Source organism: uncultured Bradyrhizobium sp., from assembly GCF_936943645.1.
In the GTDB taxonomy this organism is placed as follows: domain Bacteria; phylum Pseudomonadota; class Alphaproteobacteria; order Rhizobiales; family Xanthobacteraceae; genus Bradyrhizobium.
The window spans coordinates 1-55373 of record NZ_CAKZJO010000068.1 but is presented as its reverse complement, the minus strand read 5'-3'; the positions used below and the strand labels follow the sequence as shown (position 1 = coordinate 55373).

At 65.5% G+C, this 55373-nt stretch carries 52 protein-coding genes and 1 tRNA gene (1 of these 53 running past the window's edge); 24 read left to right on the top strand and 29 right to left on the bottom strand.

Annotated elements, in window-relative coordinates:
- A protein-coding gene (gene mtgA, locus Q0743_RS19785; RefSeq protein ID WP_298243175.1) for a monofunctional biosynthetic peptidoglycan transglycosylase crosses the window boundary here: on the bottom strand, nt 1-461 show its 5' portion. 214 nt of this gene lie to the left of the window's left edge; only the first 461 of its 675 coding nucleotides appear in the window; the start codon lies at nt 459-461; its stop codon lies off the left edge, out of view.
- A 161-nt stretch (nt 462-622) separates the two neighbouring features.
- Between mtgA and Q0743_RS19780 the strand changes: the two genes are divergently transcribed.
- Both Q0743_RS19780 and Q0743_RS19775 read left to right on the top strand, forming a co-directional pair.
- The gene (locus Q0743_RS19780) at nt 623-1546 is read left to right on the top strand and encodes a polyprenyl synthetase family protein (RefSeq protein ID WP_298243174.1); all 924 of its coding nucleotides are present in this window, start codon (nt 623-625) and stop codon (nt 1544-1546) included.
- Between the two features lie 8 nt (nt 1547-1554).
- Nucleotides 1555-2247: a DUF1345 domain-containing protein gene (locus tag Q0743_RS19775; RefSeq protein ID WP_298243173.1), complete on the top strand. Its 693-nt coding sequence runs from the start codon at nt 1555-1557 to the stop codon at nt 2245-2247.
- 158 nt (nt 2248-2405) lie between these two features.
- Here the strand turns inward: Q0743_RS19775 and Q0743_RS19770 are convergent, their stop codons facing one another.
- The gene (locus tag Q0743_RS19770; RefSeq protein ID WP_298243172.1) at nt 2406-4232 is read right to left on the bottom strand and encodes a caspase family protein; all 1827 of its coding nucleotides are present in this window, start codon (nt 4230-4232) and stop codon (nt 2406-2408) included.
- Nucleotides 4233-4414: 182 nt separating this feature from the next.
- Nucleotides 4415-4843: a GFA family protein gene (locus Q0743_RS19765; protein WP_298243171.1), complete on the bottom strand. Its 429-nt coding sequence runs from the start codon at nt 4841-4843 to the stop codon at nt 4415-4417.
- 93 nt (nt 4844-4936) lie between these two features.
- Here Q0743_RS19765 and Q0743_RS19760 point away from each other — a divergent pair, with 93 nt between their 5' ends.
- From Q0743_RS19760 to Q0743_RS19750, 3 genes are all read left to right on the top strand, one after another.
- A complete protein-coding gene (locus Q0743_RS19760) occupies nt 4937-5311 on the top strand; it encodes a nuclear transport factor 2 family protein (protein ID WP_212287060.1) in 375 nt (124 codons plus the stop codon).
- A 208-nt stretch (nt 5312-5519) separates the two neighbouring features.
- On the top strand, nt 5520-6377 hold the full coding sequence (gene bla / locus Q0743_RS19755) for a class A beta-lactamase (RefSeq protein ID WP_298243170.1): 858 nt from the start codon (nt 5520-5522) through the stop codon (nt 6375-6377).
- A gap of 48 nt (nt 6378-6425) precedes the next feature.
- Nucleotides 6426-8033: a Na+/H+ antiporter gene (locus Q0743_RS19750; RefSeq protein ID WP_298243169.1), complete on the top strand. Its 1608-nt coding sequence runs from the start codon at nt 6426-6428 to the stop codon at nt 8031-8033.
- Between the two features lie 107 nt (nt 8034-8140).
- Here the strand turns inward: Q0743_RS19750 and Q0743_RS19745 are convergent, their stop codons facing one another.
- The 6 genes from Q0743_RS19745 to Q0743_RS19720 form a co-directional block, all read right to left on the bottom strand.
- Nucleotides 8141-8956 carry an N-acetylmuramoyl-L-alanine amidase gene (locus Q0743_RS19745; protein ID WP_298243168.1) on the bottom strand — a complete coding sequence of 272 codons (816 nt, stop codon included), beginning with the start codon at nt 8954-8956 and terminating at the stop codon, nt 8141-8143.
- A gap of 3 nt (nt 8957-8959) precedes the next feature.
- On the bottom strand, nt 8960-10297 hold the full coding sequence (locus Q0743_RS19740; RefSeq protein ID WP_298243167.1) for a Rieske 2Fe-2S domain-containing protein: 1338 nt from the start codon (nt 10295-10297) through the stop codon (nt 8960-8962).
- 228 nt (nt 10298-10525) lie between these two features.
- Nucleotides 10526-11422, bottom strand: coding sequence for a TauD/TfdA family dioxygenase (locus Q0743_RS19735; protein ID WP_298243166.1), 897 nt, complete (start codon nt 11420-11422; stop codon nt 10526-10528).
- Between the two features lie 243 nt (nt 11423-11665).
- Nucleotides 11666-12949, bottom strand: coding sequence for a flavodoxin-dependent (E)-4-hydroxy-3-methylbut-2-enyl-diphosphate synthase (ispG, locus tag Q0743_RS19730; protein WP_298243165.1), 1284 nt, complete (start codon nt 12947-12949; stop codon nt 11666-11668).
- Nucleotides 12950-13048: 99 nt separating this feature from the next.
- The gene (locus Q0743_RS19725) at nt 13049-14032 is read right to left on the bottom strand and encodes a DMT family transporter (protein WP_298243164.1); all 984 of its coding nucleotides are present in this window, start codon (nt 14030-14032) and stop codon (nt 13049-13051) included.
- A gap of 36 nt (nt 14033-14068) precedes the next feature.
- Nucleotides 14069-14563, bottom strand: a complete 495-nt coding sequence (locus Q0743_RS19720; RefSeq protein ID WP_298243163.1) for a Fur family transcriptional regulator — start codon at nt 14561-14563, stop codon at nt 14069-14071.
- Between the two features lie 156 nt (nt 14564-14719).
- Between Q0743_RS19720 and Q0743_RS19715 the strand changes: the two genes are divergently transcribed.
- From Q0743_RS19715 to Q0743_RS19705, 3 genes are read left to right on the top strand one after another with little or no spacing between them, the layout of a single operon-like run.
- Nucleotides 14720-15202, top strand: a complete 483-nt coding sequence (locus Q0743_RS19715; protein WP_097661636.1) for a MarR family winged helix-turn-helix transcriptional regulator — start codon at nt 14720-14722, stop codon at nt 15200-15202.
- Entirely contained in the window at nt 15195-16361 is a 1167-nt protein-coding gene (locus tag Q0743_RS19710) for an HlyD family secretion protein (RefSeq protein ID WP_298243162.1), read from the top strand. Before Q0743_RS19715 ends, Q0743_RS19710 begins: the two co-directional genes overlap by 8 nt.
- A gap of 10 nt (nt 16362-16371) precedes the next feature.
- The gene (locus tag Q0743_RS19705; RefSeq protein ID WP_298243161.1) at nt 16372-17928 is read left to right on the top strand and encodes an MDR family MFS transporter; all 1557 of its coding nucleotides are present in this window, start codon (nt 16372-16374) and stop codon (nt 17926-17928) included.
- A 202-nt stretch (nt 17929-18130) separates the two neighbouring features.
- On the opposite strand, the gene Q0743_RS19700 is transcribed toward Q0743_RS19705, so the two are convergent.
- The 6 genes from Q0743_RS19700 to pcaF all read right to left on the bottom strand — a co-directional run bounded on the left by Q0743_RS19700 (nt 18131) and on the right by pcaF (nt 24796).
- The gene (locus Q0743_RS19700; protein WP_298243160.1) at nt 18131-19222 is read right to left on the bottom strand and encodes a phosphotransferase; all 1092 of its coding nucleotides are present in this window, start codon (nt 19220-19222) and stop codon (nt 18131-18133) included.
- 49 nt (nt 19223-19271) lie between these two features.
- Nucleotides 19272-20960: a methyl-accepting chemotaxis protein gene (locus Q0743_RS19695; RefSeq protein ID WP_298243159.1), complete on the bottom strand. Its 1689-nt coding sequence runs from the start codon at nt 20958-20960 to the stop codon at nt 19272-19274.
- A 262-nt stretch (nt 20961-21222) separates the two neighbouring features.
- Entirely contained in the window at nt 21223-21813 is a 591-nt protein-coding gene (gene pcaG / locus Q0743_RS19690; protein WP_298243158.1) for a protocatechuate 3,4-dioxygenase subunit alpha, read from the bottom strand.
- Nucleotides 21813-22514: a protocatechuate 3,4-dioxygenase subunit beta gene (gene pcaH, locus Q0743_RS19685; protein WP_298243157.1), complete on the bottom strand. Its 702-nt coding sequence runs from the start codon at nt 22512-22514 to the stop codon at nt 21813-21815. The genes pcaG and pcaH overlap by 1 nt, the downstream gene beginning before the upstream one ends.
- Before the next feature lie 118 nt (nt 22515-22632).
- Nucleotides 22633-23526 (bottom strand): dioxygenase, encoded by an 894-nt coding sequence (locus Q0743_RS19680; protein WP_298243156.1) that lies wholly within the window; start codon nt 23524-23526, stop codon nt 22633-22635.
- 61 nt (nt 23527-23587) lie between these two features.
- Nucleotides 23588-24796 carry a 3-oxoadipyl-CoA thiolase gene (gene pcaF, locus Q0743_RS19675; protein ID WP_211403560.1) on the bottom strand — a complete coding sequence of 403 codons (1209 nt, stop codon included), beginning with the start codon at nt 24794-24796 and terminating at the stop codon, nt 23588-23590.
- 281 nt (nt 24797-25077) lie between these two features.
- On the opposite strand from pcaF, the gene mutS reads away from it, so the two are divergent.
- A complete protein-coding gene (mutS, locus tag Q0743_RS19670; protein WP_298243155.1) occupies nt 25078-27816 on the top strand; it encodes a DNA mismatch repair protein MutS in 2739 nt (912 codons plus the stop codon).
- 120 nt (nt 27817-27936) lie between these two features.
- Here mutS and Q0743_RS19665 read toward each other — a convergent pair whose 3' ends face one another.
- From Q0743_RS19665 to rpmH, 7 genes are all read right to left on the bottom strand, one after another.
- Nucleotides 27937-29613, bottom strand: a complete 1677-nt coding sequence (locus Q0743_RS19665) for a PAS domain-containing methyl-accepting chemotaxis protein (RefSeq protein WP_298243154.1) — start codon at nt 29611-29613, stop codon at nt 27937-27939.
- Between the two features lie 381 nt (nt 29614-29994).
- Nucleotides 29995-30804, bottom strand: a complete 810-nt coding sequence (locus tag Q0743_RS19660) for a hypothetical protein (RefSeq protein ID WP_298243153.1) — start codon at nt 30802-30804, stop codon at nt 29995-29997.
- A 203-nt stretch (nt 30805-31007) separates the two neighbouring features.
- A complete protein-coding gene (locus tag Q0743_RS19655; protein ID WP_298243152.1) occupies nt 31008-31373 on the bottom strand; it encodes a DUF423 domain-containing protein in 366 nt (121 codons plus the stop codon).
- A complete protein-coding gene (gene yihA / locus Q0743_RS19650) occupies nt 31373-32026 on the bottom strand; it encodes a ribosome biogenesis GTP-binding protein YihA/YsxC (protein WP_298243151.1) in 654 nt (217 codons plus the stop codon). Before yihA ends, Q0743_RS19655 begins: the two co-directional genes overlap by 1 nt.
- A gap of 193 nt (nt 32027-32219) precedes the next feature.
- On the bottom strand, nt 32220-34064 hold the full coding sequence (gene yidC, locus Q0743_RS19645; RefSeq protein ID WP_298243150.1) for a membrane protein insertase YidC: 1845 nt from the start codon (nt 34062-34064) through the stop codon (nt 32220-32222).
- 16 nt (nt 34065-34080) lie between these two features.
- Nucleotides 34081-34470: a ribonuclease P protein component gene (rnpA, locus tag Q0743_RS19640; RefSeq protein ID WP_298243149.1), complete on the bottom strand. Its 390-nt coding sequence runs from the start codon at nt 34468-34470 to the stop codon at nt 34081-34083.
- A gap of 28 nt (nt 34471-34498) precedes the next feature.
- A complete protein-coding gene (gene rpmH, locus Q0743_RS19635) occupies nt 34499-34633 on the bottom strand; it encodes a 50S ribosomal protein L34 (RefSeq protein ID WP_008542748.1) in 135 nt (44 codons plus the stop codon).
- Between the two features lie 364 nt (nt 34634-34997).
- Here rpmH and Q0743_RS19630 point away from each other — a divergent pair, with 364 nt between their 5' ends.
- From Q0743_RS19630 to Q0743_RS19615, 4 genes are all read left to right on the top strand, one after another.
- Entirely contained in the window at nt 34998-36497 is a 1500-nt protein-coding gene (locus Q0743_RS19630; protein WP_298243148.1) for a HAMP domain-containing sensor histidine kinase, read from the top strand.
- A gap of 285 nt (nt 36498-36782) precedes the next feature.
- A tRNA-Arg gene (locus tag Q0743_RS19625) sits at nt 36783-36859 on the top strand.
- A gap of 84 nt (nt 36860-36943) precedes the next feature.
- Entirely contained in the window at nt 36944-37300 is a 357-nt protein-coding gene (gene queD / locus Q0743_RS19620; protein WP_298243147.1) for a 6-carboxytetrahydropterin synthase QueD, read from the top strand.
- 103 nt (nt 37301-37403) lie between these two features.
- Complete coding sequence (locus Q0743_RS19615) at nt 37404-38306, top strand: hypothetical protein (RefSeq protein ID WP_298243146.1); 903 nt, start codon at nt 37404-37406, stop codon at nt 38304-38306.
- Between the two features lie 31 nt (nt 38307-38337).
- Here Q0743_RS19615 and Q0743_RS19610 read toward each other — a convergent pair whose 3' ends face one another.
- From Q0743_RS19610 to Q0743_RS19600, 3 genes are all read right to left on the bottom strand, one after another.
- Nucleotides 38338-38694 (bottom strand): type II toxin-antitoxin system RelE/ParE family toxin, encoded by a 357-nt coding sequence (locus Q0743_RS19610; protein WP_298243145.1) that lies wholly within the window; start codon nt 38692-38694, stop codon nt 38338-38340.
- A 7-nt stretch (nt 38695-38701) separates the two neighbouring features.
- Complete coding sequence (locus Q0743_RS19605) at nt 38702-38989, bottom strand: type II toxin-antitoxin system ParD family antitoxin (protein WP_298243144.1); 288 nt, start codon at nt 38987-38989, stop codon at nt 38702-38704.
- Between the two features lie 66 nt (nt 38990-39055).
- Nucleotides 39056-39829: a helix-turn-helix domain-containing protein gene (locus tag Q0743_RS19600; protein ID WP_298243143.1), complete on the bottom strand. Its 774-nt coding sequence runs from the start codon at nt 39827-39829 to the stop codon at nt 39056-39058.
- A 191-nt stretch (nt 39830-40020) separates the two neighbouring features.
- Here Q0743_RS19600 and Q0743_RS19595 point away from each other — a divergent pair, with 191 nt between their 5' ends.
- From Q0743_RS19595 to Q0743_RS19585, 3 genes are read left to right on the top strand one after another with little or no spacing between them, the layout of a single operon-like run.
- Nucleotides 40021-40812, top strand: coding sequence for an enoyl-CoA hydratase/isomerase family protein (locus Q0743_RS19595; RefSeq protein ID WP_298243142.1), 792 nt, complete (start codon nt 40021-40023; stop codon nt 40810-40812).
- A 3-nt stretch (nt 40813-40815) separates the two neighbouring features.
- Nucleotides 40816-42903: an acetate--CoA ligase family protein gene (locus Q0743_RS19590; RefSeq protein WP_298243141.1), complete on the top strand. Its 2088-nt coding sequence runs from the start codon at nt 40816-40818 to the stop codon at nt 42901-42903.
- A gap of 22 nt (nt 42904-42925) precedes the next feature.
- Nucleotides 42926-43951 carry a tripartite tricarboxylate transporter substrate binding protein gene (locus tag Q0743_RS19585; RefSeq protein ID WP_298243140.1) on the top strand — a complete coding sequence of 342 codons (1026 nt, stop codon included), beginning with the start codon at nt 42926-42928 and terminating at the stop codon, nt 43949-43951.
- Nucleotides 43952-44054: 103 nt separating this feature from the next.
- On the opposite strand, the gene Q0743_RS19580 is transcribed toward Q0743_RS19585, so the two are convergent.
- Nucleotides 44055-44423, bottom strand: coding sequence for a BA14K family protein (locus Q0743_RS19580; RefSeq protein WP_298243139.1), 369 nt, complete (start codon nt 44421-44423; stop codon nt 44055-44057).
- A 269-nt stretch (nt 44424-44692) separates the two neighbouring features.
- Between Q0743_RS19580 and Q0743_RS19575 the strand changes: the two genes are divergently transcribed.
- Together Q0743_RS19575 and Q0743_RS19570 are read left to right on the top strand one after the other, a co-directional pair.
- Entirely contained in the window at nt 44693-45379 is a 687-nt protein-coding gene (locus Q0743_RS19575; protein WP_298243138.1) for a class I SAM-dependent methyltransferase, read from the top strand.
- Between the two features lie 13 nt (nt 45380-45392).
- Nucleotides 45393-46436 (top strand): zinc-binding dehydrogenase, encoded by a 1044-nt coding sequence (locus tag Q0743_RS19570; RefSeq protein WP_298243137.1) that lies wholly within the window; start codon nt 45393-45395, stop codon nt 46434-46436.
- Here the strand turns inward: Q0743_RS19570 and Q0743_RS19565 are convergent.
- Entirely contained in the window at nt 46429-47601 is a 1173-nt protein-coding gene (locus Q0743_RS19565) for an MFS transporter (RefSeq protein WP_298243180.1), read from the bottom strand. The two genes, Q0743_RS19570 and Q0743_RS19565, sit on opposite strands and share 8 nt — an antisense overlap.
- A gap of 195 nt (nt 47602-47796) precedes the next feature.
- On the opposite strand from Q0743_RS19565, the gene Q0743_RS19560 reads away from it, so the two are divergent.
- The 6 genes from Q0743_RS19560 (at nt 47797) to Q0743_RS19535 (ending at nt 54343) form a co-directional block, all read left to right on the top strand.
- The gene (locus Q0743_RS19560; protein ID WP_298243136.1) at nt 47797-48453 is read left to right on the top strand and encodes a LysR family transcriptional regulator; all 657 of its coding nucleotides are present in this window, start codon (nt 47797-47799) and stop codon (nt 48451-48453) included.
- A 120-nt stretch (nt 48454-48573) separates the two neighbouring features.
- Nucleotides 48574-50763 (top strand): exopolysaccharide transport family protein, encoded by a 2190-nt coding sequence (locus tag Q0743_RS19555; protein ID WP_298243135.1) that lies wholly within the window; start codon nt 48574-48576, stop codon nt 50761-50763.
- A gap of 2 nt (nt 50764-50765) precedes the next feature.
- A complete protein-coding gene (locus tag Q0743_RS19550) occupies nt 50766-51908 on the top strand; it encodes a cellulase family glycosylhydrolase (RefSeq protein ID WP_298243134.1) in 1143 nt (380 codons plus the stop codon).
- Nucleotides 51909-52005: 97 nt separating this feature from the next.
- A complete protein-coding gene (locus Q0743_RS19545) occupies nt 52006-53556 on the top strand; it encodes a hypothetical protein (RefSeq protein WP_298243133.1) in 1551 nt (516 codons plus the stop codon).
- Between the two features lie 77 nt (nt 53557-53633).
- Nucleotides 53634-53852 carry a hypothetical protein gene (locus Q0743_RS19540; protein WP_298243132.1) on the top strand — a complete coding sequence of 73 codons (219 nt, stop codon included), beginning with the start codon at nt 53634-53636 and terminating at the stop codon, nt 53850-53852.
- A gap of 32 nt (nt 53853-53884) precedes the next feature.
- Nucleotides 53885-54343: a hypothetical protein gene (locus Q0743_RS19535; protein ID WP_298243131.1), complete on the top strand. Its 459-nt coding sequence runs from the start codon at nt 53885-53887 to the stop codon at nt 54341-54343.
- 55 nt (nt 54344-54398) lie between these two features.
- Here Q0743_RS19535 and Q0743_RS19530 read toward each other — a convergent pair whose 3' ends face one another.
- Complete coding sequence (locus tag Q0743_RS19530) at nt 54399-54827, bottom strand: hypothetical protein (protein ID WP_298243130.1); 429 nt, start codon at nt 54825-54827, stop codon at nt 54399-54401.
- 21 nt (nt 54828-54848) lie between these two features.
- Nucleotides 54849-55202 (bottom strand): hypothetical protein, encoded by a 354-nt coding sequence (locus tag Q0743_RS19525; protein WP_298243129.1) that lies wholly within the window; start codon nt 55200-55202, stop codon nt 54849-54851.
- Nucleotides 55203-55373: the final 171 nt, after the last annotated feature.

The window sequence follows — 55373 nt, the reverse complement described above, 5'->3', positions numbered from 1 at the left end:
CCCTTGGGGCCGAACTCGGCGATGTTGAGGTAAATCTCCAGGATCCGCGGCTTGGGCAAGACCAGATCGATCCAGAGCGCCAAGGGGAATTCGAGTGCCTTGCGGACGAAATCCCGGCCCTGCCAGAGGAACAGGTTTTTCGCGACCTGCTGGGTAATCGTGGAGGCGCCCCGGAACGGCGTACCGTCCTCTTTCGCGTCGTCGATCGCCTCGCGCAGCGCGCCCCAATCGATGCCGTGATGCTTGCAGAAATGGGCGTCCTCGGCTGCGATCACCGATCGCGGCAGTGAGGGCGACATCGCCGCCAGATCGATCCATTCCCGCTGCATCGGCGCGCCGCGAAGCGAGCGCCAGGCCATCAGCGTCGAAACGGGATGGCCGGTGCGGTAGAACGGCGCGATCACATAGGGCGCGAGAATGACGACCGCGAGCACTACGAGCAGGATTTTGACGATGCGCAAATCGACCTTTCCGGCATGGAACGAGCAGCGGCCACGGATCACCCTATTAAGTCTGTGATAATCCGGGCCTTTTCCAGCACTTTTTAGGCCTTCCAAACGATTGACTGGGGCGGGCGCATAAAGGATTGTCCCGCCGAATTTTAGTTCTGGAGCCCTTCTTGATGACCGGCACGTCCCCGTCCGATTTCGCCAAACGTCTGGACAAGACCGCTGATGACACCGAGGCCCTGCTCGGGCGCCTGCTGTCGGACGACATCCTGCACGATGAGATCGCCCGGCCCAAGCGACTGATGGACGCAATGCGCTATTCGAGCCTGAACGGCGGCAAGCGCCTGCGGCCGTTCCTGGTGGTCGAAAGCGCAGCCGTGTTCGGCGTGCCGCGCGAAGCGGCCCTGCTCGTGGGCGCCGCGCTCGAATGCATCCACTGCTATTCGCTGATCCACGACGATCTGCCGGCGATGGACAATTCCGACCTGCGCCGCGGTCGCCCCACCCTGCACAAGCAGACCGACGACGCCACCGCGATCCTCGCCGGCGACGGCCTCCTGACGCTCGCCTTCGACATCGTCACCCGCGACGAGATCCATCGCGACGCCAATGTGCGACTGCTGCTGACGCGCGCGCTGGCACGCTGCGCCGGCATCGGCGGCATGGTCGGCGGCCAGATCCTCGACCTCGCCGGCGAAGGCCGCTTCGGCGGCAACGAGCCGATCGATGTCGCCCGCATTCAGCAGATGAAGACCGGCGCGCTGCTGCGCTACGGCTGCATCGCCGGCGCACTCCTCGGCCAGGCCTCGCAGAAAGAATATCAGGCGCTCGACGATTACGGCCGCGCGCTCGGCGAAGCCTTCCAGATCGCCGACGATCTGCTCGACGTCGAGGGCGATGCGGCCGCGCTCGGCAAGCCGGCCGGCGCCGACGCCGTGCTCGGCAAGACCACCTTCGTCACCCAGCTCGGCATCGAAGGCGCCAAGCAGCGCGTCCGCGACCTGCTCGCGCGCGCCGACAGCGCCGTCTCGATCTTCGGCGATCGCGCCGCCGTGCTGCAGGCCGCCGCGCGTTTCGTCGCCGAGCGGAAGAGCTGACGACACCGATGGCGGTCGAGGGCAAAGAAGATCCCGTCCTCGCCCGCTTCCGCAAAATGTCGCGGCCGGTGCGGCTGATCTATGCCCGGCCGCGGACCTTTATCGCGCTTGCGGTCGGCATCCTGGTCAGCCTGCTACTGCCTGGCTCGTACCGGCTGGTGACGCGGCTGTTGTTCGGCTGGGATGCGCTGATCGCAGCCTATCTGATGCTGGTCTATGCGATGATGCTGTGCAACGACCACCAGCACATCCGCCGCGCCGCCGCGATGCAGGACGACGGCCGCTTCGTGATCCTGCTGGTGACGGCGACCGGCGCCTTCGCCAGCATCGCGGCGATCGTCTCCGAGCTCGGCACGCCACATCGCGGCGTGCTGGAGCTCTCGATCGCGATCACCACGATCGCGCTGTCATGGGCCGCCGTGCACACGACCTTCGCGCTGCATTACGCTCATGATTACTACCGCAACGCCAAGCCGGGCGGCCTGCAATTCCCGAGCGGCGACAAGGAAGACCACGCCGACTACTGGGACTTCGTCTATTTCTCGTTCGTGATCGGCATGACCGCGCAGGTCTCCGATGTCGGCATCACCGACAAGACCATCCGCCGCACGGCCACGGCGCATGGGATCGTCTCGTTCATCTACAACACGGCCTTGCTGGCACTGACGGTCAACATTGCCGCGAGCGCCATCTCGGCCTGACGTCGTTCCTGCGAACGCAGGGACCCATACCGCGTGATTTATCGCTGGAAGACGAGAGCAGTACCGACGAAGGCTTCTCAACCGAAAGTCTTCGCCAAACAGCCGTCTGTGGTTATGGGTCCCTGCGTTCGCAGGGACGACGGAGGGAGATTAAGCCCTCAATTGCAGACCTCGGCATTGGCGTCATTGGCGGGGCCGCCACCGCCGCGATATTCGAGATGGCAGCCACGGCTGACAGGGCGGCAGCCGGTGCTGTTGCAGAACATCTGCCCGCCACCCGAGGGACGGCTGGCACCAGCCGCGGCGGCAATGCCGGCCGCAGCGCCGTAGCCCCCGGCGGCTCCGGCTGCCGCTCCGCCGGCCTGTCGGCGCTGCCGTGCGGGGCGCTCATCACCGTCGTCGCGCCTTGCCGTTGCAGGCTTGGCCGGCTTTGCGGCGCGCTGCTTCTCGCACTCATTGTCGTCATTGACCGCATAGCCCTCACGGCAAACGATCTTGGTGCACTTGTCGCCGTCGGCCTTGAAGCCGTGCTCGCAAACCAGCGGACAGACCCGCGCCGGCTTGGCCTTGACCGCATCGAGCGCGTCGGTGCTCGCGACCTTCACGTCGAGCTTGGTGCCGGCATAGCGGTTGAATTGCGACAGTGAGCGCCGCGAGGAGGTGTTCCAGTTGCCGTCGGCCTGCCCCGAAAAACATCCGACCCGGCCAAGCTCGGTCTGCACCGAGCGGCTGAGATCCGCCGGCGCGGTGGCCGGCGTCAGCGAGGCGACGCTGGTGCCGGCGGGACTCGCGGTGCTGGCCGGTGCGGCGCTCGGCGCCGCGGCGGCAAGATTGACGCGCTGCTGCTCGGCGGCGGCCGCCTGCTGCTGCGCCTGCTCCTTGGCCTTCTGCGCGGCAAGCTGCGCCTGCTCGGCCGCCTTGGCATCGGCCGCAGCCTTGGCCTGCGCGTCCTTCTGGGCGCCGAGAGCGGCGAGACGATCCCGCTCGGCCTCGGCCTGCTTCGCCTTCTCGATCGCGGCTGCATGGGCCTGCTCGGCCTGGATCTTGTCGATCTGGAGCTTGGCGAGGTTGGCATAGAAGCCGTCGGGGTGCTGGGCGAGGAAAGCTTCCCACGCCGGCTTGTTGCCGACCTGGAGCGCGAGCTCGTAGTCGCGGCGCATGTCGGCCTGCCGGTTCACCACGGGCGCTGCCGGCGCGGCAGTCGCCACCTTGACCGGAACCAGCGGCACATCCTCACCACCGAGCGAGCCGTACACGAACGGCTCCTGCTTGTTGCCGGTCGATTTGAGCACGTCGTCGCGCACGTAGCCGAAGGCGCGGCGGACATCGAGGCCCGGCGTCGTCAGATGCCGCGACAGCGCGACCGTGAAGGGGCTGTTGGCGCCGTCGCCGTCCTGAGCCGTGAAGCCTGCCTTCGCCGAGTAGGCGATCAGCGTATTGGGGCTGGTCGGCTCGACCTGGGCGAGACCGCGGCCGATGCCGCGCGAGGCAATGGTGCGCTTCATGGTCCTGCCGAACGGATTGTCGCGGCAGGCGTCCAGGATCACCAGACGAAGCTGCTTTGCCGGCTCGACGGCGACGAGGACGCGATCGAGCGAAAGCGCCTCGTCATAGACGTCGGTGTCGCGCTCGAGCTTGGCGTCGACAGGGATCAGATAATTCGAGCCCTCGACCTCGATGCCGTGACCGGCATAGTAGACCACGGCGATGTCGGCCGTGCGGGTGGTGTCTGCGAAGTCGCGCAGCACGCGCCGCGTATCCTGCGCCGACAGGTCCTGCCGGAAATCGACGATGTCGAATCCGGCTTCTTTCAGCGTTTTCGCCATCACCGCACCGTCATTGACGGGGTTGGCCAGCGGCGGCGCGTGCCGATAGGCCGAGTTGGCAAGCACCAGCGCGACGCGGTTGCCCGCGAAAGCGGGACCGGAGCCGAACAGCAGCGCTGCGGCGAGGAGAAGCTGGCAGAGTCCGAGCAGTTTGCGCATGACACGACTTCCGAAGTTCGGGACGTTCAAGCCCCTTTGGAACCGCTTTAGCAGGATCTGGCGGCGGTGCTTGTGATGGAGGTCACGAAGGCCGCGCCTCCAGCAACCCGAAAACCCCCCTTTGTTTGTCGCGCCAGCGCTGTCGCGGTTCGCGGCCAGGCGGGCGGATCGAACGAGTTTCCTCAGGCATCGCCGATATGCCCCCGATATTGCGGCAGATCGTCTGTAATTTCGTGCCAGGGCGCCTTCGAGGCCACGAAAATATGGGCGCTGGGCCGGATCGAAGGGGCATCGACCAGGGTTCCCATGGCGACGTGGACCCATTGTCCTTCGCGCACCCGGGAATAAAGCAGCGAGCCGCATCGCCCACAATGGGCGTCATGGGTGGTGTCGTCGCCAAAAATGAGCCGCTGGTCGCCGCCCCGGACGATGTGGAGCTTGTCCTGCGCGATGCCGGCGAACGGCTTGAAGGCCGAGCCGGTGGTCCGGCGACAGTTTGAACAGTGACAGTTCATCGCATAGGAGAACGCATCGGCCACCTCGAACCTGACAGTCCGGCAATAGCATTCGCCGATCAGGATACGAGCATTCGATTTTTCTGATCCGGTCATGGCATGCCCTGGCGCAAATGGCTGACACACCCATAGCGCATTTCGATGCGTACGACTAAGTTCGCCCCAAGCCATCATGCAAAAGGATGACCCATGAGCCAGAACCGGTCGAGCGTCGAAGCCGTCGTGCAATCCTATTTCGACGGCCTTTACGAGGGCGACGCCGAGAAACTCGGCGCCATCTTCCACCCCTCCGCGGATTTGCGCTGGGTCGAGAAGGGCGAATTGCAGGTCCTGACCGTGCCCGACTGGCTCGACCGTGTGCGCAAGCGTCCCTCCGGCAAGGCCGAAGGCAAGCCGCGCGAGGATTTCATCGTCACCATCGACCGCTCGGACGACAAGACCGCCTTCATCAAGGTGCGATGCCAGCTGCCACCACGCTATTTCACCGACTATCTGGTGGCGATGAAGCTCGCCGACGGCTGGCAGATCGTGTCGAAATCATATCGCTATGATTTGAGGGACTGAGGGGTCTTCAACCACCGCCCGAAATCGGACGCACTCGCGCGCCATCCTCCATTATTGCGGGCGCCGCTCTCACCCCGTCATTGCGAGCGCAGCGAAGCAATCCAGAATCCCTCCGCGGAAAGACTCTGGATTGCTTCGCTGCGCTCGCAATGACGATGCGGATGAAGCGAGCGCTTGATCTCCCACCTCCACTTCCCGAAAGCCTCCCATGCCTCTCGACCGCCGCTCTCTGCTCGCCTCACTCGCCTGGATGGCCGCGTCTCCGGCGCTTGCCGCGGAGGCGCCGCCCGAGCTCGAATCCTACGAGCGCGAGAGCGGCGGACGGATCGGGGTCTATGCGGAGAACCTTGCGACCGGCAAGAAGCTCGCCTGGCGCGCCGAAGAGCGCTTCGTGATGTGCTCGACCTTCAAGGCTTCGCTCGCGGCCAGCGTGCTGGCGCGGGTCGATCGCGGCGAGGAGCAGCTCGCAGCGATGATTCCTTACGGCAAGGCCGACCTGCTGGAATATGCGCCGGTCGCCAAGCAGAATCTCGCGGCGGGTGCGATGTCCGTCACCGACATGTGCAAGGCGATCGTCGAGCTCAGCGACAACACCTGCGCCAATCTGCTGCTGGCGCGGATCGGCGGCCCCGCCGCGCTCACCGCGTTCTGGCGGTCGCTCGGCGACACCATTTCGCGGCTCGACCACAACGAGCCCGAGCTGAACCGCTCGCCGCCCGGCAATCCCCAGGACACCACGACGCCGATGGTGATGGCGGGAAATTTGCGGCGCCTGGTGGTGGGCGAAGCCCTGTCACCGGCCTCGCGCACCCAGCTCACGGCGTGGATGGTGGATTGCAAGACCGGCGCGAACCGGCTGCGTGGCGGTCTGCCCGCCAGCTGGAGCATCGGCGACAAGACCGGCTACAATGGCAAGGACGCCGCGGGGGACATCGCAGTGGCTTGGCCCAAGCCCGACACGCCCATCCTGATCACGGCCTACACCCAGGGCGGCACGCCGAATCCGGCGCAGATCGAAGCCGCCTTCGCGCGCATCGGACGCATGGTGGCCGAGCGGCTGGCGTGAGCCCCGCGCATTGACGCAGCAGTCGCTTCCGGGTCAAGACAGACCGCCATGGAAGCGAAATTTCAGACCTTTCTCATCCTGCTCGCCGTGCTGGCGGGCACCGCGCTTGCCGCGCGCCGCTTCAACATCGCGCCCGCCATCCTGCTGATGCTGGCCGGCGTCGGCCTCGCCTTCGTGCCGGGCATGCCGCCGGTGGAATTGCCGCCGGAACTGGTGCTGCTGATGGTGCTGCCGCCGCTGATCTATTCGGCCAGCGTCGCCATGAGCTGGCGCGAGTTCAAGAATAATTTGCGCCCGATCGTGCTGCTCGCGGTCGGCGCGGTGATCTTCACCGCGGCGCTGGTGGCGGCTGCCACGCACTACATGATCGGCCTGCCCTGGACCATCGGCTTCCTGCTCGGGGCCATCGTCGCGCCGCCCGACGTGGTGGCACCGCTCGCGATCGCGCGCCGGCTCAACATGCCGCGGCGGCTTCTGGTCATCCTCGAGGGTGAAGGGCTCGCCAACGATGCCACTGCGCTGATCCTCTACCGCTTCGCGCTGGCCGCGATCATGGTCGGGCATTTCTCGCTGCCGCTCGCGGCCGGCGAGTTCCTCCTCATCGTCGCCAGCGAGATCGCCTTCGGCATCGGCGTCGGCTGGCTCTCCCTTCGCTTCCGCAAATGGTCCGGGGATCCGCAGGTCGAGCTGACGCTGTCGCTGATCACGCCCTACGTCTCCTACTGGCTGCCCGAGCATCTCGGCGGCTCCGGCGTGATCGCGACCGTCGCCTGCGGGCTTTATGTGAGCTGGAACGGCCCGCTGCTGATCTCCTCGGCGACGCGACTGCAAGGCATCTTCTTCTGGGACCTCGTGATCTATCTGATCGAGGGTGTGCTGTTCCTGCTCACCGGCTTCCAGATGCGCGCGCTCTACGAGAAATCGAAGACGTTCCCGCTCGACGACATCCTGATCGCGACCGCGCTGGTGCTGGTGATTATCGTGATCGCGCGTTTCGCGTGGCTCTATCCCGCCACCTATCTGCCACGGATGCTCAGCAAATCGTTGCGCCGGCGCGATCCGTCGCCGCCCTGGCAATGGCCGTTCGTGCTCGCCTTCACCGGCGTGCGCGGCGCGGTGTCGCTCGCGGCGGCGCTGGCGTTGCCGTTCACGCTGCCTGATGGCGACGCCTTCCCCTATCGCGACCTGATCCTGTTCGTGGCCTTCGGCGTCATCTTCGTCACGCTGATCGGCGTCGGCCTCACGCTGCCGCCGGTGGTGCGCTGGCTCGGTGTCGCACAGGCCGGCCGCAACGAGCACGTCGCCGAGCATGAGGCCGAGATCACGGCACGGCGTCAGGCGCTGGATGCCGCGCTGAAATCGCTCGACGCGCTGACCGAGGAGAAGGACGTCTCCGACGAGGTGATGCGGCTATTACGTGCGCGTCACGAGATCCGGGTCAACCAACTGCCTGATTCACTCGACCCTACGCACCACGACGTCTCCGCCGCCGGCACCGCGCTGACCCGCGACCTGATCGCCGCGGAACGAAAATTCATCCACAACCTCCTGCGCGACGGCCAGATCACCGACGAGACGCGGCGGCGGATCGAGCGGGATCTGGACCTGGAGGAGGCGAGCCTGGCGAACCGGGAGTACAGGGGCGTGCCGCTGTAGGCTTTGGTCATTGCGAGCGCAGCGAAGCAATCCAGACTGCCTCTGCGGAAAGACTCTGGATTGCTTCGCTGCGCTCGCAATGACGGGGGTTGAAGCACCTCGGCAAACTACCGCCTCTCGCAAAACTCCCTCATCGCAGCCGCAACGGCCCCCGCGACCGCCTCCTGCCGCTCGGGCGAGTTCATCGCCATCTCCTCGTCGCGGTTGATGATGGAGCCGGCCTCGAGCAGCACGGCAGCGCTCCTGGTGCGCGACAGCACGACGAGCCCATCATAGCGGTAGACGCCGACATCCTTGTCGAGCAGCTGGCGGCGGTAGCGACCCATCACCGGCAAGGTGTACTGGTTGGCATAGTGCAGGCCCTGCTCTTTCAACTGCCGGCCGATCATCCGTGCCAGCATCAGGCTGGCGGTAAAGTGCGGGTTCTGCTGCGACACGAACAATGAGTGCCCCGAAAAGCGATCGCTGAAATTGCTCTTCGCGCCGTCGAATTCCCAGGTGTCGAGCAATTTGTCCGGCACCGAATCGTGGTGAACCGACAGGAAGAGATCCGCCCGGCCGTCATTGGCGGCGCTGACCCGCTTGAACAGGCTCGGCCGCGCCTTGCCGTCCGTGACGAGCAGGCGGGTTGCCGCGAAGCCTTCGGATTTGAGCTTCGCCGTGATGCGTCTTGCAAGAACGAAATTGAAGCCGAACTCCGGATCGTTGCGCGCGCTGAGGGCGCCGTAGGAATCAGGGGTGTGGCCGACGTCGATGACGATCCGGAATTTCGGCATTTCGCACTTGGCGGGCACTTGCGCCTGCTTCGGTCTGGTCTTCGCGACCTTGCGCGCAGCCGCGGCCTCGCTGCGGCCGGCTGGTGCAAGCGATGACAACAGGATCGCGGCGACCAGTCCGGCGATGATGCTGCGCGCTTGCCCCACGCGCTACTCCGCTGCCGCGATCTGCGGGCGGCCGACAAAGCCCGCGACATCGCCAAACCGCTCCAGCATCACGGCCGGCAGATCCTTGGTCTTGCTGGTGACGCAGGCGCCTGAGCGCACGGCATAGCGGTCCTGATGCGCGGCCTGCGGCGGCGGCTCGCCTTGCTGCAGCGCGCGGGCCAGATCCATCACGACTTTCCGGAAATGCATGATGCCGAGATCGGTCGGGCCGAGATGCTCGCGGGTGCGGTCGGCGATCGGACCCTGGCTGTCCTGCACGGCGGCGTCCTGCTCGGACACGCCCTTGATGCCGGTGTAGCTCCGGGTCTTCTGCAGCTTGCGATCGATCAGGTAGTCGTTGCCCTTGTGCCGCAGCGGCACGTAATTGTCGTCGACCTCCGCGATCACGCCGTTGCCGCGGTCATAGGCGTCGCGCTCGGCTTGCGTCAGCGGCCGCTCCGGATTCCAGACATAGGTATAGATCCAGCAATTGGTGTCGGTGACGGGCACGAAAGTCTGGCCAAAAATGTTCTCGCCCGGCATCGCGCTCGGCGCATAAGCGTGGAACGGCATCAGGAACTGCGCAATGCGCCAGTAGATATTGTCGCCGCCCGTGAGCCGGCCACCGGCAATCGTCAGCCCCGCCTCGTGCGGGGTGACCTTGATCACCGGGCGCGGGTCCTCCGCGATCCAGCGCATGTGATCGCTCGACATGCGCGCGATCGGATTCACAAAGTGCTTCTTGATATCGAGGATCTCGTTCTCCTCCTTGTCGAAGGAGAGATGGGCGAAGGTGAAATGCGCGGTGTCGATCGAGCCTTCCAGCGCCTGCACCCAGTTGCAGTCCTGCCATTTCTTGCTGACATAGCGGTGCGAGGCCGGTAGCAGCGCCATTTCGAGATCGGGCAGCTCGGGCATCGCCTCGGGGGGACCCATATATGCCCAGATCATCTCGCCCCATTCCCGCACCGGGTAGGACTTTATGCGAATGAGGTCCTTGGCGTTGAGATCGGGATAGGACGTCGGCATGTCCACACAGCGGCCGTCGGTGTCGAATTTCCAGCCGTGGTAGACGCAGCGGATGCCGCATTCCTCAACGCGCCCGAGCCAGAGATTGGCGCCGCGATGCGGGCAGTATTGATCGATGACCCCGACGACGCCGCGGGAATCGCGGAAGGCGAGCAGCTCTTCGCCAAGCGCGACGATCTTTTTCGGCTCCCCGTCGGGCTCTGGGAGTTCTTCGGACAGCAGCACGGGAATCCAGAACCGCCGCAGCAATTCGCCCATGCCCGTGCCGGGGCCGGACTCGGTCAGGAATTTGTTGTCCTCGGCGCGGAGCATTGAAGATCCTCCCGATGTATTTTTCGGGAAGATTGGCGCGGGAATGCGGAGACGTCAACGCAGGAACGGCTTCCGTGTCCCGGACGCGGCGCGGCATGAAATGACGCGACGCAGAGCCGGGACCCAGCCTGCCGCGAGTATGGGCCCCGGCTCTGCAGCGCACCGCTGAACCGGACGATGCTTCGCATCGCCGGGACAGCGCTGCACTGCGTCCGGGGCACGAGCAGCCTAAACCGGCCGCTCCCCCTTCACCGTCACGCGCGTGCCCGAGCGGGTGTGCGGCCAGTAGTCCCACATCGCGCGATGCTGGGTGCAGCGGTTGTCCCAGAACGCGATGGCGTTCTCGGTCCAGCGGAAGCGGCATTGGAACAGCGGGTTCTCGGCGTGCTGGTAGAGGTAAGCCAGCATCGCGTCGCTCTCATCGCGCGGGATGCCGTTGATGTGACGGGTGAAGCCGCGATTGACGTAGAGCGCCTTCTTACCGGTGACCGGATGGGTGCGCACCACGGGGTGCTCGGCGTTTGGATAGGACGGACGGTCGGCGACGCCGTAGTTTGCATAAAGGCCGCGATAGATCGGCTCGCCGTCGTGCAGCGCGGTCAGGCCGTCGAGATAGGCCTTCATGCGGTCGGACAGTGCCTCATAGGCCGCATACATGTTGGCGAACAGCGTGTCGCCGCCGCGCGGCGGGCACTGCTTGATGTAGAGGATCGAGCCCATCGGCGGCTCGAGATCGCAGGACACGTCGGAGTGCCAGCCCTCGCCATTGGCCCGCGGCGAGTTCTTGTCGGCGTAGATCTTCATCAAGGCCGGGTCTTCGTCCTCGTGAGGAGCGGCCGGATGGAAATGCAGCTCGCCGAATTTGCGACCGAAGGCGAGATGCTGCTTCGGCGTGATGTTCTGGTCGCGGAAAAAGATGACGAGGTTTTCGGCGAGCGCGCGGTGGATCTCGTCCATCTGCTGGTTGGAGCCGGCATCGCCATCGACGAGCGAACCGATGTCGACGCCGGAGATTTCCGCGCCGATGATGGGGGTGAGCTTTTCGACCGCGATGGTCTCGTAGGGCGCGCCGTCCTCGGCCATGTGGCGATAGCGCGGGCCCTGCTTGCCGGCGAGTGAGCTCATGGCGTGTCTCCCGATCGTTCTTGATTGGAAGGCATCGTAGCGCACCGTGATGGATGTGCAATCTGCACCGCAAACACAGTCGTCGTCCCGGGGCGCGCGAAGCGCGAGCCCGGGATCCATAACCACCGGATTGAGTTGGACGAAGACTCGGAATCACCATCTCGCGCCATAACCACGGCCTGTGGCTATGGGTCCCCGCCTTCGCGGGGACGACAGCGGAGTGTGGGCGCTAGCGGAGTGAAATCACTCCGCCGCCGTCACCGGCACCTTGGCGCCCTGGCCGTAGCGCTGGTCGATATAGTCGATCACCAACGCCTTGAAGTCGGCGGAGATGGTCGGGCCGCGCAGCGTGCGGAACTTCTTGCCGTCCACGAACACGGGCGCGGCCGGCGCTTCGCCGGTGCCGGGCAAGGAGATGCCGATATTGGCGTGCTTGGATTCGCCGGGGCCGTTGACGATGCAGCCCATCACCGCGACGTTGAGCTCTTCCACGCCGGGATATTTCGTCTTCCAGGTCGGCATCTCGTCGCGGATGAAATCCTGGATCGAGCGCGCCAGCTCCTGGAAGGTGGTCGAGGTGGTGCGGCCGCAGCCGGGGCATGCCGCGACCAGCGGCACAAAGGTGCGGAAGCCCATGGTCTGCAGCAGCTCCTGGCCGACCTGCACTTCACGGGTGCGGTCGCCGCCGGGCTCCGGCGTCAGCGAGATGCGGATGGTGTCGCCGATGCCCTGCTGCAGGAGGATGCCGAGCGCGGCCGAGGACGCCACGATGCCCTTCGAGCCCATGCCGGCTTCGGTGAGGCCGAGATGGATGGCGTAATCGGAACGGCTGGCGAGGTCCTGGTAGACCGCGATCAGATCCTGCACCGCCGAGACCTTGGCGGAGAGGATGATGCGGTCCTTGGGCATGCCGAGCTCTTCGGCGCGCGCGGCCGACAGCAGAGCGGACTGCACCATCGCCTCGCGCGTCACCGCGCGCACGTCGCGCGGATTGGCGGACGCGGCGTTCTCGTCCATCAGCTTGGTCAGCAGCTCCTGGTCGAGCGAGCCCCAATTGGCGCCGATGCGGACCGGCTTGTTGTTCTTGTTGGCGATCTCGATGATGTCGCCGAACTGGGTGTCGCGCTTGTCCTTGAAGCCGACATTGCCGGGATTGATGCGGTATTTGGCGAGCGCCTCGGCGCAGGCCGGATAGGCGGCGAGCAGCTTGTGGCCGATATAGTGGAAGTCGCCGATCAGCGGCGTGTTGATACCGCGCTTGGCGAGACCGTCGCGAATGTGCGGCACGGCCGCTGCGGCTTCCTCGCGGTCCACGGTAATGCGGACCATTTCGGAGCCGGCGCGCGCGAGCGCTGCGACCTGGGCAATGGTACCGTCGATGTCGGCCGTGTCGGTGTTGGTCATCGACTGCACCACGATCGGCGCACCGCCGCCGACGGCGACGTCGCCGACCTTGACCTGGGTGGTACGATGACGCGGTGCAGGTCCCGCGATGTCGGAATCGATTGATGTTTCGGGCTTGTTCATGGGGTCCAAATATCAGGTTTTGGTGACGTTCAGCAATGCATCAGCTGGCGCCGCGGCCGTTTGGCGGCATCCCTTCGAATTCGAAGGGATACCAAGAACTTATGAATCGAGTGCGGCCTCCGGTTCAGGAGCTCCCTTACGAGCTTGCGGCAACGGGAGAGGGAGCTCCTGAACGGCCGCACTCGGACGGTTAACCAGGAAAAGCCCAGCAATTACAAGGAGGGCAGCCGCCCCGAATGCCAAGCTTAGGGTGTCGTGCATGATGAAATAGCTACCCACCACGCCAAACAAAGGGGTGATGAAGGTAAAAGCCGACAATTTGCTGGCCGAATAGGTCTTCACCAGAGCGAACCAAAGCGTGAACGTGGTTCCAACCACCCAGATCGCCTGGAAGGCCATCAGGCCGAGCGAGGCCGGTGCCGGCGTATGCGTGATGGTCTCGCCGAACAAAAAGGCCGCTAGCCCCAGGATCGGGATCGAGGTCGCGACCTGATAGCCCAGCGCCTTTTCCGGCGCGGCGAAGCGCAGCCGCGTGCCCTTGGCGACCAGCGTCGTCGCCGCCCACAGCGCGGCGCCGCCGACGATCATGAGGTCGCCCAGCAGAACGTGCGCGTCGACATTGGGCTGCGGCACGCCGATCGCGAGCGCGACGCCGGCAAAGCTGATGGCAAGGCCCAGCCATTGCGAGGCGCCGAGCCGCTCGCCCAGCACCTGGTAGGAGCCGAGCGCGACGAAGAACGGCGCGGTGTAGAGAAACACCACCGCGCGCGAGGCCGAGGTGAGGCGCAGGCCCTGGAAAATCAGCACGAACTCGATGCCGAACATCAGCCCGGCGATCAGGCCCGGCTTCCACGTGCCGTCGTTCTCGAAGAATTTGACGCCGCGAAGCGTGCCGATGATGAACAGCACCGGCAGCGCGCCCGCCGAGCGGATCGTGGCCTGAAGCATCGGCGGGATATCAGGCATCACCAGCTTCACCGCGATCTGGTTGAACCCCCAGGTCAGGCACAGCATGAGCATCAGGGCGATGGCGCCGGCACTGAGGGGACGTGCGGCGGAAGGGTTGGCTTGTGGCGAGGACATATCTTCCCGAAAAACCGGCTTTGCGCCGTTGTTGCTTTATGCAGCTTTCTGACAATGGGTGCAGACGCCCGTGATCTCCACCACGGACAATTTGGGAGCAAAGCCCGAGCTGCGCGCTGCCGCGTTGAGATCTCCGGCAAAGGATGCCGACGGAATCTCGCCGACCAGGCCGCAGCGCTCGCAGATCAGGAACGCCACCGCCGACGTCGCATCGTGGTCGTGGGCGGCACAGGCGAGATAGGCGTTGCGGCTTTCAATGCGGTGCACGAGGCCGTTGGCCATCAGGAAATCGAGCGCGCGATAGACCGTGATCGGCGCCGGCCGGGACATGGATTTGGCGAGCTCGTCGATCACCTCATAGGCGCCGAGCGGGCGGTGGCTGGAGAGCAGCGCACCTAAAACCTGGCGGCGAATCGGCGTGAATTTCTGGGAGCGCTGCTCGCAGACCTCCTCGGCATGCGCCAGCGCATCCGCGGTGCAGCGGCCATGATCGTGATCGGGCGCGGGAAAAGCCGGCTTTGCGAGGGTCATGCGGCGATGTTCTAGCATTTGGGCCCGGGAACCCAAAGCACGACCCTGCAAACGGCTGCCAGCCATGCTCGCGCTGCGGGACAGCCTCCTGCTAATCGGCGATGGAATAATCATAAGCTTGCTTATTATATTCAAAGCTTATTGGAGACCAAGCTTATGACCCGCGGGTCCGTCGACCAGAACTTCCTGTTTACGCTGGGCGAGCTCTACCGCCTTTTGCGCGTCTATGCCGACAAGGAGGCGTCGCGGTTCGGCATCACCCGTGCCCAATGGGCGGTGCTGGCCAAGGTCGAGCGCAGCGAGGGCATGAAGCAGTCGGAACTCGCCGAGCTGCTCGAGATGCAGCCGATCACGCTGACGCGCCTGATCGACAAGCTCTGCGACAGCGACTGGATCGAGCGCCGCAATGATCCTTCAGACCGCCGCGTCAAGCGGCTGTATCTGAAGAAGGCCGGGCGGCAATTGCTGGGCCGGATGAGCGGGCTGAAGTCCGAGCTCACCGCCAACGCGCTGGACGGCATCACGCCGGCGGACGCCCATCGCCTCCTGACCCAGCTCGAAACCATCAAGGAAAACGTCCGCACCGCGATCCAGACATCCGGTGCGGAACAAGCGCGCAAGGAGCAGCGCTATGGCTGATCAAGTCCTCAAATTCCAGCCCGAGCAGAAAGCCGACAGCGGCAAGCCGACCAAGAAGGCCGGCACCGATCCGCGCCGCCGCTTCATTGCGGGCTTGCGCCGCTATCGCCGCTTCCTGCTGCTGGTCGTGCTGCCTGTTGCCGCCGCGATCGCCGGCCTCACATTCTATTTGCATGGCGGGCGCTATGTCGGCACCGACGACGCCTATGTCGGCGCGCAGAAGGTGCTGGTGACGCCCGACATCTCCGGCAAGATCCTGAAGGTGGTCGTGAAGGAAGGCCAGTCGGTCAAACGGGGCGACGAGCTGTTCGAGATCGACCCCGTTCCGTTCCGCCTCGCGGTGGAAGAGACCAAGGCGCAGCTCGCGCAGGCGCGCACGACCTATGACAACCTCGTCGCCAACATCAAGATCTACGGCGACATGCTCGATCTGGCTCAGCAAGGCATCGATCTGAAGAAGCGCGACGTCGAGCGCAAGCAGGCGCTGGTGAAGAACAATTTCGGCTCGCAGCTCGATCTCGACAACGCCTCGAATGCGCTGGTCACCGCCGGCGCGCAGGCGCAATACATCAAGCAGCAGCTCTCCAACGCCAAGACTCAGTTGCTCGGCAATACCGAATTGCCGCTGGAGCAATTCCCGCCCTACGCACAGGCAAAAGCCAAGCTGGACGATGCCCAGCGCAACCTCGACCACACCGTGTTGCGCGCGGCGATGGATGGCGTGGCGACGCAGGTCGAGCAGATCCAGCTCGGCCGCTTCGTCACCGCGGGCACGCCGGTGTTCTCCATCATCGACGTCGCCCATCCCTGGGTCGACGCCAATCCGAAGGAGAGCGACCTCACCCACGTCACCGAGGGTCAGCCCGTCACGCTCGAGGTCGACGCGTTCCCGAACCACGTCTTCAAGGGCAAGATCGGCTCGCTCTCGCCCGGCACCGGTGCGCAATTCGCCATCCTGCCGCCGCAGAACGCCACCGGCAATTTCGTCAAGGTAGTGCAGCGCGTGCCGATCCGCATCTATTTCGACGAGACCGACAAATACGTGCGGAAGCTGAAGGCCGGCATGAGCGTCTATGCCACCATCGACACCGGCCATCAGCGTTCGCTCGCCGGCCTGTTCGGGCTGTCGGCGACCGCGAGCCAGGACAAAGACGAATAAGGACTGAACGATGTCCGGTCCCAATGCGCATTTGATGGTCCCCGGCCTGCGCCGGAACATGGTGACGATCTGCGCCATGACGGCGACGATCATGCAGGCGCTGGACACCACCATCGCCAACGTCGCCCTGCCCTATATGCAGGGCACGCTGTCGGCCTCGCAGGACCAGATCAACTGGGTGCTGACCTCCTACATCGTCGCCGCCGCGATCATGACGGCGCCGGTGGGCTGGATCGCCAACCGCTTCGGCCGCAAGCGCATCTTCATCATCTGCTCGGCCGGCTTCACCATGGCCTCGGTGCTGTGCGGTCTCGCGCAGGACATCAACCAGATGGTGCTGTTCCGCCTGCTTCAAGGTGTGTTCGGCGCCGCCCTGGTGCCGCTGTCGCAATCGGTCATGCTCGACTATTACACGCTCCAGGAACGCGCCAAGGCGATGTCGATCTGGGGCATGGGCGTGATGATGGGGCCGATCATGGGCCCCTCGCTCGGCGCCTGGCTGACCGAGACCTATTCCTGGCACTGGGTGTTCTTCGTCAACCTGCCGTTCGGCGCCATCACCGTGCTCGGGCTGATCGTGTTCATGGACGAGACCCGGAAGGATCTCAGCCTCAAGTTCGACTTTTTCGGCTTCGCGGCGCTCGCGGTTGCGATCGGCGCGCTGCAGCTCGCGCTCGACCGCGGCGAGCAATTGGGCTGGCTGGAATCCAACGAGATCCTCGCTGAGTTCATCGTCTCGGCCGTTGCCTTCTACTTCTTCCTCGCGCACTCCTTCACGACCTCGACGCCGTTCATCCGCTTCGCGCTGTTCCGGGATCGCAACTTCGTCACCGGCTGCATGTTCATGGTCGTGATGGGGCTCGTGCTGTTCTCGACCATGGCGCTGGCCTCGCCCTACATGCAGAACGTGATCGGGTATCCCATCATCACCGCCGGCCTGTTGCTGGCGAGCCGCGGCTTCGGAACCTTCTTCGCCATGATGCTGGTCGGCCGCATGATGCGCTATTTCGAGGCGCGTACGCTGATCATCTCCGGCCTGACGCTGACCGCGGGCTCGCTGTTCCAGATGACCGGCTGGACCGACCTGACCCAGGTGCCGGAGATCGTCACCGTCAGCGTCATCCAGGGGTTTGGCTTCGGCCTCGTCTTCGTGCCGCTCTCGACCGTGGCGTTCCTGACGCTGTCGAACGATCTGCGCACAGACGGCACCGCGATGCTGACCCTGATGCGCAACGTCGCGAGCTCGGTCGGCATTTCCGTCGTCATCGCGCAGCTGACGCAGGGGACGCGGCGGACCTACGCGATCCTGTCCGAGCACATCAACCCGTTCAATCATGCGCTGCAGATGCCCGACGTCCGCGGCCTGATCAACCTGTCCACCGACGCCGGCCGCGCCATGGCCGACAGGATGGTCAGCGTGCAGGCGCAGATCATCGCCTTCGCACACGACTACCAGCTGGTGATGATCTTCATCCTCTGCACCATCCCGCTCGCCCTGCTGATCGGCTCGACCAAGGCCACGCTGCGCAAGCAGGCGGCCGGGCCGGAACATGCGGTGATGGAGTAGGCACGCTCGATCCACACTCTCCGCTGTCGTCCCTGCGAACGCAGGGACCCATAACCACAGGAAGTGGTTTGGCGAAGACTCGGAGTTGGCAGCTCGCGCGACGACCTCTCCTTGTGGTTATGGGTCCCCGCCTTCGCGGGGACGACACCGAGAAGGTTGACCCGGCACCGCGCCTCACACCGCACCGAGCGAACGGCGCGACCTACCCCAACAATTCCTCGCAGCCCAGATCATCTACGGCCGCAAACACCCGCTCCAGATTGTTCCACCAGATCACCGGCGGAATGTTGACGCTCCACTGCCAGACCGGTTTGGTAATGTGCCAAAGCACTGACCGGCGATAGTCCTGGTCGAGCGTGCCTCGGGTGTAGCCTGCGACACCGTGCTGCATCAACGTCTGGTGATAATGGTTGAGCAAAGGCCGCTCGAGCGCCTGCCTGCGATCCGGATACCACTGTGTGGCCATCATGTAGGCGAGGTCATTCGTCGGCACGTTGATGCGCCATTGGTCGAAGTCGAATATGCGGACGGTATCGGTGACGCCCGGGCGTGGTAGCAGGAAATTCCAGGTATGGGCATCGCCGTGCGCGATGGTGACGTGGCGATGCGAATGGTAGCGCTGCAACAGCCGCTCCGCCTTCTCGATCAGTCGCCGGTACAGGATACGCCGCTCCTCGCTGAGGCGGTCACCGAGCAGATCGGCGAAGCGATCATAATGCCCCGCGAAAGTATCCATCAGCTTCGCGCTGTCGTCGGCACTCGCCCAGGCACCGACAGTCGCGCCGAGTCCGGAGTGGTCCCACCAGGCTGCATGCCACCGGCCGAGCGCCGTGACGATTGCCATCGCCTGATCGCGCGAGGGCGGCAATGGCCAGTCGGCTGCGACCTCATGGCTCTCGGTGAGGTCCTCGAGCAGGAGATGCCACGCCTGACTCTCCTCGTCGAAATGACCATCGTAGCAGCGCGGTACGATCTGCGACGGCATGTTCGGCGCAAGACGCGTGTAGAAAGCCACTTCCTGCCGGCCGGCATTCGCCAGCGTCTTGGCGTAGGCCGGATGCGGCATCTTGAGGATGACGGAGTGCGGGGCCCCGGCGGATTCCCCAACATAGCGCAGCCCAAGACGGATGACGCGCGACACCAGGGCCGGGTGCTGATGCAGCACCTTCACCTCGCGCACCGCACCGGCGTCCAGCACGCCGCTTCGGCGTAGCGCAGCCGTCAGTCGGCCCGGTTCAACGATGTCAGGCAATTGTGGAGGTGTCATAGCCACCGTGCCCCTGTCCCGCGCCATACTGCACGATCACAGTCCCGGGCACCAGCAGCAGGCCTCGTGCCCCGCTTCAAGCGGCCGCGGTGGAATCGCGCACGGTCCTCACCACGACCGACCGTAGCTGTTCGAGATTGGCGGCCATGCCGGCGATCGCCTGCCTGACCTCTGCCGCGCGATCGTTCACGGACGTGGCGTCGCGGCTGACATTGCCGATCTTGGCCGAGACTTCCTTTGCCGCGGACGCCGATTCGGAAATCGACCGCGCGATCTCGCGCGTCGCAGCGTCCTGCTGTTCCATCGCGGCGGCAACCGAGGTCGCCACGCCGTCGATCTCGACGATGTGCCCTCCCATCGTCTCGACGGCGTCGACCGCGGCCTGCGTCGAGGCCTGGATCTCGGTAATCAGCCGCGTGATTTCCTCGGTGGATTTGGCGGTTTGGTCCGACAGGGATTTCACTTCGGCCGCGACCACGGCGAAGCCGCGGCCGGCCTCGCCGGCGCGCGCCGCCTCGATCGTGGCGTTGAGCGCCAACAGGTTGGTCTGGCCGGCGATGCCGCCGATGAGGTCGGAGACCTCGGCGATCTTCTTCACTGATCCCGCCAGCGACTGGATGGTCGAGCGCGCCTGCTCGCGGCCGGCGACCGCCGATTTTGTCACAGTGCTGGTCCGCAGGACCTGGCTCGCGATCTCGCGGATCGAGGCGCTCAGCTCTTCGGCCGCGGCCGAGACGGTCTGCGAGCTGCCGAGGGCCTGGGTGGAGGCTGCCGCGACCGCCTGCGACTGCGCGGACAGCGATCTTGCGATCTCCGACAGGCTGGACGCCGCCCGCTCGACGCCTTGCGTCGCCGCACCGGCGGTGTCGACCGAGCGGCCGGTCTCGCGTTCGACGGTCTCGGCCATCTGGTGCAGGGCGGAGCGCTTGGCCTGCGCCGCCTCCTGCTCCTGCCGCAATTGCTCCTCGCGCAGCCGGGCATTCTCGACCGCCGCCTGCTTGAACACCACGAGCGCGCCCGCCATCGAGCCGACCTCGTCCTTGCGGTCGGCGAACGGAATGTCGGCGGCGAGATCGCCGGTCGCGAGCTTCTGCATCGTACCCGTCATGCGCACGATCGGGCGCACCACGCCGAGCGCGACGCCGAGCAAGCCGGCGGCAACGAAGGCAAGAACGGCAGCGGAGACGCCGAGGAGGATATAGAGCATCGAGCTGTCGCGGTCCGCCGCCAGCTTCTCCATGGCGGCATTCTGCTTGTTGGCGTTCTCGACGATGCTGTCGATCACGGCGCGATGCGCGGTGTAGGCGTCCTTGAGCTGCGCATAAGCGCGCTCGGAAGCGGCCGCGTCCTTGGCCTTGAGGGCCGGCAGGAGCTGGTCCGACGCCTTCCAGAACTTCTGCACCTCGGCGTCGGACTTCGACACCAGCGCGGTCTTCAGGTCGGCCGAGAGGCTGGAAGTGACCCAGAACGCCTTGCGCTCGTCATAGTCCTTGCGGAGCTGGACCAGGCGTTCGCCGTGGGCCGCCAGCTGGTCCGGCTCGCGCATCGCCAGGGTCGCCTCCAGATAAGCCTCGATGACATATTCCGGCGGCGGCAGGATGTCCGCGATGAGGTCGTTGCCCAATTTGATGTCGGAATAGAGCGGACCGCCAACCTTGAGCTCTTTCAAGGCGTACAGGCTGGTCGAAACGACGGCGGCAAAGCCAATGGCGAGAACGATGCCGAACGCGACGATCGCAGAGGACAACGACAGACGAAATTTCATGAAACAATCCAGGACGGCGTCCGAAACTGCGGCCACCCTAGACGAATACGGTAAATACGGAATTGCTTCGCGGCGGAATAATACCGTACGAAGCCCGCAGAACTACGGGATTTGAAGGTCGAGCCATCGGTATTTGAGTCAGTTAAACTGACGCACACGCGTGCGAACGAATCTTTTCGGCCGAAGGCAACGCAGTCCCGGCTTCGGTGCGCCCCATGAGACAGCATGCCGGGGAGGAGACCTCCCCGGTACGCATCGCCCCTCAGACGTCGAAGAACACCGTCTCGTCGTCGCCCTGGAGCCGCAGGTCGAGCCGGTAGACCGGCTTGCCGGCCTCGCGCACCGCGGTCAGCGTGGCGCGGCGATCAGCAGGCACCAGCGCCAGCACGGGATCGGAAGCGTTGCCGGTCTCGTCGCTGAAATAGATGCGGGTGTAGAGATGCCGCAGCATGCCGCGGCCGAACACCGCGAGCAGGATATGCGGCGCCTGCGGCTTACCGTCGGGATCCGGCACCGCGCCCGGCTTGATGGTCTCGAAAGCGTAATTGCCGTCCTTGTCGGTGCCGCAGCGGGCAAAGCCGCGGAAGCTCGCATTGGGCAGCGCGCGCTTGTCCTGCGGGTCGGCAAAGCGGCCCTGCGCGTCCGCCTGCCAGATCTCCAGCATGCAATCCGGCACGACAACGCCGTCGCCGTCGAACACACGGCCTTCGATACGGATGCGATCGCCGGTGACGTCGGGCGTCAGCGTCGAGTGGGTGAACGCGTCGTTCCAGGCGTAGTCGCCGGTCGGCGTCAGGCCGTATTTGAAGAACGGGCCGACGGTCTGCGACGGCGTGATCCCATTATCCTGCACTAGTGATTCTCCATGGGGGTGGCGTTCTTGCCGCGCAGCACGATGTCAAACCGGTAGCACAGCGCCCATTCGGGCTGGGTGTTCTCGAGGTCGAACGAGGAGACCATCCGCGCCCGCGCCTTCTCGTCCGGTACCGAATTGAAGATCGGGTCGAACGGAAACAGCGGGTCGGCAGGGAAGTACATCTGCGTCACGAGGCGCGTGACGAAGGAATGGCCGAACACCGACAGATGGATGTGCGCGGGACGCCAGGCGTTATGATGATTGCCCCAGGGATAGGCGCCCGGCTTGATGGTGACGAAGCGGTAGTAGCCGTCGGCATCGCTCACGGTGCGGCCGGCGCCGGTGAAGTTCGGATCGAGCGGCGCCGGATGCTGGTCACGGACATGGACGTAGCGGCCGCAGGAATTGGCCTGCCAGATCTCGACCAGAGAGCTCGGCACGCCCCGGCCGTCCTCGTCGCGCACATGGCCGTGGACGATGATGCGCTCGCCGATCGGTTCACCAGTGTGTTGGGTGGTGAGGTCGTTGTCGCCCTTGCGCACGGTCTCGTGGCCGTAGACCGGACCGGTCAGCTCCGACAGCGTATGCCGCATCGGGATCAACGGCTTGTTCGGCGCGCGCTTGATCGAGCTCTTGTAGTCGGGCGACAGCGGCAGCGGATGCGCCTTGTTGCTGTCTGTGGGATAGATGAATGTCATGGGCGAACTCCTCCCCGGCCATTTTCGGTCCGGCCGGTCAACTTCCGCCAATCATTATAGGATATAACTAATTTGGGGAAGCGGGTTTGGCGGCCATGCCGCGCCCGGCGGGCCCGCGCTATTTGATCGGCGGACGCGGCAGCACCGCCTCCCCGGCTTCGAGCCGGTAGGTGTGGTCGAGCGAATACCAGGGCGCCACGACATCGGGCGCGGTCGGATGCGGCGTGTCGTGGCGCTGGAACTTGCCGATCAGCGCCCGCGTCACCCCGAACTGCACGTCGCTGTCGATATGCGGGTCGGTGGGGTCGTAAACCTGCGAGATCAGCACCTTGAAACCGGGCTTGAAGATCAGGGCGTGGAGATGCGCTGGGCGGTAGGGATGCCGGCTTTGCGCTTCGAGCAGACGGCCGACCACGCCGTTGGTCGGAATGGGATAGCCGACCATCATCACCGAACGAAAGGAGAAGCGCCCTTCCCCGTCGGTCGTGAACTTGCCGCGCAGGTTCATGTCGGCCTGCTCGGGGTCCTGGTTCTCGTAGAGGCCGACCGGCGAGGCGTGCCAGACATCGACCTCCGCGCCCGCAACGGGACGGCCGTCCTTGTCGACGACTCGGGCGCTCACGAACAGCGGCGCCCCCGGCGTCTCCGAACGCACGATCGATCCGCCATTCTCGACCCGCGGCGAGTTCAGCCGCCAGAAGGGTCCGAGCAGCGATTGATCGGTCTCCGTATTGCCCTGGTCGCCATTGTTGAGCAGGCACACCAGCGGCGAGACACCGAGCGAGCCCGCCATCAGCACGACTTCATTATGGGTATCGGTCGTCAGCTTGCCGAGCTCGGCGATGACCGCGGTGGCGTCGCGAAACTCTTTCTCGGTCAGGCGGACATCGCGCACGAAGGCGTGCAGGTGCTTGACCAGGGACACCATGATCTGGCGCAGCCGCGGATCCGACGTCCGCTCCATCACCGCCAGCGCCGCGGCCGTGACGTCCTGCTCGCGCTCGATGATCATGGCTGTCTCCACTCGGCCCCTTCGCCTCTCCCCGCGTGCGGGGAGAGGGAGAAGAGAGAACTCAGTTCACCTTCTCGATCGCAACCGCGACACCCTGGCCGACGCCGACGCACATGGTGGCGAGCGCGAGCTTGCCGCCGCGCTTCTCCATGCCGTGGACTGCGGTGAGCGCGAGGCGCGCGCCGCTCATGCCGAGGGGATGGCCGAGCGCGATGGCGCCGCCATGCGGATTGACGAAATCGGCGTCGTCGGCGACGCCGAGCTGGCGCATGCAGGCGATGCCCTGCGAGGCGAAGGCTTCGTTGAGCTCGATCAGGTCGAAATCGCTGATCTTCTTGCCGAGCCGCTCCATCAGCTTGCGGGTCGCCGGCACCGGGCCGATGCCCATGATGCGCGGCGGCACGCCGGCCGAGGCAAGGCCGAGGATGCGGGCACGCGGCGTCAGGCCGTGCTTCTTCACGGCAGCTTCGGATGCCAGGATCATGGCGGCAGCGCCGTCATTGACGCCGGAGGCGTTGCCGGCGGTCACCGTACCGGGATTACGCACGATCGGCTTCAGCTTGGCGAGGCCTTCCAGCGTGGTCTCGGGGCGCGGATGCTCGTCCTTGTCGACAGTGATCGGGCCGGCCTTGCCGCCGGGAATGGTGATCGGTGTGATTTCCTCGGCGAAGTACCCAGCGGCAATCGCCTTGCCAGCACGCTGCTGCGAGCGGATCGCGAAGGCATCCTGGTCAGCGCGCGAGACCTGGAATTCCTCGGCAACGTTCTCGCCGGTCTCCGGCATCGCATCGACGCCGTACTGCGCCTTCAAGAGCGGGTTGATGAAGCGCCAGCCGATCGTGGTGTCGAAGATCTCGGCCGAGCGCGAGAAGGCCTCCTGCGCCTTGCCCATCACGAAGGGCGCGCGGGTCATGGATTCGACGCCGCCGGCAATCGCGAGCTCGATCTCGCCGGAGCGGATGGCGCGACCGGCCGCGCCGACCGCGTCGAGGCCGGAGGCACAGAGCCGGTTCAGGGTCTGGCCGGGAACCGAATCCGGAAGACCAGCCAGCAACAGCGCCATGCGCGCGACGTTGCGGTTGTCCTCGCCGGCCTGGTTGGCGCAGCCGAAGAAGACCTCGTCCACCTGCGCCCAGTCGAGGTTGGGGTGCTTGGCCATCAGCGCCTTGATCGGGGCTGCGGCGAGATCGTCGGCGCGCACCTTGGCAAGGGAGCCGCCGAAACGGCCGATCGGGGTCCGCACGGCATCGCAGATAAAGACGTCACGCATCGTTGTTCTCCCTGAATGCCGCGGTTCGGCCAGAATTCTTCAATGTCGGCGGAGTTTTAGGAGGGCGCCCGCGGCAGGTCAATTGACGGTTTCGCGGGCGGCGTATTCGGCTCAGCGCCACGAAATTCCGTCGTCATTCCGGGATGCGCCGACAGGCGCAGGCCCGGAATGACGACGGAAAATGTGGCAACCGCTTCCGCCACACGGACAACGTGGAAAACCTCCCCTGTCAGGCCAAAGCGATAGGAGCAGGGGACGAAATTTTGTAGGTTGCGCCGCCCATGACCATGCAACAGCCGATCCCCGTTCCGCCCCCCGACGAAGCGCCCGCGCCCCAGGCGGAAGCTGCCGCGCGCGTCACGCCGATGATGGAACAATACCTTGAGATCAAGGCGGCGCATCAGGGCCTGCTGCTGTTCTACCGGATGGGCGATTTCTACGAATTGTTCTTCGAGGACGCCGAGATCGCCTCCAGGACGCTCGGCATCGTCCTGACCAAGCGCGGCAAGCATCAGGGCGCCGATATCCCGATGTGCGGCGTGCCGGTCGAGCGATCCGAGGATTATCTGCATCGTCTGATCTCGGCCGGCCACCGGGTCGCCGTCTGCGAGCAGACCGAGGATCCCGCCGCAGCGAAGGCGCGCGGCAACAAGAGCGTGGTGCGCCGGGGCGTGGTGCGGCTGGTCACGCCGGGCACGCTGACCGAGGACAATCTGCTCGACGCGCGCGCCAACAACTATCTGCTGGCGATCGCGCGGGCCCGCTCCTCTGCGGGCGGCGACCGCTTCGGCCTCGCCTGGATCGACATCTCGACCGCCGAATTCATGGTCACCGAATGTTCGGGCGGCGAGCTTGCCGCGACGCTGGCGCGCATCAACCCGAACGAGGCCATCGTCACCGATGCGCTCTATGGCGACAACGAGCTCGGACAGACCCTGCGCGAACTGCCGGCAGTGACGCCGCTGACCCGCGACGTCTTCGACGGCGCCACCGCCGAAAAGCGCCTGTGCGACTATTTTGCGGTCGCGACCATGGACGGCCTCGCGCAGCTCACGCGGCTCGAAGCCACCGCCGCGGCCGCCGCCGTCACCTATGTCGACCGCACCCAGGTCGGCAAGCACCCGCCACTGTCGCCGCCTGCGCGCGAGGCCTCGGGCGCGACCATGGCGATCGATCCGGCCACCCGCGCCAACCTCGAGCTGACGCGGACGCTTGCCGGCGAGCGCCGCGGCTCGCTGCTCGACGCGATCGACTGCACCGTGACCTCGGCCGGCTCGCGCCTGCTGGCGCAACGGCTGGCGGCGCCGCTGACGGACGCGCCCGCCATTGCGCGCCGGCTCGATGCGGTCGGCACATTCGTTGCGGACTCCGCCGCGCGCGAGGACGTCCGCAGCATATTGCGCGGCGCGCCCGACATGTCGCGCGCGCTGGCCCGTCTCTCGGTCGGCCGCGGCGGCCCGCGCGACCTTGCGGGGCTGCGCGACGGCATCATCGCCGCCGACCAGGTGCTGGCGCGGCTCGGTGAATTGGACCAGCCGCCGCAGGAGATCGCGGTGGTGGTGGCCGCGCTGCAAAGGCCCTCGCGCGAGCTGGCAGCGGAATTCGCCAGCGCGCTCGACGAGCAGCTGCCGCTGATCAAGCGCGACGGCGGCTTCGTGCGGCAGGGCTATGAACCCGCCCTCGACGAAGCGCGCAATTTGCGCGACACCTCGCGCCTCGTGGTGGCCTCGATGCAGGCGCGTTACGCCGACCACACCGGCGTCAAGGCTCTCAAGATCCGGCACAACAACGTCCTCGGCTATTTCGTCGAGGTCACCGCGCAGCACGGCGACAAGCTGATGTCGGCGCCGCTGAACGCGACCTTCATCCATCGCCAGACGCTGGCGGGCCAGGTGCGCTTCACGACGTCGGAACTCGGCGAGATCGAAGCCAAGATCGCCAATGCCGGGGACCGCGCGCTCGGGCTCGAGCTCGAGATTTTCGAGCGGCTGTCAGCGAAGGCCATGGCGGTGAGCGACGAACTGCGCGCCGCCGCGCACGCCTTCGCCCTGCTCGACGTCGCGACCTCGCTGGCCAAGCTCGCGGTCGACGACAATTATGTGCGCCCCGACGTCGATGATTCCCTCGCCTTCGCCATCGAGGCCGGCCGCCATCCCGTGGTCGAGCAGGCCCTGAGGCGCAATGGCGAGCCGTTCATCGCCAATGCCTGCGATCTGTCGCCGGCGCCCGCGCAAAAGTCCGGCCAGCTCTGGCTGCTCACCGGCCCCAACATGGCCGGTAAATCGACCTTCCTGCGCCAGAACGCGCTGATTGCCTTGCTCGCTCAAATCGGCAGCTTCGTGCCGGCGACGCGGGCGCGGATCGGCATCGTCGACCGCCTGTTCTCGCGCGTCGGCGCTGCCGACGATCTCGCCCGCGGCCGCTCCACCTTCATGGTGGAGATGGTCGAGACCGCGGCGATCCTCAACCAGGCCGGCGAGCGCGCGCTGGTGATCCTCGACGAGATCGGCCGCGGCACCGCGACTTTCGACGGCCTCTCGATCGCCTGGGCCGCGATCGAGCACCTGCACGAGAGCAACCGCTGCCGCACCCTGTTCGCGACGCATTATCACGAGCTGACCGCGCTCTCCGCCAAACTGCCGCGCATGTTCAACGCCACCGTGCGGGTGAAGGAGTGGCAGGGCAACGTCGTGTTCCTGCACGAGGTTCTGCCGGGCTCGGCCGACCGCTCCTACGGCATCCAGGTGGCCAAGCTCGCCGGCCTGCCGCCGGCCGTGATCACACGCGCCAAATCGGTGCTGTCCAAGCTGGAGGCGCAGGACCGCGGCCAGACCGCGCGCGCACTGGTCGACGATCTGCCGCTGTTCGCGGTGCCCTCCCGCGCCGCCGCCGAAGCCGCGCCGCCGAGCGAAGCGGAGCTGCTGATGGACGCCGTGAAGGCGCTGCACCCCGACGAGATGTCGCCGCGGGAAGCGCTCGATGCGCTCTATGCGCTGAAGGCCAAGCTGCCGAAGCAGTGACGGTGCCGTAGGGTGGGCAAAGCGTAGCGTGCCCACGCATATCGGCTGGATCGCGAAGAGATCGTGGGCACGGCGCGCGAAGAGCGCGCCTTTGCCCACCCTACGATTCCGTCCGCTTGGCTACGCCCGCGCCGCGATCGCGGCCGCTTCCGCGGCGGCGCGCTGCATGCTGGTCGACATCTCGTTCGTCACCGTGCTCTGCTCCTCGACGGCGGCGGCGGTCGAGGTCACGTATTCGCTGACATTGTTGATGGCCTGCTTGATCGAGCCGAGCGCGCTGACGACGTCGCCGGAGATGCCGTTGAGGCTGCCGATCTCCTGGCCGATCTTGTCGGTCGCCTGCTTGGCCTGGTTGGCGAGGCTCTTCACTTCGGAGGCGACCACGGCAAAGCCGCGGCCGGCTTCGCCGGCGCGAGCGGATTCGATCGTGGCGTTCAGCGCCAGCAGGTTGATCTGGCCGGTGATGCTGTTGATCATCTCGACGATGCCGCTCATGGCCTGTGCGGCGTCGGTGAGGCGTTGGGCCTGGGCGTCGGCGGAGGAGACCTGCTCCACCGCGCTCATCGCGGTCTCGCGGGATTTCGTCATCGCCTCCGAGATCTCCCGCACCGAGGCGTTCAGCTCTTCCGAGCCGGCGGCGACCGATTCCATCATGCCACGGACGCGCTCGTTGCCCATGCGGACCAGCACCTGACGCGTGGTGTCGGTGGCATATTTCACGACCTTGAACGGCTTGCCGTTGAGGTCGAGGATCGGATTGTAGGAGGCCTGGATGTAGACCTCCTTGCCGCCCTTGCCGATGCGCTTGTATTCGGCCGCCTGGTACTGGCCGCGGTTGAGCGCCGCCCAGAATTCGCGGTACGCGGCGCCGTCGCGTTCCGAGGGCTCGACGAACATGCTGTGGTGCTTGCCCTTGATCTCGGCCAGCGAGTAGCCGAGCGCGCCGAGGAAGTTGGCGTTGGCGGTGATGATCGTGCCGTCCATGTTGAACTCGATCACCGCCTGGGCCTTGTCGATCGCCGAGATCTGGCCGGCGAGGTCGGCGTTCTTCAGCTTCTCCGCGGTGATGTCGGTCGCGAACTTGACGACGCCGTAAGGCTTGCCGTTCTCGTCGATCAGCGGATTGTAGGAGGCAAGGATCCACACCTCGCGTCCGCCCTTGCCGATGCGCTTGAACTCCCCGGCCTGGTAGTCGCCGCGGTTGAGCGCGGCCCAGAACTCGCGATAGGCGGGACCGCTGCGCTCGGTCTCGGCCACGAACAGGCTGTGATGCTTGCCCTCGATCTCGGCCAGCGAATAGCCGAGGGTCTTGCAGAAATTCTCGTTGGCGGTGACGATGGTGCCGTCGAGCTTGAATTCGATGACGGCCTGGGCACGGCTGATGGCCGCGATCTTCGACGCATCCGTCATGCTCCGGATCTTCTTCGCGGTGATCTCGGTTGCGATCTTGGCGACCATCACCGTCTTGCCGTTGCCGTCGAGCACCGGATTGTAGGATGCTTCGATCCAGACCTCGCGGCCGCCCTTCGCGATCCGCTTGAACTCGCGCGCCTGATACTCGCCGCGGCTCAATGCGGCCCAAAACGCCTTGTACTCGGCGGTGTCGCGCTGGTCGGCCGGCACGAACATGGAGTGATGCTTGCCTTTAATCTCGTCGAGCCGATAGCCGAGGGCGTCGAGAAAATTCTGGTTGGCCGTGATGATCGAGCCATCGAGATTGAATTCGATCATGGCCTGCGAACGGCCTATGGCGTCGAGCCGCGCTTGCGCATCACTCTGGGACTTGCGACCGAACATCGAACAATCTCCATCTCGAAATAACGTGGATAGCCTGCAGGGAAGTGGCCGTTGCGGCAACACAGCCGTACTCAAATCGACAATCCCCGCGAGTCCCTGCGCTCGGATGCAGCTCGGACGGGTTCGCGCCGGCGACGGCGCGAGCGGGTAAGCAATATTATTCCTACGGGAAAAGCTCGAACAAAGTTCTAATAGAAGTGTCGGAAAACGGCGGGAGCTGGAACGAACGCTGCCTCCGTCGCGATCAGGTCCGATCGGCGGCGCGACTTGAAATGACGCATCTCATTCAATGGCTTGCAGAGTTGCCGCGGTGCCCCTGAGCGTGAGGCCCATATCCTGCAAATGACTTTTCGCGCCGCGGTGTCGCGCTTGTCCGTAGTCTCACGGCTGTTGGCGCGCATTGCGCATCGCACGCCGGCCGAGCCCCCACAGCGTCAAGTTCCAAGCAATGCAGGTGCCGAGCGCGAGACACAGACCGACGGCCAGGCCGAACGACACCACCGCCACGTGCAGGACGGCGATCGCCATGCCGAATCCGAGCAAACCCCAGGCGGAGTTGGCGAGCACGGCAGCGGTCGGCGGGCCGCCGATGCGCGGATGCAGGATCACCATGATGCTGGAGAACACTACGGGGTACAGGGCGATGATGCCGCTGATGCGGGGGCCGACCCAGCCCGAGGTGGAGACCACGATGGCAACAAGGGTCGCCACCAGCGCAGCCCGCATCGGCACGTCGTACCAGCGGCGTGTCACCAGCGGCATCTTGGCATGGCGGTAGCCGGCCAGCAGCGGAATGCAGATGCCGAAGGCGATCAGGTTCGCGGCGAGGCCAGCGCTGAGCGACCAGTCGAACTGCCGGATGATGGAAGCCAGCGCGATCCAGACCACGACCGCGCTTCCGCAACTCACGGCGAAGCTGTGCCGCTGCGCCAGCACGACGTAAGCGAGGCACATGAAGATCGTCGCCGCGTTGACCGGCAGGCTCGCCAATGCCCCCTGCGCGATGAAGGCAGCGTCGTGGTCAAGCGCAAGGAAGACGTAGGAGGGACCCGCCGACACCGGCAATGTCGCGATCAGCGCGCCGATCACCGGACCTGCGCGTTCAGTGATGATCGACGCCGACACGACGAACGCCGCCGCGATCGCCATCCGCAAGAGAAGGAAGAGGAGAAAGTGAAGGTCGAGGGACATTCTGGCTTCTTACCCTCCCCTGGAAGGGGAGGGTCGGCTCATATGGAGCGCCGCGGAATATGAGACGGGGTGGGGTGACAGTCTCTCGACCGATGCAGTGCCCGAGTGGAGAGATCACCCCACCCCGGCTCACATTTCGCTGCGCTCAATGTGAGCCGACCCTCCCCCTCCAGGCCCCCTCCAGGGGAGGGTAAGAGAAAGCGTCACTTCCGCGGCAGCGCCGCCGCTATCGCCACCGCCAGCCAGCTCGCAATCATCACCGTTCCACCGGTCGGTGCCGCCATGGGAAACAGCGCGTGCCCGGCAAATTGCCGCAAGGTGAGGTCGCCCGCGAACAGCGCGGCGCCGGTCACGAAGCCGAACGCGGCGATGAGGCCAATTCCGCCGTGCAGAAGGCCGCGCGCGAGCAGAGCGGTGGTCGCCAATATGGCGGTTGCATGAAACAGCAACATGGCACTCGCCGTGGCGAGCCGGCTCGCATCCGCGCCGTGGGCGGAGGCGGCGGCCAATGCGACGCCGGCGGCGCCCATCACGCCGGCAAGGGCGATCAGCAGGCGATGCGCCGGCATCACGAGGCCCGCTCTTCCACGAGCTTCGCCATCGCGGCGCGCAGGCTTTCCATGCCGGTCGAGCTGCGCGACGAGGTCGCGAGCACGTTCGGGAACGCGGCCGGATGTTTTGCCAGCGCCGCCTCGGTCTCGGCGATGCGTGCTTGCAGCTCGGAGGCCTTCACCTGGTCGGCCTTGGTCAGCACGATCTGATAGCTGACCGCGGAGCGGTCGAGCGTCTTGAGCACCTCGAGGTCGACGTCCTTGATGCCGTGCCGCGCGTCGATCAGCACGTAGACGCGTGCGAGGCTGGCGCGTCCCAGCAGGAATTTGTGGATCAGCTCGGTCCAGGACGCGACCTGGCTCTTCGGCGCCTTGGCATAGCCGTAACCGGGCATGTCGACGAGGCGCAAATCGTTCTTGCCGGGGACCTCGAAGAAGATCAGCTCCTGGGTGCGGCCCGGCGTATGCGAGGTGCGCGCCAGCGCGTTGCGCCCGGTGAGTGCGTTGATCAGGCTGGACTTGCCGACATTGGAGCGCCCGGCAAAGGCGACTTCGAGCCCCGCCATCGGCGGCAACGTCTGAATCGAGGGCGAGGCCCAGATGAATTGCCAGTCGCGGGCGAACAGCTTTCGCCCGGCCTCGATCAGCTTGTCGTCTGACTTGTCGGTCATCTGAAAGTCTATCCTCGCGTCATGGCCGGGCTTGACCCGGCCATCCACGTCTTCACGGAGCAAGCTTCCAAAACGTGGATGCCCGGGCCTTCGCCGCGCCGAAGCGGCTTCGGCCGCGCAGGCGGGACAAGCCCGGGCATGACGACTTGGAAGCATTGTGCCCGCATGACGTAGGCGGGCACCTGTCTGACGCTTACGTCGCCTTCCGCGCGAACGTCGCCTTGAGATTGTCGAACAGTTCCACCTTCACGCCGTTGCGGCGCATGATGTAGCTCTGCTGGACCACCGAGAGCGTGTTGTTCCAGGCCCAGTAGATCACGAGGCCCGCCGGGAAGCCCGCCAGCATGAAGGTGAAGATCAGCGGCATCCAGTTGAAGATGATCTGCTGGGTCGGATCCGGCGGCGTCGGGTTCAGCTTCATCTGGAACCACATCGTGATGCCCATGATGATCGGCCAGATGCCGAGATGCAGATAGTGGCCGAACACGGGAAGCGTCGTCGGATCGATCGGGATCAGGCCGAACAGGTTGAAGAGGTTGGTCGGGTCCGGCGCGGAGAGGTCCTTGATCCAGCCGTAGAACGGCGCGTGCCGCATTTCGATGGTGACGAACAGCACCTTGTAGAGCGAGAAGAACACCGGGATCTGGATCACCACGGGAAGACAGCCGGCGACCGGATTGATCTTCTCCTTGCGGTAGATCTCCATCATCTCCTGCTGCTGCTTCACCTTGTCGTCGGGATAGCGCTCTTTCAGCGCCTGCAGCTGCGGCTGGATCGACTTCATCTTCGCCATCGAGGCGTAGGACTTGTTCGCCAGCGGGAAGAACAAGAGCTTCACGATCACGGTCACGAGCAGGATCGAGATGCCGAAATTGCCGAAGAAGCGGTAGAAGAAGTCGAGGCCGAGGAACATCGGCTTGGTGATGAAGTAGAACCAGCCCCAGTCGATCAAGAGATCGAAATGGTTCAGCCCCAGCTCCTTGTTGTAGCCGCCGAGACCGGCGAACGGGAACACGCCGACGACGCCGGCTTCCTTGGCGCCGGCGAACAGCCGCGCGTTCGCGGTGGCGGTGCCGCCGATCGCGACGGTGACGGGGTCGAGCAGATAATCGGTCTGGTAGGTGTGGACGTTGCCGGTGAGGTTCGAGGAGAACTTCGCCTGAAGCGGCGCACTGGTGTCGGGCAGCAGCGCCGAAGCCCAGTACTTGTCGGTGATGCCGAGCCAGCCATTGGTGGCCTTGAAGTCGACCTTCTTGGCTTCGTCGATCTTCTTGTAGGCATATTCCTGCAAGCCGTGATCGCCGAGATAGCCGATCAGGCCCTCGTGCAGGATGTAATAGCCGGACACCTGCGGCGTGCCGTGGCGCGAGATCAGCGCGTAAGGATAGAGCGTGACCGGCGCATTGCCGACATTGCTCACCTCGTCCTTGACGGTGAAGAGATAATGGTCGTCAACGGCAATGGTGCGGCGGAAGGTGAGGCCGTCGCCATTGTCCCATTTCAGCACCACCGGCGTCGTCGGCGTCAGGTTGCCGCTGCCGTCCTGCTGCCAGACGGTCTGGGCATCCGGCATCTTCGCCGTGACGCCCGTCGCCGCCACCCAGCCGAATTCGGCGTAATAGGGCTCTGCGGTGCCCGAGGGCGAATAGAGGATGATCGGCGGCGACTTCGGGTCGACCGTTTCGCGGAATTGCACCAGCGCAATGTCGTCGATGCGGCCCCCCTTCAGCGCGATGCTGCCGGCGATCCGCGGCGTGTCGATCTTGACGCGCGGGCTGGCGGCGATCGCGACGTCGCGCGCAACGACCGGCTGGGCCTGGTTCGCGGCCGGCGACGCCGGCTGGGCTGCGCCGGGCTGCGGCGTGGCACCGGGCGTCGCGGACGCGGTCGGCTGCGGCGTGGCCTTCTGCAGCTCGGCCTGCGCCTGCTGCTGGGCGCGCTGCTTCTCCATCGCCGGCACGTTGTAGAAATATTGCCAGGCGATCAGGACGAGGCCCGACAGAATGACGGCGAGGATGGTATTGCGATTGTCGGTCATCACTGTTGTCTCGTCATCAATCCGGTTTGCGGCTGGCAGCTGAGGCGGGACCCGGCCTCTGGCCACGCGATCCCTTGTGCGTATGCCGCGCAGGCTTCGTGAACGCTATGCGCAGATCGTCGAGCATGGTCGCGAAGTCGCGCGAGAGCGCGTCCCTTCGTCCGACCAGCACATAATCATGATGGGGCTGCATCGATACCGGATCGAGCCGCTTCACCAGTTCGCGAAGCCGGCGCCGGATGCGATTGCGCTCGGGGGCGTTGCCGTTCTTTTTGGTAACGGTGAAGCCGATCCTGACAGGGCCGGAATCATCGCGGGGGCGGCTTTGCAGGACGAACGCGGGACTATTCGCCCGCGCGCCATTGGCAACGGCGAGGAAATCCGCCCGCTGCCTCAGCCGATCCATGATGAAATCCCGGAAAAGGGGGTCCGGCTCAGGCGCTCAGACGCTTGCGGCCGCGGGCGCGGCGGGCGGCGAGAACCTTGCGGCCGCCGGCAGTGGCGAGACGGGCACGGAAGCCGTGACGGCGCTTGCGCACCAGTTTGCTGGGTTGATAAGTCCGCTTCACGGGTTTTTCTCCGCTGACCGGGCAATTTGCCTGTAGAATTGATAGGAAAGTCCGGAAGATGCGGCCCAAAACGGGCCATTTTCGGCCCCAGAAGAGCCGCTCCCGGCGTCACACCGGGTCATCGCGGACAATTTGCGCGGCTTATAAGGGAGCGCCTTGTTTTCGTCAACGCCGCACAAGCGCACGTTTCCGGTGAATATCGCTGTTTGCTAGGGGTTTTTAACCCTTGAGGTGGCGACTCGCGATATCAGCGCCTACATCCCACCTCGGCAGATTAGCGATCCGTAATTTGACCGGACCGGGGTCGGACCGCATCTTCCTACCGCCAATCCTTCAGACGCCAAGGGCAGCGAGGGCGAATTTCGTGGCAGCGACAGACCTCCAGCCGATCCAGGATCAGGATCAGCCGGACCAGCCGGCGGTGCGCCCCCGCGGGACGCGCGGGCTTGGGCTGTCGGGCAAGCTGCTGCTGCTGACCGTCCCCCTGGTCATGATCGCGGCCAGCCTGCTCTATGTGCCCGCCATCGCCAACTTCTGGGTCAACCGCCTGAACGACCGCGTCGCGGCGGCCAACACCGCCGCGCTGGTGCTGGATGCCGCGCCGCTCGGCATGGTTCCCGATTCGCTGTCGCGGCAGATCCTGAAAAGCATCAATGCCCGGGCCGTCGCCATCAAGATGGGCCAGCAGCGCCGCCTGCTCGCCAGCGACAACATTCCGGCCGCCATCGAGCACGACATCGACCTCCGCGACATGACGGCCTGGGAGGCGATCACCGGCTCGTTCCGGATGATGCTGGAGACCGGCAACCAGGCCATCCGCATCGTCGGGCCCGGGGTCGGCAATGCCCAGTTCATCGAGATCGTGACCGACGAGCTGCCGCTGCGGCAGCAGATGTATCGCTTCTCCCGTAACGTCGTGGTGGTTGCGCTGATCATCGCGGTGCTGACCGCGGGCCTCGTCTATCTCGCGCTCCATTATCTCTTCGTGCGCCCGATGCGGCGGCTGACCGCGAGCCTGGTCGGCTTCCACGAGAACCCCGAAAGCTCGGCGGGAATCATCGTGCCGAGCCAGCGCAGCGACGAGATCGGGGTCGCCGAGCGGGAATTGTCGGACATGCAGCGCGATCTGATGTCGATGCTGCATCAGAAGAGCCGGCTCGCCGCCCTTGGCCTCGCCGTGTCCAAGATCAACCACGATCTGCGCAATCTGCTGGCTTCGGCCCAGCTGCTGTCGGATCAGCTCGCCAGCGTGCCGGATCCGCGGGTGCAGCGCTTTGCGCCGAAGCTGGTCCGCTCGCTCGAGCGCGCCATCGCCTTCTGCCAATCGACGCTGTCCTATGGCCGCGCCCAGGAGGCCGCGCCCGACCGCCGCATGATCCTGATCGAGCCCGTGGTGCTGGAGGTGCGCGAGACCGCAGGTCTCGCCTCCGACGTTTCGATCGCCTGGGTCGCCGCGATCGAGCGCGGGCTCGCCATCGATGCCGATCCCGATCAGCTGTTCCGGGTGCTGCTCAATCTCGTGCGCAACGCCGCCCAGGCGCTGGAGAGTCATTCCTCCGGTGACGGCGGCCCGCAGCAGATCCGGATCACCGGAAAACGCGAAGGCGCCGTGGCGATCATCGAGGTCTCCGACACCGGCCCCGGCGTGCCCCAGAAGACCAGGGACCATCTGTTCGAGGCGTTCCAGACCTCCGGCCGCCCCGGCGGCAGCGGTCTCGGCCTTGCCATCGCCGCCGAGCTGGTCCGCGCCCATGGCGGCGACATCCATCTGGTCGAAGGCACCATCGGCGCCACCTTCCGCATCGTCATCCCCGACCGCCCCGTGGAGCTGCTCTCGATCCGCAACGAGCGGCAGCGGGCGTAGTCGGCCAGAGGCCGAGTGGGCGCAATTTCACTCTTTCCTTCATTCCGGGATGGCCCGAAGGGCCAGGCCCGGAATCCATAACCCCGGCTGGTGGTTATGGATTCCGGGCTCGCCGCTTCACCTCCCCCCGGAATGGCGGAGGGATCAGTGAAGATCCGCGAAAATCTCCCCATCCCGGACCTTGCCAATCCGGCCAAGAGCGGTTAGTCAGAGCGCTCTTTCGCACCCCCTCCGGCTTTGCCGGGGGCTGCGTCGCGGGTCACGCCCGCGCTGTTTGCGAAACACGCGCCCGTAGCTCAGCTGGATAGAGCATCAGACTACGAATCTGAGGGTCGGACGTTCGAATCGTTCCGGGCGCGCCATTCTTCGCCGAAAGGTCAGGACCAAGCAGCATCTGGTCGCCAGACGGGCCTGAGACCGGATGGCGACGTCGTGTGAGGAGCTGGATGAGGATATCGCAGGCGTTCAAGTTCGAGGCGGCGCATCGGCTGCCGAACGTGCCCGAGACCCACCGATGCCGCCGGCTGCATGGTCATTCCTACCGGGTCGAGGTCCAATTGGACGGGCCGGTCGATCCGCACACCGGCTTCGTCGCCGATTTCTTCGACATCGAAAACAGCTTCGCCGACATCATGGCTGCGCTGGACCACCAATGCCTGAACGAGGTCAAAGGCCTCGAGAACCCGACTGCCGAGAATATCGCGGTCTGGATCTGGGACCGGCTGAAGCCGAGCCTTCCGCAGCTATGGTCCGTCCGGGTCTATGAAACCGCGGATTGCTGGGCCGAATATAACGGGCAGTGACGACGGCCTCGCGCTGACCCGGCCCGGGCATGTCAGACGACGAATCCGAGCGTCGGGCGTTCGAGGCGTTCCGGGCGCGCGATTTCGAGAGTAAGTTCGCTTCATGCGCAATCTCGATCGTCTGTTCGTTTTCCTCGCTCTCGTCCTCGCCATCGCCGCCGCCCCCGTGCTTCCCGTGCGCGCGGCCGAAACCTGCCCGTTCATCAGCGCCCAGGAGCTCGCCCGTGCGATGCCGGCGCTCAAATGGTCGCTGATCTCAAATCAGGACGGCCGCGGCTGCATCTACCAGGGCGGGCGCGGCGACACGATGATGCTCTCCGTGTTCCGCAATCCCGACAAGGACCGCGCCCGGGAATTGTACGCGACCTTCGTCAAGACGCTCAGTGAGCGCATGCCGCTCAACGCCGTGTCCGGGATCGGCGACGAAGGTCAGGGCGGAACGACCGCCGCCGGCGCGGAGCGCCAGGAGGCCTCGGTCGTCGCCTTGTCAGGCGACTACATTCTGCAGCTTACCGTCTATCCGATCGGCCGGCGCGCCGACGACGCGCTGCTCGCGCCGGTCACGGAAGCCGCGCGAATTGCCATCGGAAGCGTCGGCAAGAGCAGCGAGCGGTTCGGCACTTGCGAGTGGCTCACGGCCGCCGATGCCGACGGCTTTCTCGACAATAGCACGCTGACGGTGCAGCGGACCGGCGCAGGCAGCTGCATGATGTTCGATCGCGAAGCCAACACCATGACCGTCGCGGTGATCGCGACCTCGCGCGACACCGCTGCCGGCATGATGAAACGCGCAGGCCCCTGCAAGCACGTGGCGATCCCCGAGCTCGGCGGCGAAGCCTTCGGCGAGCATTCCTGCACCAAGGGCAACGGCAACGCCGTCACCATCTATGTCTGGAAGAACGGCAGGCAGGCCTCGATCCTGTTCGCGCCGGTCAAGCCGCATCCGGAGTCCGGCTCGGTCGAGCGCCTGAAGGCGGTCGCCGCGCGAGTCTATGGGAAACTGTAGCGGCGCCGAGCTCCTTTGAAATGCCACGAGCCTACCCTGTGTCCTCATCGCCGGCGGGTGGGACATGGCGCCGAAAGTCAATTCTGTCGTGAAGGATACGCACGATTTCGATCGTGTTGCCCGGAGCCGCTCGAAACATCAGGAAATGGCTTCCGCGCCGGCCGTGCCGTGCCACGTGAAGCGTACGAAGGCCTGCCATGATCTCGTCTCGCGGCCTGGAGCCCGCAATCTTGGGACCCTCAGCCAGCTCGCCCATCGCCTGAACAAGGGTATCGCGATAGATTCGAGATTGTCGCGCGCCAAAGTTCTCTGCGGTCCACCTGAGGATGTTGGCGAAGTCGACCTCTGCGGCTGCACCGAGACGAATGCGCCATCTCCGCCCGGCCATGACAGCTCTATTCGGCGGTTCGAGAGATGATCTTCTCCGAGAGATCGTTCAAATAGGCTTGCAGGTCTTCGATACTTGCAAATTCCTTGTAGTCTCCCTGATCCAATGCCCCGACGCCCGCGCGCGCGGCTGCCCGCAGAGCTTTCAGCTTGCCTGCATCTTCCGCCTCGCGTTGCTCCACCAGCCGCAATCCGTCGCGCAAAACCTCGCTGGCATTCTGGTAGCGACCGGACTTGACGAGGGTCTCAAGCAGCTCTTCCTGCCGCTCTGTCAGCACGACGTTTCGGGTGGGCATCGGCATTTCCTTTTTGTTCACAGTCAAGCTGCTTATGGCATATTATGCCATATATGGGCGATCGTCTCAACCCAGCACCTCCTTGCACTTCGCTGCGAAGGCGGTGAGGTATGCGCCCATCTCGCCCGCCAGCGCATCGGACCGGTCGACATTCTGCAGGCTCATGTTGATTGCGTAGACCGGAAGCCCGTCCAGCACGATCGGCGTTGCAACGGCGAGCACGGCGGGCTGCCAGGATACGGCACAATAGCCGTTGCGCTCGACGGCGCTGATCGATCTTCTGACATCTGCGAGCAGCGCCCTCGTGGCAGCAATGCTGCGTCGCTTGAACAGTTTCAGCAACCGTTCGCGCTCGGTCTCGGCAATGCCGGCGAGGTAAGCGCGGCCGAGCGAGGTCAGCTCCATCGGGACCTGCTGGCCGGCGACGACGTTACGCAGCGCCGCGCGCGGGCTGTAGCGGATCGATTCGAGATACACCATCATGGTTCGATCCGCGGTGGCCAGCCCGACATTGAGCCGGCGCTTGGCCGATTCGGCCCGCATCATCGGTCCGATCGCGTTGAGTACGGGTGATCCCGTCCGCATTGCGTGACCGATGCTGATGACGGACGCGGCAAGGCGATAGGTCCGCTCGCTGCGGACTTCGTCGAGCATCCCGGAATTGACCAGTGTTCGCGTCAGCCGGCTGACCGTCGAGCGCGGCAAGCCTGTTCGTTCCGCGATCTCGCCATTGCCCAGCGTGTCGACGCCGGGCCGGAACGCCCGAAGGATCTCGATGCCGCGTTCGAGCGACCGGTTGCCATCGACGCCGCCCGCATATCTGCGCACCTGTGCCAACATCCGCCTCCGCGAACCATTTCCACTAAGTGGAATTAGGGGGATGTTCCAGCGGGTGCAAGCCGCTACAGGCATGGGGAAGAAGAATGCCCGGCCGCAGCTGGCTCATTGAGGACACGCCACGGCCGAGATCGGCATTCGACATCCGCAATCCCTTGCGGAACATCGATCCGTCTCCAGCCAGGGAGCCTGCCATGTCCTATCAGCTCATCGAATTCTCCGTCGGGGCCGGAATCGCGACGATCGCCTTCAACCGTCCGGAACGGCGCAACGCCATGAGCGACGAGATGCGCGCCGAGTTCGTCGGCGCGCTCGAAACCGTATCGCGCGACAAGGCGATCAGGGCGCTGGTGCTGACCGGCCGCGGCAACGCCTTCTGCGCCGGCGGCGACATCAGCGGCATGAAGCGCCGGCTCGAGGCGCCGCAGGGTGAGGTCGCCTTCAACGGCTGGAGCCGTCAGCAGGGCGTGCATCACGTGCAATCGCTGCTGCTGGGCCTGCCGAAGCCGACCATTGCCGCCGTCAACGGCGCCGCGGCGGGTCTCGGTGCCGACACTGCGCTGGCCTGCGACTTCGTGATGGCAACGGAGCGATCGAAATTCACCTGGTCCTACATCAAGCGCGGTCTGATACCTGATGGCGGCGGGCTGTATTTCCTGCCGCGCCGGGTCGGGCTTGCGAGCGCCAAGGAGCTGATCTTCACCGGCCGCGTCGTCGAAGCGGATGAGGCGCTTGCACTCGGCATCGTCGACCGCAAGGTGGCGGCGGCCGAACTGCTGCCGGCCGCGCAGGCCTGGGCGGCCGAATTGGCGGAGGGATCTCCCACGGCTCTCGCGTTGAGCAAGAAGATTCTGAACGAGACCTTCGAGCATTCCGCCCACGACATCTTCAGTCTCGGCAGCCAGGCGCAGGCCATCTGCTACACCAGCACCGAGCATCGCGACGCCGTGACGGCGTTCCTCGCCCAATCCACCTCGAAGGGTTGAGCGATGGATGCGATCGAACGCCTGATCCGGCCGCGCAGCGTCGCCATCATCGGCGCGTCCGCCGACCCGAGCAAGACCTCTGGCCGGCCGGTCGCCTATCTCAGGAAGCACCGCTTTGCGGGCGCGATCTATCCGGTCAATCCCAAGGTCGCGGAAATCGGCGGGCTCAAATGCTATCCCGATGTCGCCTCGCTGCCCGATGTGCCTGACGTCGGCATCGTCCTGCTCGGCGCCGAGCGCGCGCATATCGCGGTGCGCGAATTGTCCGAGCGCGGTGCCGCCGCAGCGATCGTTCTGGCCAGCGGCTTCACAGAAACGGGCATGGAAGGCGCCGCGCGCCAGACCCAGCTCATGCAAGCGGCCGGCTCCATGCGGATTCTCGGGCCGAACACGATCGGTCTCGTCAATCTCACCGACAATATCGTGCTGTCGGCGTCGGGCGCGCTGGCGATGGATCACTTCGCGGCGGGGCCCATCGGCGTGATCTCGCAAAGCGGAGGCATTCTCGGATCCCTGCTGTCACGCGCCGCAGCGCGCGGGGTGGGGCTGTCCAAGCTGGCGTCGACCAGCAACGAAGCCGATCTCGAGCTTGCCGATTTCATCGACTATCTCGCCGGCGACAGCGCCACCGATGTCATTGCGCTCTATATCGAGGCGATCCGCAATCCGGCTCGCTTTCGCGAGGCGGTGCTGAAGGCGCGCCGCGCCGGCAAGCCCGTCGTTGCCTTCAAGATCGGTCGCTCCGAGGCGGGCGCACAGGCGGCGGTCTCGCACACCGGCGCACTGGCCGGCTCCGATCGCATGTACGATGCCCTGTTCAGGCAGCTCGGCGTGATCCGCGCCAGGACGTTCGAGGACCTGCTCGATATTCCCGCGGCCCTTGCAGCGGGACGGGAGCTTGCCGGCCGGCGTGTCGCGATCCTCACCTCCACCGGCGGCGCCGGCACGATCGTATCAGACAGTCTCGGCGTCGCCGGCTTCGCGACGCCCGCACCCGATGCGGAGACGGCCGCGCAATTGCGCAGCTTGCAGTCGGGATCGCACGCCAATCTCGATCGCAATCCGATCGACGTGACCCTGGCCGGCCTGCAGCCGGATCTGCTTCGCGGTGCAATTCGCATTCTGCTCGCAAGTCCGTCCTACGATGCGCTGGTCGTCATTGCCGGCTCGTCCGCCGTGGGGTCGCCGGGCCTGATGGCCGATGCCATCCACGACTGCCTGCCGCTCAGCGACAAGCCGGTCATTGCCTATGTCAGTCCGCATGCGCCCGAGGTGGTGTCCGTTCTCACCCGCCGCGGCGTTCCCGCCTACACCTCCGCCGAGAGCTGCGCTGCCGCGCTCGACGGGCTGTTGCGGGCCGGAATGCCGGAGCAGGTCCAGACATCCGGCTCCAGTTCGACGACGGTCGACATCGGCGACTTCCCGGCGGGGTCGCTCGATGAAGCACAGGCGAAGGCGCTGTTCGCCCGCTTTGGCGTTCCCGTTGCCGCAGAGAGAGTGGTCGCAACGGCTGACGAAGCAGAGCGAGCGGCGCGCGATCTCGGCGGTCAGGTCGTGCTCAAGATCCTCTCGCGCGAGATCGCCCACAAGAGCGATGTCGGCGGCGTCGCGGTCAACCTGACCGCTGAAACGATCGGCGGACGCCTGACGGCGATGGCGGACGACGTCACGGCCGGGACGGGGACGCGGCCCGATCGATTCCTGGTGCAGGAAATGATTTCAGGCGGCGTCGAGCTCATTCTCGGCATGCATCGCGATTCCCTGGGCACCGCGATCCTGCTCGGGATGGGCGGCGTCGCGGCCGAACTGTTCAAGGACACGACGATGCGTCTGCTTCCGCTGGACGGCGGCCTTAGTCTGTCGGACGCGAATGCGATGGCGCGCGATCTCGTCACCTGGCCGTTGCTGGACGGCTTTCGGGGCCGGCCGAAATGCGACGTCGAGGCGCTTGCGGAAGCGGTCGTCGCGTTCTCGCGCATGGTTGCGCAGCTCGGCGATCGACTTTCCGAGGCGGAGATCAATCCGGTGTTCGTATTGCCGGCGGGCCGGGGCGTGAAGGCAGCAGATGGATTGGTCGTTCTCAATGTCTGAAGAAAAAGGGATGGAGTTGCAGATGGCCAGTGGCGGAATCATCAATCACGACGACGCGCGCGGGAGGGATTCTGCCGTGCGGCGCTGGCGGAGTCTTGCCGTCCTCGCCTGTGCGGTCGTCGCGGGGCTCGGACTGACGCCGGCCCGCGCCGAATATCCCGACAAGATCGTCAAGATCGTGGTGCCGTTCGCGGCCGGCGGCGGCACCGACATCATCGCGCGAACGACGGCGCAGGAGATCCAGACGGAGCTCGGCAAGTCCGTCATCATCGAGAACAAGCCGGGCGCCGGGACCATCATCGGGACCCAGACGGTGGCGACCAGCGAGCCCGACGGATATTCGCTGCTGATGGCGACCTTTGCCCACGCGGTCAACCCGAGCCTGTACAACAAGCTGCCGTTCGATCCGCACAAGGATTTCGCGGCGGTCTCGCTGATCGCGCGGTCCTTCAACATCGTCGTCGTCAACCCCGCATCGAAGATCAACTCGATCGCCGATCTGATCACCGAGGCCAGGGCCAATCCGGGCAAGCTCAATTTCGGCACGTTCGGCACCGGCACCTCGGCGCATCTCGCGGGCGAGCTGTTCGACGCGATGGCGAAGGTCAAGATGACGGCGGTGCCCTACAAGGGCGCGGCGCCCGCGATCAGCGATCTCCTGGGCGGGCAGATCGACGTGATGTTCACGACCGTCGCGAGTGCGGCCTCGCTGGTGGCCGCAGGCCAATTGCGGGCGCTGGCCGTGACATCCGCCGAGCGCTCGGCCGCGTTCCCGCAATTGCCGACCGTCGCCGAGGCGGGTGTGCCCGGCTACGCCGCCGAATCCTGGTACGGCTTGTACGCGCCGGCCAAGACGCCGGCTCCGGTAATTGCGCGCCTGAATCAGGCGATTGCCAAGGCGGTTCAGTCCGGGGCTTTCAAGAAGCTGGAGGCGAACGAGGGCCTCATCATGGTCGGCAGCGCGCCGGCGGAGCTCGATCGCTATGTTGCCCGGGAAGAAGAGCGTTGGCGCAAGCTGATCAAGGACGCCAACATCGAGGTGCAATAGGCGCCGGCTGCGCGCGAATCGTTATCGGGATTGCGCCGGAGCCCCTGCCGAGTGTCGGCAGCCCCTCACGTCGTGAGGAGGCTGCCGCATGCTCATGTGCGTGTCACGGACAAGAGTGACGCAGACCGTCGTTGCCCAGATAGGTGCCTGAGCCCGGATCGTAGGATCGATAGCGCTGCGCGCAATAGGAGGCGGCGTTGGATTGAGCCTGGCTGTTGGCGATTGCACCACCGATGATCGCACCCGCGGCAAGGCCGCCTAGAACGGCTGCGCCGCCACCGTAGTGACCGTGACGATGCCCGTAATAGCCGTGCCGATGTCCTCCGTGCCAATGCCGGTACTGCACCTGCTCCACGCCTGAGCCAGGCGAAGGGTTTGCCATCGGCAACGGCGCTGCGAGCAACGGCGATGCCGCCGTGGAGAGCATCGTTCCAACGGTCGCCAGGGCAACGAAAGTTCTGCGCATCGTCATGTCGGGCTCCAGATTGTTGAGGATAAGGAGCAACGGCGAATCTCCCGCTCCGTTCCCTTTGAGGCGTGACGAGCGTCACAGCGTCGCAGAAAATGAAATGTTTGTAAGATGCCGATCGGCCGGCTTGGCCGGGTCCGACGCCATCGCTCGGGATGGTCGCCAGGGTTCCCCATCATTGATCTGAAACAATGATGATCTCGACCACCAATGCTAGAAGGACTCGCAAGTCGCGACTCAGTGCTCCCAGCCGGTCGCGATCATCTTATCGCGTGTTGGAATCCGAGGGCTCAATGGGACGACTCCTGAATATCGTGACGCCGCTGCATACGGCGACCAAGCGCGACTACATGGGGCGCATGAACGACGACAAGATCGGCTGCTCGCTGAAGGCGCGGGAATATGAGGCCGATTATTGGGACGGCGACCGCCGCTTCGGTTATGGCGGCTATCGTTTCATCGAGGGGCGCTGGGCGCCGGTCGCCAAGGCGCTGATCGAGACCTATGGCCTGAAGGACGGCTCCAGCGTGCTCGACGTCGGCTGCGGCAAGGGCTTCCTGCTGTACGAAATGCAGAAGATCCTGCCCGGTCTCAAAGTCGTCGGCTTCGATATCTCCAAGCACGGTCTCGCCAATGCGCATGAGCAGGTGAAGCCGTATCTGTTCAACTATCGCGCCCAGGACGTCTATCCCTATGGCGACGACAGTTTCGACCTCGTGATCTCGCTCGGCACGCTGCACAATCTCAGGCTCTACGAGCTCGAGGCGGCGCTCAAGGAGATCGAGCGGGTCGGCAAGAACAAATACGTCATGGTCGAAGGCTACCGGACCGTCGCCGAGCTGCACAATCTCGAATGCTGGGCGCTGACTGCAGAGTCGATCCTGCATACCTCGGAATGGATCTGGCTGTACGGCAAGCTCGGTTACACCGGCGACTACGAATTCATCTATTTCGAGTGATCGGGCGCTCCCCATGGACATCAAGACTGCCAAGGCGGCCATCCTCGTCGAATCGGGCAAGCCGCTGATCGTCGACGAGTTCGATTTGCCGGAGAGGCTCGAACACGGCCAGGTGCTCGTGCACGTGCACACGTCGAGCATCTGCGGCGCGCAGATCAACGAGATCGACGCCGTCAAAGGCGTCGACAAGTTCCTGCCGCATCTTCTGGGCCACGAAGCGCTGGCCACGGTCGTCGAAACCGGACCGGGCGTCGTCTCCTGCAAGCAGGGCGACACCGTCGTCATGCATTGGCGGCCGGGCAAGGGTGTCCAGTCCAACACGCCGGTCTATTCCTGGCGCGGCAAGCGCCTCAATGCCGGCTGGGTCACCACCTTCAACGAATATGCGGTGGTGTCGGAGAATCGTGTCACGCCCGTGCCTGATACGATCGACCGCACCAGCGCGCCGCTGCTCGGCTGCGCCGTGACGACCGCGCTCGGCGTCGTCAACAACGACGCGCAGATCGCCATCGGCGAAGCCGTCGTCGTGTTCGGCGTCGGTGGCGTCGGCTTGAACATCGTGCAGTTCGCCGCGATGGTCGGCGCCTATCCGGTGATCGCCATCGACCGTCTCGACAACAAGCTCGAAATGGCCCGGCAGTTCGGTGCAACCCATCTCATCAACTCCGAGGCGGTCAAGGATGTGGCCGCCGAGGTTCGGTCCATCACCGGCGCTGACGGACCCGACAAGGTGGTCGAGACCACCGGCGTCAAGAACCTGATCGAGCTCGCCTATGAGATCACGGCGAAGAAGGGCCGCTGCATTCTGGTCGGCGTTCCCCGCGAGAAGGTCGAGATCTACACGTTGCCGCTCCATTTCGAGAAGGTGCTGAAGGGCTCGGAAGGCGGGCAATGCCAGCCGGCGCGCGATATTCCGCGGCTGGTTCGCCTCAGCGACGCCGGCAAGGTGAACTACCGCGGAATCGTGACCCACGAGTTCGCGCTCGACCAAGTCAACGACGCGCTGGACCTGATGCGCAGCGGCACATCGGGCCGGATCCTGCTGAACATCAGCTGAGCGCAACGCAAGCGCCGACGACATGCCGGCGCTGGCGCTGCAGCAGCCAGGTCGCGATCGCCATGTTGACGATATTCCAGGCGATACCGTTGACCAGCGCCGACGCGTAGGAGCCGGTCCAGTCGTAGATCGCGCCAGCCATCCAGCCGCCCAGCGCCATGCCGGCAAGCGTGACCGAGATGGCGAGACTGACGCGAAAGCCGGCCTCCCGCGCCGGAAACAGCTCGCGGATGATCACCGCATAGCTCGGCACGATGCCGCCTTGCGCCAGTCCGAAAATGGCGGACACCACATAAAGTGAAACCAGTCCGTTGAACGGCAAATAGAGCGCGAGCGCCGTGGCCTGCATCGCCGAGCCCAGCAGCAGCGTCGGCAGGCCGCCGATGCGGTTCAACAGCCAGCCGAAGACGAGGCGGCTGGCCACGCTGAAGCCGAGCATCACCGCCAGCATCTCGGCACCGCGCGCGGAGCCGTAGCCGAGGTCGCCGCAATAGGCGACCAGATGGACCTGCGGCATCGCCATGGCGACGCAGCAGCAGATGCCGGCGAGGGCCAGCAGGCCTTGCGTGACGGAAGGAGACAGTCCGATCGACTGCATCGTGTTGCCGCTGCCCTGCGCTTGGCGCGCAGCCGTCGGAACAACCGGCCGCCGCAGCAGAACCAGGGAGAGCGGCAGCATCGTCGCCAGGCAGAACAGGCCGATGCCGATATGGGTCTGTCGCCAGCCATGCGCGGCGATGGCCTGCTGCACGATCGGAGGCCACACCACGCCGGCCAGCGAGCTGCCGGCCGTCGCCAGCGCAATGGCAAGGCCGCGGTGCCTGTCGAACCACAGCGACACGTCGGCGACCAGGGGCGCGAAGCTGGCCGCGCCGCCGAGGCCGATCGTGACGCCCGAGATCACCGCGAACACGGACAGGCTCGGCGCGAAGGCGGTGAGGACATAGCCGAGACTCATCAGGATGGTGCCGCCGGCCAGCGGCGGCAGGATGCCGAAGCGATCCGCGAGGCGCCCGACCACGATGCCGCCGATCATGAAGCCGATGATGGCGAACGTGTAGGGCAGGGCCGCCTCGGCGCGGGGCGCATGGAAATCGGCCTGCACCGCCGGCAACGCCACGACCAGCGACCACATGCCGACGCAGCCGAGCGTGCTGAGGGCCATGGAGACGGTGAGGCGAATCCAGGAATAGGAATTTTCGATCGACGGCTTTTCAGGCGGCACTGGCTTTCTCGGGCTGCTGGAGATCGGCCCTGGGGTATCGCCCGCCGCTGGCCGCGACAAAGCAGGATTTCTCTTTTGTCGCGCGAGCAAAACTCATGCATCCTGCGCCTCTCCCCGCATCGCCCGGAGCCGGCCATGACGTATCTGCTGCCGCCACTCAATGCCCTGCGCGCCTTCGAGGCCGCGGCCCGTCATCTCAGCTTCAAGCAAGCCGCCCACGAGCTGCACGTCACCGCCGGTGCGATCAGCCAGCAAATCCGCCTCTTGGAGGAGCGGCTGGGCGTGCAGCTGTTCGAGCGCCGCACGCGGCAGGTGGTTCTGACCTTGCCCGGCGAGACCTATCTGGCGCAGGTCCGAAAGGCGTTTCGCCGCCTTGCCGACGCCACCGCCGAGCTCAAGCCCGAGGGCGTCACGAGCCTGCTGCATATCGGGCTTCACGCGAGCTTTGCGCTCGACGCCTTGCGCGCGCGCCTTGCCCAATTTCGCCGCGCCGAGCCGCAGCTCGGCATTCGCATCAGCCAGCCGGCGGGGCTGCACGAGCTGCTCGAAGGCAAGGTCGACGTCGTGATCGCGGACCGGGTGCAGCGCTATCCAGGTTACAAATGCGAGCCGCTGGAAAACGGCTTCCTGATCGGCCCGCTCGGGACCGCCGATTGCCCGGAGATCGAGACCCTGCGGTCCTGCCTGCTCGGCGACGGCGAGCTCGCGCGGTCGGCGACGTCCCGGGCCGCGCTGGTGGTCGGGAGGCCAAGTCCGGCGCGCAGGCCGGCCAAGCCGTCCTTTTCCGCCTGAACGGCGCTTTTCACGGCCCTTTCCGTTTCTCGCTCCGGCCGTAACCGGCGGTTAACCATGGATATTTACGCTGTGGCAAGCGTCTGAACTTTCGTCTGTGAGTTGATTTCGAATAGAGCCATGGCGTTCGGTAGCCGCGCATCTCCGCGAAGCATCGCCCCGACGGAGCCAGCGGCTTCGTGGGAAGCGCCGCGGGCTGCGCGGACCCAGCCCGACGGCGCCGCGCCGGGGCTGATCAAGGGATCGCTCAGCGTCTCCGGAGCGCTCGCATTTCTGCGCGGGAACGGCCGCCGCATTCTGACGCTGGCCCTGGCGCTGTTTGCCCTCGGCGTCGTCGCGCTGATGGTTCTGCCGGTCCGCTATGCCGCGACGGCCCTGGTCGTTCTCGATCCTCGGGAGCTGCGCGTCACCACGGAGCAGGACGTCTTGCCCGGCATCGGCCAGGACGCCGCGGCGCTGCAGAGCCAGATCGAGATCGCCAAATCCGACGGCTTCCTCCGTCCCCTGATCGAGCAGCTCAAGATCGCCGAGGACGACGATATCGCGGGCGGTCATACCGACATGACGCGCCTGCTGGAAAAATTCCGCAGCCGCCTCGAGATCACGCGCCGCGGGCTTACTTACGTCATCGCGATCTCCTTCACCTCGAACCGTTCCGAGCGGGCCGCCTACTACGCCAACGCCGTCGCCGAGGCGTTCGTCGCGAGCCAAGGCCGCGTCCGCACCGCCGCCACGGACGAGGCCGCCGACTGGCTCAAGGATCGGCTGAAGACGCTGAACGAGCGGCTGCGAGCATCGGAAGACGCCGTCGCCGCCTTCCGGCTCGAGCACAAGATCCTCAATGCCGGCAAGGATTCGACCACGCAGCAATTGCGGGTGACCGATCTCAATCAGCAGGTCTCCGCCGCGCGTCTTCGCACCGAGGAAGCCAAGGCGCGCTACGACCAGGTGCAGCGCGATCTCAAGGCCAATGTCGAAGGACCGGTGAAGCAGGACCTGTTGAGCATGCTGCGCGCGCAGCGCTCGACCCTGAACGACCAGATCGCGCAGAAGAAGGCGGTGTTTGGCGATCGCCATCCCGACCTCGCGATCTCCTACAGCCAGCTCGCCGACATCAACCGGCAGATCGAGGTCGAGCGGAAGAAGAACATCGACACCGCCAAGTCCGAATATGAAGCCCAGCTGGAGCAGCAGAAGGCGCTGGAAAGGCAGCTCAAGGAAGTCGAGACCAAGATGCTGGTCGACGGGCAGGCGCTGGTGAAGCTGCAGGAGCTTCAGCGCGATGCCGACGCCAACCGGAACATCTACGAGCAGTTCCTGTCGCGGTTCAAGACCACCAACGAGCAGCGTCAGCTGCAGAATTCCCAGACCAAGATCGCTTCGCCGGCCATTCCGCCGCTGCGTTCGACGCGCCCGCCGCTCGCGCTGCTGCTGGCGGCGCTGGCGATCGGCTCGCTGCTGACATCGACCGCTTGCGTTGCGGCGATGGCGAGCATGTCCGGCCAGCCCGCGCCGGTCGAGCCTCCCATGCCTGTAGCGGCGGCGGACACGCAAGCTCGGCAAGTTCAGGTCCAGCCACAAGTTCAGCCACAAGTTCAGCCGCAAGTCCCGCTTCAAGCGCAACCGCCGGCCGCAAGCCGTCCGGACGCGATGCCGCGGCTTCCCGTCTGGGCCCGCATCCCCGATCTGTTGTCCGGGACCGGCCCCACCACGGTCTGGCAAAGGCCGGTTGCCGCTTCGGCCGAACTCGATCTCGGTGTCTATCTGCGGCCGCTGCTGGAGCGGATCGATCGCGTGCCGGTGCGCGGCTGCAAGGTTGCCTTGGTGCTGTCGGTCGGCAAGAGCGCCGGCGGCAACACCGTCGCGCGCTCGCTCAATCGTGCCGCCGTGAAGCGCGGCATGATGAGCGTGTTGATCCGGCTGCAGTCGGAATTCGCCGGCCACCAGCCGCCGGTGACCGAATGGAATGACGGTTCGACCACGGCGGGCCTTCAGTCGATCGACGAGCTCCTGAGCGCCGGCCGCAAGGCCGATGCGAGGCCCGAGGACGATATTCGTTCGGAGTTCGATCTGATCATCGTCCATGCCGGTAATCTCGCACTTCAGCCCGACGCCATCGCGTTGGCCGCGCATGCGGACCTGATCGTGCTGGTGGCGCGTGCCGGCGAGCTCGGATCGGCAGCGATGCGCCGGGTGACTGCCGCGCTGTCGCGATACGAGACCGTGCCGACGGGGCTCGTCGTCAATCATGCGCCCGCGGGATCGCAGGCGCCGCACCCCGAGGGCGGTGCATTGGGTCTTGCGGTTTGACGATGACAGCGTCGCGCCGTGGTTTGCTGGCTGCGGCGATGCTCGTCTCGATCTCGTTCGCCGCGCCTGTGTTTGCGGACGATTGCGTGCCCGTGCCGCAGACGGTCGCGCCGGGGCGGCTCGCTGTGCTGTCGCGCGGCTTCAACGCCGACGGCTGGATCAACGGCGAGGTGCCGAGCCGCGAATTGCTGCAGCAATTGCGAAAGTCGGGAATGAGCCATGTTCGGCTGCCGGTGCCGGCAGAGCGCGTGATGCCGCGCTTCGCCGCAAAGGCCGAGCGCGACGAGACGCTGGGCGTGCTCGACAAGGCGCTGAAGCAGCTCACCGCGCTCGGCTATGCCATTTCGGTCGATCTTCATCCCGGCGAGCGCTTCAACCGCCTGCACAAGGAAGACCCGGACGCGGCGCTGAACGAGATGCAGGAGGCCTGGAGCGGCCTTGCCGGGGTCATGCGATCCTATTCCACCGATCGCGTCTTCGCCGAGTTGCTCAACGAGCCCGATGTCGACGCCGACAGATGGCAAACGCAGGTCGAGACGCTCGCCGCCTTCGTCCGCAAACTGCTTCCCAGCACCACGCTCGTCGTCGGTCCCGTCAATTGGCAGCGCGCGGACTCGCTGCCGCGGTTTCGTCCGCTGGCGGATCCTGACGTCGTCTATGCCATCCACTTCTACGATCCCATGGTGTTCACCCATCAAGCCCATTGGGACGCGCAGGATCCGCTGCACGACATCATCGATCTGCCTTATCCGATCAGCGGCGGCGATCCCAAGGTGCAGGCGATCCGCCGGGATCTGCAGGCGAGGGGCGCGACCAAGGCGCTCGGCATGCTCGACGTCGCAATCGCTGCCGCCAGGGACAAGCCGGCAGCCGATCGCTGGCTCGCGCCCGCGCTCGCATGGCAGCAGCAGTTCAAGCGGCCGATCATCGTCAACGAGTTCGGCGTGCTGAAAGCCGGAGCGCCCCGACAGAGCCGGCTGCGCTGGCTGGCCGAGGTCACCGCCTATGCCAGGGAGCACTGCTGGGGCTGGACGCATTGGGAACTGGCCCAGGGCTTTGGCCTTGTCGACCGCAGTACCGGCAGGGCCGATCCCGACGTGATGCGGGCACTGCTCGGTGGTGCCCCGCGCCCCAGCCGGCGCTGACCTTCCAGCCCGCTCCGCTATCGTTAACGACTCCTTACCCATCGCCCCGCTATCGTGATCGCCGCGCGATGCCAAAGGACGATCCAAGGAACGATCGATGAGCGCCGGAGACTCACCGCAGGATCAGAGCGTGCCATCGCCGCCGGCCTGGCTCGAGCTCGCCACGACATTCTGCATCGCCACGGCAGCGATCGGCTTCGCGCCGATCCTGCATCTGGCGCACCCGGCTCTCGGCATCGTCGTCGAGGTGCTCGTCGGCATCGCCATCGTGCTGGCGGTTCCGACCTACGCGCCGGCGATCGCGATCTTCGTCCTGTTCTTCCAGAACCTGTTCGTTTCGATCCTGTCGCCGCTGGTGCCGCTGCCCTCCGATCTCGACTTCATCAAGGGCTACAATTTCCTCGTCTGCTCCGTGATGTGGCTGGCGACGTTCGGCCTCTACGTGCTGGGCCAGAGGAACCAGTCGGCCGAGGTGAACCGGATCATGCGCTGGGGCGTCGTCACCCTCGCCGTGGTGTCGTTGTATTTCGCGATCGGCTTCATCCAGGACGGGCAGCCGGCGGCGGTCTATCTGCGCAACATCGTGCTGCCGCTGTTCCTGTTCCAGCTCTCGCTGCTGACCGCCGCGACCTACGAGGTGCGCATCACGCCGTTCCTGGTGGCGCTCGCGGTCATCATCGTCTGTTGCGGCTATGTCGAGCTGCTCTTCCGCGATGCCTGGCTCGCCATCACCAACAGCTATACGTTCTGGGGTTTCGACGAGCTCAAGGCGACCCATTCGGGTGTCTGGGAAGCCCAGATGCGCCAGACCGGCAACGTGCCGGTCGACCTCAAGGACCGCTTCAGCTTCGACTTCCTGAACACGCCCTTGCTCGAAGGGTTTGGCCTGTCGAAGATGCTGCGCATCAACGGTCCGAACATGCACCCGATCAGCTTCGCCTACGGGGTCAGCTTTCTCGCGCTGTTCCTGTTCTCGGTGGGACGGCCGCTGCTGGCGCTCGCGGCCTTGCCGCTGCTGGTCTTCTGCAGCGTGAAGGGCGCCATCATCGTGGTGATCTTCGTGGTCGCGGCCTGGATCGCGACCCGTCTGCTCGGCGCCGTGGTGACCTTGCTCCTCGGCTTCCTCGGCATGGCCGCCTTCGCGGTTCTGGCGATCCGCCTCGGGCTGCAGATCGGCGACTATCACGTCATTGGACTGATGGGCGGCCTGGACGGATTCGTGCAGAGGCCTTTCGGCCGGGGCCTCGGCATCGGCGGCAATCTGTCGGACAGCTATTTCTCGATCGACTGGAGCGCCGCGCAGGCGGCCGGAACGATCGATGGCGCGGTCGAAAGCGCCATCGGCGTTCTCCTGTACCAGATGGGTGTTGGCGCCTTCGTGCTGCTGGCCTTCTATTTCGCGATGGCGCTGAGGGCCTGGCGGCTCTACGCCTCGTCGGGCTATCTGACGCAAGGGCTCGCCGGCTTCGGCGTCATGGTCGTGCTGCTCAACGGCTTGTTCCAGGAGGAGGCCCTGTTCGCCCCGCTCGCGCTGGGGCTGATGCTCTCGCTCACCGGCCTCGTCATCGGCAGCCATGTCAGGATGCAGGCCGTCGCCAGCGAGGCGGCGGAGTTCGAGCCCCTCACGCATTATCAGCCGGCGGCGTAGCCCGGCGCCCGCGCTGCAGGAACTTCCACTTTTTCCCAGCGTTGAGCCGACGGTCCACACAAGGGCCGGTTCGTGCGATGAAGAATTTTTCCAACGCTGCATTCTCCCCCGAGGTGATCGAGGTCATGACCACCGCCCTGGAAGCTGCGGTTGCCAGCCTGCCGGAGCCCGTGCATGCCGCGCACGTCAACGCGCTCGCCGAATCCATCCTGCGTACCGCCGGTGCAGGCGAGCGCAACGTTGCCGATTTGCAGCGGATCGCCCTGATGGAGCTGCAACTGCTGCCGCGCGATTGATGCGCAAGGAACGATTAAGTGATGAGGTAGACATGAAGACAACAATCGCTGCCGGCCTCGCGCTGCTCGCCACGCTGTCTGCCGCACGGGCGGACAGCTGGACCAGCTATCGGATCGCCGAGACCGGAACGTCGGTCGACATTCCCGCCTCACTGTTCTCGGAGACGGCTGGCAAGCCCGAAGGCTACGGCCAGCAGTTTCGCACCGCCGACGGCAGGGCCGATCTGTCCGTACAGGCCGTTTCCGACCGGGAAGGTCTTTCGCCGGCCGAATTCCTGGCCAGGAAGAATCCGCCGTCCGGAATCATCTACAAGCGTATCGCGCGGAATTTCTTCGTGGTCTCCAGCATCAAGCGCGACAAGATCTGGTACGACCGCTGCAATTTTTCGGGCGGTTACGTGCACTGCGTGCTGATCAATTATCCCGCGGCCGAGAAGCGGCAATGGGACCGCGTCGTCACGCGGATCAGCCACAGCCTGAGCGCCGACTGACGCGCAGCGAGAAAGCGAGCTGCCCGGGGCCAGCCGGGCAGCAAGCTCGCGAGGGTTAGCGCGCGGTCGTCGACGTCGTCGACATGCTCGGTTTCGAACCCGGCACGTGCGACATCGTCTTGGTCGTCGAGCCGACCTCTTCGCCGGCCTTGACCTTGGTGCGCGTATGCGAACGGCTGAACGTGCCGCCCTCATGGGCCTGCGCCCGGGCATTGGAGTTCATCACGGGGCCGTTGCCCTTGTTCATGCTGACGCCGGTCTGCGCCTTGCCATCGACGGCAGCGGCGCTTCCGCCGGCCGCGATCGACGAGCCGGTGCTGCCGTTCGCGGAGGTGGACGTGCCGCCCGTGCCGACCGTCGAGGCCGCGGTGCCGCCGGCTGCGGCCGAGCCGCCGCTTCCGCCCGTGACGCTCTTCTGCGCGAGAGACGGTGAGGTCGCGGCAAGCAAAGCTGCAACTGCCGCAGTCGCGAATAACGTTCTCATGTTCAATCCTCTCTGTGAATCTTAAGGCGACGAGGTCGAAATCGTGCAGCCGTTGACCGTGATGGTGCTGGCGCTGGTCGAGCCAGGCGCGCCTGCGGTCGAAGACGAGCTGGAGACGTTGCCGCCGCCCGCCTGCACGTGCACCGACGATCCGCCAGCCGAGCTCGAGCTCGACAGCGAACCGCTCGACGCCGTCGATCCCGTGGTGCCCGATCCCGACGCGCCGGCCGCGCTGATGCTGCCGTCGGCATGTTTCTCGACAGTGACCTTGCAGGTCTCGCCCGATGCGGTCTTGCCGGTCTTCTCCATGGTGGTTGCCTGAGCGGTGCCCGCCATCAAGGCCAGTGTTGCGATCGCAATGATTGATCTGTTCATGCGAAGTCTCCTCCAACAAAGACGAAGGAGCGGCATCGCTGCCGCTCCTTCTCAAGGCATCAATCCTTGTCCTTCTTCATCTCGCCCTTGTTGTGACCCTTGCCCTTCTCCATGCCCATGTCGCTGGCATGACCCGCCGACGAGCCGGCCGCGCCGACCGTCGAGCCGCTC

What these genes read in the sequence shown, in the direction of transcription:
- Q0743_RS19530 (WP_298243130.1), bottom strand. Translation starts at nt 54,827, where the DNA reads ATGAGAACGTTATTCGCGACTGCGGCAGTTGCAGCTTTGCTTGCCGCG.
- pcaF (WP_211403560.1), bottom strand. Translation starts at nt 24,796, where the DNA reads ATGCGTGACGTCTTTATCTGCGATGCCGTGCGGACCCCGATCGGCCGT.
- Q0743_RS19780 (WP_298243174.1), top strand. Translation starts at nt 623, where the DNA reads ATGACCGGCACGTCCCCGTCCGATTTCGCCAAACGTCTGGACAAGACC.
- Q0743_RS19590 (WP_298243141.1), top strand. Translation starts at nt 40,816, where the DNA reads ATGGATGCGATCGAACGCCTGATCCGGCCGCGCAGCGTCGCCATCATC.
- Q0743_RS19715 (WP_097661636.1), top strand. Translation starts at nt 14,720, where the DNA reads ATGACCCGCGGGTCCGTCGACCAGAACTTCCTGTTTACGCTGGGCGAG.
- Q0743_RS19735 (WP_298243166.1), bottom strand. Translation starts at nt 11,422, where the DNA reads ATGAGCTCACTCGCCGGCAAGCAGGGCCCGCGCTATCGCCACATGGCC.
- Q0743_RS19760 (WP_212287060.1), top strand. Translation starts at nt 4,937, where the DNA reads ATGAGCCAGAACCGGTCGAGCGTCGAAGCCGTCGTGCAATCCTATTTC.
- Q0743_RS19750 (WP_298243169.1), top strand. Translation starts at nt 6,426, where the DNA reads ATGGAAGCGAAATTTCAGACCTTTCTCATCCTGCTCGCCGTGCTGGCG.
- Q0743_RS19660 (WP_298243153.1), bottom strand. Translation starts at nt 30,804, where the DNA reads ATGTCCCTCGACCTTCACTTTCTCCTCTTCCTTCTCTTGCGGATGGCG.
- Q0743_RS19580 (WP_298243139.1), bottom strand. Translation starts at nt 44,423, where the DNA reads ATGACGATGCGCAGAACTTTCGTTGCCCTGGCGACCGTTGGAACGATG.
- queD (WP_298243147.1), top strand. Translation starts at nt 36,944, where the DNA reads ATGAGGATATCGCAGGCGTTCAAGTTCGAGGCGGCGCATCGGCTGCCG.
- Q0743_RS19680 (WP_298243156.1), bottom strand. Translation starts at nt 23,526, where the DNA reads ATGATCATCGAGCGCGAGCAGGACGTCACGGCCGCGGCGCTGGCGGTG.
- Q0743_RS19550 (WP_298243134.1), top strand. Translation starts at nt 50,766, where the DNA reads ATGACAGCGTCGCGCCGTGGTTTGCTGGCTGCGGCGATGCTCGTCTCG.
- Q0743_RS19570 (WP_298243137.1), top strand. Translation starts at nt 45,393, where the DNA reads ATGGACATCAAGACTGCCAAGGCGGCCATCCTCGTCGAATCGGGCAAG.
- mutS (WP_298243155.1), top strand. Translation starts at nt 25,078, where the DNA reads ATGACCATGCAACAGCCGATCCCCGTTCCGCCCCCCGACGAAGCGCCC.
- Q0743_RS19565 (WP_298243180.1), bottom strand. Translation starts at nt 47,601, where the DNA reads ATGGCCCTCAGCACGCTCGGCTGCGTCGGCATGTGGTCGCTGGTCGTG.
- Q0743_RS19615 (WP_298243146.1), top strand. Translation starts at nt 37,404, where the DNA reads ATGCGCAATCTCGATCGTCTGTTCGTTTTCCTCGCTCTCGTCCTCGCC.
- Q0743_RS19725 (WP_298243164.1), bottom strand. Translation starts at nt 14,032, where the DNA reads ATGTCCTCGCCACAAGCCAACCCTTCCGCCGCACGTCCCCTCAGTGCC.
- yidC (WP_298243150.1), bottom strand. Translation starts at nt 34,064, where the DNA reads ATGACCGACAATCGCAATACCATCCTCGCCGTCATTCTGTCGGGCCTC.
- Q0743_RS19700 (WP_298243160.1), bottom strand. Translation starts at nt 19,222, where the DNA reads ATGGCGCGGGACAGGGGCACGGTGGCTATGACACCTCCACAATTGCCT.
- Q0743_RS19585 (WP_298243140.1), top strand. Translation starts at nt 42,926, where the DNA reads ATGGCCAGTGGCGGAATCATCAATCACGACGACGCGCGCGGGAGGGAT.
- Q0743_RS19600 (WP_298243143.1), bottom strand. Translation starts at nt 39,829, where the DNA reads ATGTTGGCACAGGTGCGCAGATATGCGGGCGGCGTCGATGGCAACCGG.
- ispG (WP_298243165.1), bottom strand. Translation starts at nt 12,949, where the DNA reads ATGAACAAGCCCGAAACATCAATCGATTCCGACATCGCGGGACCTGCA.
- Q0743_RS19720 (WP_298243163.1), bottom strand. Translation starts at nt 14,563, where the DNA reads ATGACCCTCGCAAAGCCGGCTTTTCCCGCGCCCGATCACGATCATGGC.
- bla (WP_298243170.1), top strand. Translation starts at nt 5,520, where the DNA reads ATGCCTCTCGACCGCCGCTCTCTGCTCGCCTCACTCGCCTGGATGGCC.
- Q0743_RS19765 (WP_298243171.1), bottom strand. Translation starts at nt 4,843, where the DNA reads ATGACCGGATCAGAAAAATCGAATGCTCGTATCCTGATCGGCGAATGC.
- Q0743_RS19555 (WP_298243135.1), top strand. Translation starts at nt 48,574, where the DNA reads ATGGCGTTCGGTAGCCGCGCATCTCCGCGAAGCATCGCCCCGACGGAG.
- yihA (WP_298243151.1), bottom strand. Translation starts at nt 32,026, where the DNA reads ATGACCGACAAGTCAGACGACAAGCTGATCGAGGCCGGGCGAAAGCTG.
- Q0743_RS19605 (WP_298243144.1), bottom strand. Translation starts at nt 38,989, where the DNA reads ATGCCCACCCGAAACGTCGTGCTGACAGAGCGGCAGGAAGAGCTGCTT.
- Q0743_RS19525 (WP_298243129.1), bottom strand. Translation starts at nt 55,202, where the DNA reads ATGAACAGATCAATCATTGCGATCGCAACACTGGCCTTGATGGCGGGC.
- Q0743_RS19705 (WP_298243161.1), top strand. Translation starts at nt 16,372, where the DNA reads ATGTCCGGTCCCAATGCGCATTTGATGGTCCCCGGCCTGCGCCGGAAC.
- Q0743_RS19655 (WP_298243152.1), bottom strand. Translation starts at nt 31,373, where the DNA reads ATGCCGGCGCATCGCCTGCTGATCGCCCTTGCCGGCGTGATGGGCGCC.
- rnpA (WP_298243149.1), bottom strand. Translation starts at nt 34,470, where the DNA reads ATGGATCGGCTGAGGCAGCGGGCGGATTTCCTCGCCGTTGCCAATGGC.
- Q0743_RS19770 (WP_298243172.1), bottom strand. Translation starts at nt 4,232, where the DNA reads ATGCGCAAACTGCTCGGACTCTGCCAGCTTCTCCTCGCCGCAGCGCTG.
- Q0743_RS19665 (WP_298243154.1), bottom strand. Translation starts at nt 29,613, where the DNA reads ATGTTCGGTCGCAAGTCCCAGAGTGATGCGCAAGCGCGGCTCGACGCC.
- Q0743_RS19710 (WP_298243162.1), top strand. Translation starts at nt 15,195, where the DNA reads ATGGCTGATCAAGTCCTCAAATTCCAGCCCGAGCAGAAAGCCGACAGC.
- Q0743_RS19545 (WP_298243133.1), top strand. Translation starts at nt 52,006, where the DNA reads ATGAGCGCCGGAGACTCACCGCAGGATCAGAGCGTGCCATCGCCGCCG.
- Q0743_RS19535 (WP_298243131.1), top strand. Translation starts at nt 53,885, where the DNA reads ATGAAGACAACAATCGCTGCCGGCCTCGCGCTGCTCGCCACGCTGTCT.
- Q0743_RS19540 (WP_298243132.1), top strand. Translation starts at nt 53,634, where the DNA reads ATGAAGAATTTTTCCAACGCTGCATTCTCCCCCGAGGTGATCGAGGTC.
- Q0743_RS19560 (WP_298243136.1), top strand. Translation starts at nt 47,797, where the DNA reads ATGACGTATCTGCTGCCGCCACTCAATGCCCTGCGCGCCTTCGAGGCC.
- Q0743_RS19610 (WP_298243145.1), bottom strand. Translation starts at nt 38,694, where the DNA reads ATGGCCGGGCGGAGATGGCGCATTCGTCTCGGTGCAGCCGCAGAGGTC.
- Q0743_RS19695 (WP_298243159.1), bottom strand. Translation starts at nt 20,960, where the DNA reads ATGAAATTTCGTCTGTCGTTGTCCTCTGCGATCGTCGCGTTCGGCATC.
- Q0743_RS19775 (WP_298243173.1), top strand. Translation starts at nt 1,555, where the DNA reads ATGGCGGTCGAGGGCAAAGAAGATCCCGTCCTCGCCCGCTTCCGCAAA.
- pcaH (WP_298243157.1), bottom strand. Translation starts at nt 22,514, where the DNA reads ATGACATTCATCTATCCCACAGACAGCAACAAGGCGCATCCGCTGCCG.
- Q0743_RS19740 (WP_298243167.1), bottom strand. Translation starts at nt 10,297, where the DNA reads ATGCTCCGCGCCGAGGACAACAAATTCCTGACCGAGTCCGGCCCCGGC.
- Q0743_RS19595 (WP_298243142.1), top strand. Translation starts at nt 40,021, where the DNA reads ATGTCCTATCAGCTCATCGAATTCTCCGTCGGGGCCGGAATCGCGACG.